A 55455-nucleotide genomic window follows, 5' to 3' on the forward strand; every position below is an offset into this window, starting at 1 on the left:
CGCTCGCTCTAACAGGCGCTGCCATACCTTGTGGCAAACACCTGTCAGCCCTAAGGCGATCCCTGTGGGAGCTGGCTCGCCTGCGATGGGCTGCGCTGTCGCGCAGAGAGCTCAATTCGTAAGCGCGACGCGGCCTGTGTGAGAGCGGGCGTGCCCGCGAAGAAGCCAACGCGGTGGCTGGCACCGGCTACGCCGGTGTTCGCGGCGGTTTGACGCCTCGACATGCCCGCTGCCCCAAGGGCCTGGCTAAATCAATGAGTTATGTATTGTTCTATGAGCGCGGGCTTACCTGCGATGGGTTGCCCAGCAGCCCCTTAACGGGTGATACAGCATTACGCACTATTAAAGCAGTTTGAATGGAGAGCAGCGGGTGGAAGCAAGAAGCGTTGTCGCCGAAATGTTCATTGGAATCCCAACGCATTTCTGGGTATTGCCGGTGGCCGGCCTGGTAGCCTATTACGGTTTGAAATGGTCGGTCAGGTTCGGCAGCCGGGCCACCCTGTTGCAAGTATCGACTTACCTGTTGTTGCTGACACTGGCAGTGCTGCCCAATGGTATTTATGCGCTGTTTCCGCCAACGCCTGATCCTGATGTGCTGCTGAACAACGCGCCGTTGCCCAATTATGCAGGCCGTTTTTATCTGGACGCATTCTACGTTTTCAGCGGCTGGGCACTCAGTAAAGTCGTGAAGCTCAAGTTTCGCTAGGCTGGCGCTGCGGCCAGCTTTCACCTGCGCCCTCGCCGCCGTCCATTCTCGCAGCAACGGCGCGCAATTGCTCCGCAACCCCATCAATAGCGCGCACGTGCGCGGTGACATCGATGTCGCCTGGCGAACTGCCGCGAGCCAGCATGAAGCGCACATGGCCACTCATGGTCTGGCTAAGCTGGTCCAGGTGATCTGCTGTTCTGACCAGATCTGACTTGATAGTGCGAAGCGTTTCCATAATGCGGGGGCCTGATTGTCGGATGCTGTTGCGCCTGGGGTCAGCAAAGGCAGGCCTAAGTGATCAGGTCTCATCCAGCAACAGTTCCGGATCGAAGAAGAACGAGGCCAGCAGCACCGCGGTGATTACGCCCGATGCGTCGGCAATGAACAATAGCAGGGCGCTGGCGTCGCCCGGGGTGAGGTGATTCCTCAAGGCGAAGTCCACGCCGTGCGGGAACGCGGCGATCATCAGCAGCATGGTGGCTAACAAGGCAGAAAGCAACTTCAGATAGGCGCGTCCGAACGCCAGCCCAAAAGCCCAGAACACCAGGATGCAGAGGACAGCCAAGCCAGTGGCGGTTGCATATTGGGTGAGTAGTTCCAGCCACCAGAGCATGGCAATCTCCTGAACGAAGCGAGCACTGAGTCAAGGTAAGTGAACAGGCCAGCCCGAATCGCGCTGCCTGTTGCTCATCAGAAGCGGAGCGGATTCAATTCGTTCCGTCGTTATAAGCAAATAGTCGCCGTGACGTGCTGCCGGTGAACAACAGGCTTCTCACGGCCAGACTTTGGTTGATTGGTCAGTCGGTATCGGTCTCGTTAGAATGCAGCATATCCATACGAGTCAATTGCAAATGCATACTTTTCGTATTTTTATCAGTTCATTGTTAATCGCCGGCCTCGCCGGTTGTGCGACGCCTGGCAAGCCGACGGCCAGCAAGCTCAGTTCGAAAACGCCCCAGGAATATGCGGCCTGCGTCTTGCCGAAATGGCAGGCTGTGGCTCCGCAAGCCACGCAGAAATCGATTGCCCATGGCTATCGACTGACGGCATCCAGTGCCGTGGCCAGTGACGATGTACTGGAGGTGATCGATTCAGGCGAAGGCAGCCGTGCTACGTTCTACAAAGGCAGTTTCTTGTCCGGGGACAAGTTGCGCCAGGCGGCCAAGGAATGCCTGGACTGAAACAGCGCCGAGCGCGGCTGGGTCCTTTCAGACCGCGCCAGGTTTCAACCGGGCTTACGACTGCTTGATCAGTTTGCGCCCGGCCCCTCGGCGTACCACACTGCATATCCAGCGCTTGCCGCAGCGATAGGGCGCACGGATGAAGGTAAGGTCCGCGATGCGCCGCGCCCCCTGAGCCTTGAGAGCCTGGGCGAGCTGGGCGAGCGTTTCTGCCACGATGGTCATGGTTCACCTCATGAATTGACTTCATTCATAATTCTCGACCCATCAAAAGAACCCGTGACTCAGTTCGATTAGGGTTAATCACAAAGTGATAGTGTGGACGCCTCAGTCCGCCCGTCCGGTGCGGATCAGTGCCTGCTGTGCAGTTACCCGAGCAAGAAAGCGGATGCGCCACAGACGGTGGATCTTTACAGTGGCGGCATCGCAATCTGCAGGAGCCCGCTGATGTCCAGCGCATTCACCATGATGCAATCGCCTGTGGGCACGCTTACCCTGGTAGCGCGCGGCGATCGCCTGGCAGCCGTGCTGTGGGAGAACGAGCGCGAAAACCGCGTGCGCCTGGGCGCACTGCACCGTGACGATCAGTGCCCGGTGCTGCTGGAAACCGCTCGCCAACTGGGTGAGTACTTCAGCGGCAAGCGCCGACAGTTCGAGCTGCCGCTGGATTTTGCCGGTACCGGGTTCCAGCGCCAGGTGTGGGCCGCGTTGCTGGCCATACCCTTCGGTGAAACCCGCAGCTACGCCGAGATTGCCCGGCAGCTCGGCAACCCCGGTGCGGTGCGTGCAGTGGGCGCGGCCAATGGCCGCAACCCCATCTCGATCATCGCGCCTTGCCACCGGGTCATCGGTGCATCGGGCAACTTGACCGGGTTTGCCGGCGGGCTGGCGGCCAAGCAATACCTGCTGGCGCTGGAAGGGCGGCAGAGCCTGGCGCTGGACCTTTAGCGGTTCAACCGAACCAGCTGGCGATCAGGCAAGCCAGCACCGCCAGTACCGAACCTGCCATCAGGGTGTAGTGCCGGTGGGCCCGCCGCGCAGCCTGTTGCACTTCACGCAGGTAGGCGCCGGGTGTTGGCGCGTCGGGCCGGTGACGCAAATGCTCGGCCACGTCGGCCATTTGCCCCCGGATGATCAGGCCGGTCAGGTAGTAGGCACAGGCATAGCTGAGCACGGCCAGTACGAAATAGGTCATACCGGATCCAGTGGCAGGGCAATGGCATTGGCCTGGCAGGTATCGACGATGAGGCCTTCGCCGATGCAGTTCGCCATCAGCGCCGGCATGGCCGCCTGGCGTGCCACACTGGGCTCATAGCCGGTCAGCGACAACTCGGGAAACACCACCAGTTCGGCGCCAAGCGCTGCAGCCTGTTCGATGCAGGCCAGATGGCGCTGCAGGTTGGCTGAGACCTCGCCTTTGAGCGATGCCAGTTGTACGGCGCACAGCTTCATGTAAACCCTTCCCTGGTAGAGGTTGAAGCCGCCAGCATACTATCGGCCACGACGCCTGTACCAGTGAAGGGGCGTTCAGCGAGCACAAGGGGCGAAAGTGGCCCGCGACCTGCGCGCTTGGAGCAGGTTGTGCCATGCTGTTCATCAAGGGTGCGATGCGTGCGGGGGGAGGCCGGGTCCGTCAGCCTTTCATCCCTGCCTGGGCAGCGCCAGCAGAGGAACAGTGAGATGGGACGGTTACGGCGCATGATCGCCAACCTGCGGGGCCGCGACCTGGCAGTGGGCGATATTCACGGCCATTTCCAGCGCCTGCAGCAATGCCTGGATGCGGTGGGTTTCGACCCCGCCGTGGACCGCCTGTTCAGCGTGGGCGACCTGGTCGACCGCGGGCCAGACAACGAGGCGGCCCTGGAGTGGCTGGCCAAGCCTTGGTTTCATGCCGTGCAAGGCAATCATGAGGCCTTGGCCATTACCCGCGTGCGGGGTGGGAAACTGGACCTGGCCATGTACCGCGAAGCTGGCGGCGGTTGGTTCATCGACCTGCCGCGGGCCGAGCAACTGCGCTTCGTCGAACGTTTCGAGCAACTGCCGATTGCGATCGAGGTTGAAAGTGCGGCAGGCCTGGTCGGCCTGCTGCATGCCGACAGCCCGACTGCCGATTGGCTGCAATTGAGAACGTGGCTGGAGCTGCTGGATGACCCCAAAGTCAGGCAAGTATGCCAGTGGTCGCGGCGGCGACTCAGGGCTGGCGATACCGAGCCGGTGCAAGGCCTGCGCGCCTTGCTGGTGGGCCACACGCCGGTGCCGCAGGCCACGCTGCTGGGCAATGTCTGGCACCTGGACACTGGCGGCTGGGCCAGCGGCCACTTCACCTTGGTGGACATGCGCAGCCTGAAGCTGGTCAGCGCCAGGCCAGGTGTAACAGTACCGCCGCGCCCAAGAGCACCAGCATGATCCCGGAGCTGCGTTCCAGCCACGGCAGCCAGCGCGCGAAGCGCCGCAGTACCCGCTGGTTGCCGATGGCCACGGCGATCAGCAGGTCCCACAGCAGCACCACACCGAACATCCACAGCGCGCAAGCGGCTTTCCAGCCGGCACTGGCGCTGCCCACCATACTGGCCAGGCTCGCGTAGAACAGTGCGTTCTTGGGGTTGAGAAGGGCAGACAGCAAACCCATGCCCAGCCCCTGCGACCACCCTGGCCCAGTGTGCTTGCCAACGGCCGCAGTCAGGCGGGTATGCCCTGCATGGCGCAGGAACAGCGTACCGATGTACACCAGGTAGAGGGCACCGACCAGTTGCAGGCTGGCAAACAATGGGCTGCCTTCCTGGAGCATCGACAAGCCGGTGAAGGCCACGGTGATGAACGCACCATTGGCCAGGGCGATACCCAGGCACACGCCGCTGGCGCTACGCCAGCCGCTGCTGACCGACGTGCGTGCGACCAGGAAGAAGTCCGGGCCTGGCGATAGCAGTGCAAGGAAATGGGCGAGGGCGACGATCAGGAATATTTGCATGGGCCGGGCTGCTCTGCGTTAAAGGCCGCAGTCTGCTGCCGGGCTGGCATGGCGTATTGAAGAATATTGCAGGGGCCCCATGGGTCAGCCTCGCGGCTGTGCACCTTCAAGCGCCGCGATACTGCCCCGGTGTCACCCCCACATGAGCCTTGAACACCCGCTGGAAATGGCTCTGGTCGGCAAACCCCAACCGGTAGGCCACCTCTGCCAGTGCCTGCCCTTTGCCCAGCAGCTGCCGCCCAAGGTTGACCCTGGCGTTGAGCAGGTAAGCATGGGGGGTGAAACCGGTGGCTGCACGAAACGCACGAATCAACTGATAGCGCCCAAGCCCGGCCTCCCGCGCCAGTACCGCAAGGCTCAACTGTGCCGGATCCTGGGCTTCGATCCTTGCGATCAAGCCGCTCAGGGCCGTAGCCGCCAATGCCGGTGCCGGTGCCAGCGGCAGCTGCGCGGCAAAGTCCAGGTCACCGAGAAAGGCAACCAGCGCCGCGTCCTTCTCTGCACTGCTGGCGGTGGAGAACAGCAGGTCGTTCAGCTCGCAGAATTGTTGATACAGCACGGCCTCCCGGCAAATACGCGCAGGGGCACCAGCCCCGCCGTCACCCAGTTCCGACTCCAGGCGCAGTTGCGACAGCCAGCGGGCATCCACATGCAGCATCTGGTAGCTCCAGGCATAGCCGGGTGCGGGGTTGCAGGCATGTACGCGCCGGGGCGGGACCAGCACCAGGGTTCCAGGTGTCAACCGCGCCTGCCCGCCGCCAGCGCCGCTGAACAGGCTGAGGCCAGCATCCACTGCGCCGATGGAGAATGTCGGGTGGCTGTGGGCTTTGTAGCAGGCGCGGCTATGGCAGGCGCGCCGGCTTTCCACATGTGGCAGGTTCGGGTCGCGCCACAGTGCGGCGTGGGTACGGGGCATTATGCGCTCCTCGGGGTTGTCGGCAGGGTAACAGCTGCAAGGCACCTGTACAGTTTTTATCGCTGGCTGTAACTTGACCGAATGGCCCCGGGCCCGCCGAAATAGGCGCCTGCTGCCAAAGGAAAACAACAATGGACTTATCGAGCCTGCTGCTCTTCATCCCCGCCTGCTTCGCCCTGAACATGGCCCCGGGGCCGAACAACCTGCTGTCGCTGCACAACGCCAGCCGCTACGGGCTGCGCACCGCCTGTGTGGCCGGTGCCGGGCGCATCCTGGCGTTCAGTGGCATGATCGCGCTGGCGGCCATGGGCCTGGCGGTGGTGCTGCATACCAGTGAATACCTGTTTCTGGCCATCAAAGTGGTGGGCGCGGGTTACCTGTTCTACATTGCCTGGCAACTGTGGCGGGCTCCGGTGGGCGTGGCTGCGAGCACCGGCGGTGAGCTGCGGGGCATGTGGCACCTGGCGCGGCAGGAATGCTTCGTAGCGGCCGGCAACCCGAAGGCGATCCTGATTTTCACTGCGTTCCTGCCGCAGTTCGTAACCGTCGACAGTCGTATGCCGGTCAGTGAGCAGTTCCTCTGGCTGGGAGCGCTGTTCCTGGTGCTGGAATGGGCCGCGATCGCCCTCTATGCAGGCCTTGGCGCCTACCTGCAGCGCTGGTTCAGCCAGCCAGGCCCGCGGCGCCTGTTCAACCGGGTCAGCGCCTCGCTGTTGGGTTGCGCTGGCCTCGGCCTACTGGTGGCGCGTCGCTAGGGTTCAACCCGGGTAGTAAGCTGTAAATGTCAGGTGGCACAGGGCCAGTGCGTTAGTCGCGGTAGAAGGTTTGCACCAGGTGGTAGCCGAACTTGCTCTTGATCGGGCCGTGTACCACGCGCAGGGGCTTCTTGAAGATGACCTGGTCGATGGCGCCGACCATTTGCCCTGGGCGGACTTCACCCAGGTCGCCGCCCCGTTTGCCGGACGGGCAAGTCGAGAACTTTTTAGCCAGCACGTCGAACGCCTCGCCATTGGCGATACGCTGCTTGAGCTTTTCGGCTTCGTCAGCGGTCTTGACCAGAATATGGCGGGCTTGAGCTTTCATGGATTACCTGTACTTCGGGGGGGGGCGAAAAGCGCGCATTATGCCTGATTGCTGCGTGTTTGTGGCGTTTCGCCCAGCCCCGTGGGCGGTGCTCTCGCACCGCTGACAGCGCATCAGCCAGCAGCCGCTTCGGCGGCAAACACCGGCAAAAACCGGTGCCAACCACCGCGGGAGCCTGCGTCACTGGGCCAACCAGCCCCCGTCAACGTTCCAGGCGGCACCACGCACCTGGCTACCCGCTTCGCTGCACAGGAAAAGCACAAGCTCGCCCAGGTGCTGCGGGGTAACGAAGGCCAGCGAAGGTTGCTTTTCCGCCAGCAGGTCATGTTGCGCCTGCAGCGCATCGCCACCGTTGGCGGCACGGTCATCGATCTGTTGCTGCACCAGCGGGGTCAGCACCCAGCCCGGGCAAATGGCGTTGCAGGTGACAGGGCTGGTGGCGGTTTCCAGGCCCACGACCTTGGTCAGGCCCACCACGCCATGCTTGGCGGCCACGTACGCCGCCTTGCCGGTCGAACCGACCAGGCCATGCACGGAGGCAATGTTGATGATGCGCCCCCAGTTGCGCGCGCGCATGCCCGGCAGCGCCAGGCGTGTGCCATGGAAGACCGCCGACAGGTTGAGCGCTATGATCTTGTCCCAGCTTTGCACCGGAAACCGTTCGACCGGGGCCACATGCTGGATACCAGCGTTGTTGACCAGGATGTCGACGCCGCCGAACTCGCGCTCGGCCGCGGCGAACAATGCCTCGATCTGGGCGACCTCGGCCAGGTCGGCCGGGTGATGGATGGCTTTTACCCCGTGCCGGGCAATTTCCGCCAGGGCGGGTGCCGGGTCGCCAAAGCCGTTGAGGACGATGTTGGCACCGGCCCGGGCCAGTACCTGGGCGATACCCAGGCCGATGCCGCTGGTCGAGCCGGTCACGAGTGCAGTCTTGCCGTTGAGGGTCATGCAGTGCTCCTTAGACAATGCCAGTGGCGTAGAACGTGGCAATTACCACGAACACTGCCAGGGTCTTGATCAGGGTAATACCGAAAATATCCTTGTAGGCTTCCCGGTGGGTCAGGCCGGTGACTGCCAGCAGGGTGATCACCGCGCCGTTGTGCGGCAGGGTGTCCATGCCGCCGCTGGCCATGGCCGCTACCCGGTGCAGCACCTCGAGCGGAATATTGGCGGCATGGGCGGCGGCGATGAAGGTGTCACCCATGGCGGCCAGCGCAATACTCATGCCGCCCGAGGCAGAGCCGGTGATCCCGGCCAACAGGGTGACGGTGATGGCTTCATTGACCAGGGGGTTGGGGATGCCGCGCAGGGCATCGGCCAGCACCAGGAAGCCAGGCAGCGAGGCGATCACTGCGCCAAAGCCATACTCCGAGGCCGTGTTCATGGCTGCCAGCAAGGCGCCGCCGACAGCACTTTTGGTGCCTTCGGCCAAACGGCTGCGGATGGCGCCGAAGGCACATGCCAGCACCATCAGGATGCCGACCAGCAATGCTGCCTGTACCGCCCAGATGGCGGTCAGCTTGGCCACGTCGCTGTTCACTGGGGCACTCATGCCGGGCAGTTGCAAGCTGTGGCTGGCGCCGTACCACTGCGGGATCCAGTGGGTGAACAGCAGGTTCATCACCCCCACCAGCATCAACGGGGATATCGCCAGCCAGGGGTTGGGCAACCTCAGGTCGGCAGCGGTTTCCGGTTCGTTGCGCAAGTCGGTGCCATACCCTTCACCGGCACGCTGGGCTTTGTTGCGCTGGCGCTGCAGGTAGGCCATGCCGGTGCAGAACACGAACAGTGTGCCGATCAGGCCCAGCCAGGGTGCGGCCCAGGCGGTGGTGTTGAAAAAGGTGCTGGGGATGATGTTCTGGATCTGCGGGGTACCGGGCAGGGCGTCCATGGTGAATGAAAACGCCCCCAAGGCAATGGTGGCCGGGATCAGCCGTTTGGGGATGTTGCTCTGGCGGAACATCTCGGCCGCAAACGGGTATACCGCAAACACCACCACGAACAGCGAGACGCCGCCGTAGGTCAGCAACGCACAGACCAGCACGATCACCAGCATGGCCTGGCGAGTGCCGAGCAGGCGGATGGCAGCGGCCACGATCGAGCGGGAAAAGCCGGACAGCTCGATCAGTTTGCCGAACACCGCACCCAGCAGGAACACCGGGAAATACAGCTTGATGAAGCCCACCATTTTTTCCATGAACACCCCGGTGAAGGCGGGGGCAACGGCGGACGGGTCAGTGAGCAGAACGGCGCCGAGGGCGGCGATCGGGGCGAAAAGTATGACGCTGTAGCCGCGGTAGGCGGCCAGCATCAGCAGGGCCAGCGCGGCAAGGGCGATGAGCACGGTCATCGGGTGTCTCCTGGATGAGTCTTGTTGTTATCGGTTTGCAGGAGAAAGCGGATATCGTGCCAATTTTTAACTTATTGATTTACATCGAGTTTTTATTTTTTGCAGTGTTTCAGTCTCTGTTTTGAGATTTTGTTGTTCAAGCGTACGCACCATCTCCTCCCAGATTTGCACGCTGCCTGCCTGCACAACCGAGCTTGTTCCGCTATCTCTAAAAAGAGACAAAAGTCTCTGCTCAGAGACCAAGCGCCACCATCTTCTTGTACAGGGTAGAGCGCCCCAGCCCCAGCGCCTTTGCCGCCTGCGGCACGTTGCCCGCATGGTCCGCCAACGCCCCGGCGATCAGTGAGCGCTCGAATGCCTCGCACGCCTCGCGGTAGGTCTGGCGCACCGGTGCCGCCGACAGCGGACTCAACGGCCCCAACGCTGCACGCAAGTCCGCCACCCCCAGGCGCGGTTGATCGGCCAGCAAGGTCGCCCGCTCCAGCACGTTGCGCAGTTCACGGATATTCCCCGGCCAGGCATGGCGTGCCAGCAGTTGCTGCGCCTCGGTTTCCAGCTCGTACTGGCTGCCCAGCTCTGCCAGCACGGCCTCGCATAACGCCGGCAGGTCCTCCAGCCGCTGCCGCAGCGGGGGTACTTCGATCGGTAACACGTTCAGCCGGTAGTACAGGTCGGCGCGGAATGCGCCGCGGGCCATGGCCGCCTGCAGGTCGATGGACGTGGCCGCAATGATGCGCACGTCGGTGCGCAGCATCTGGTTCGACCCCACCGGCTCGTATTCCTTTTCCTGCAGCACCCGCAGCAGCTTGCTTTGCAAGGCCAGTGGCATGTCGCCGATTTCATCGAGGAACAATGTGCCGCCTTCGGCCAGTTGCAGCTTGCCGCTGCGGCCTTTGCGGTCCGCCCCGGTAAAGGCACCGGGCGCGGTGCCGAAGAACTCGGCCTCCAGCAGTGTTTCCGGGATGGCGGCGCTGTTGATGCTGACGAACGCTTTGTGCGCCCGGGCCGAGGCGGCGTGGATGGCGTGCGCCAGCAACTCCTTGCCCGTGCCCGTCTCGCCCAGCAACAGCACCGGCGAGTCACTGCCTGCACCGCGCCGCGCACGGCGCTTGGCTTCCAGGCTGGCAGCGCTGCTGCCAACGAACTGCGCAAAGCTGTATTTGGCCTGGCGGGCGCGCAGTTGCGAGCGGGTCGAGGCAAGTTCCTGCTGCATGCTCGAATAACGCTTGAGCAACGGCGACAGGCTACGCAATTGATCGAACAGGGCAAAACCGATGGCGCCGATCAGCGCGCCCTGGTCGTCGTGGATAGGCAGGCGCATGACCACCAACGGCTCGTTCGGCGTGTCCAGCATGTCCAGCAGGATCGGCCGGCCATTGCTCACCACCTCGCGCATCAGGCTACCGGGGATCACTGCTTCGCAGGGCTGGCCAATCGCACTGGCCGCGTCGGCCAGGCCAAAGCGCCGGGCATAGCGTTCGTTCATCCAGGCGATACGCGCCTGGCGGTCGACGATCACCGTACCCTCGCTGGACTGTTCGATGATCTCGAACAACGAACGGATCGCCAGTTGTCGAACGTGGGGGTAGTCCTTAAGGCTGTCGCTGTCGTGCATGGAAAAAGTCCTGAATACGTTGTTTGCCCGCGCCGGCACCTTGCCTGAAACGTCAGCCCTTCGGGTCAAACGCCTGCCGCAAGGCATCGCCGATGAACACCAGCAGCGACAAGATCAGCGCCAGGGCAAAGAACGCGGTAAAGCCCAGCCACGGTGCCTCCAGGTGTTGCTTGCCCTGGGTCACCAACTCCCCCAGCGAGGCGCTGCCCGCGGGCATGCCGAAACCGAGGAAGTCCAGCGCGGTCAGCGTGGTGATGGCCCCGGTGAGCATGAACGGCACGTAGGTCAGTGTGGCATTCAAGGCATTGGGCAAGATATGCCGCAGCATGACCTGGCTGTCTGGCAAACCCAGCGCCCGGGCTGCCTTGACGTATTCCAGGTTGCGCCCCCGCAGGAACTCGGCCCGCACCACGTCGACCAGGGTCAGCCATGAAAACAGCGCCATGATCCCCAGCAGCCACCAGAAATCCGGCTCGACGAACCCGCTGAGGATGATCAGCAGGTACAACACCGGCAGCCCGGACCATACCTCCAGCAGGCGCTGGCCGAACAGGTCGACCCAGCCGCCGTGGTAGCCCTGCAGGGCGCCTGCCGTCACCCCGATGACCACGCTGATCACGGTCAGGGCAAAGGCAAACAGCAAAGACACCCGCGTGCCATACAACACCCGGGCCAGCACATCACGGCCCTGGTCATCGGTACCCAGCCAGTTGCTGCTGCTCGGTGGGCTGGGCGTTGGGACCTGCAAGTCGTAGTTCGGGGTGTCGGCGCTGAACGGGATCGGTGCGAACAGCATCCAGCCGCCCTGGTCCTCGATCAGCTTGCGCACGTAGGCGCTGCGGTAGTCGGGCTGGAACGGCAGCTGGCCGCCAAATTGCTGCTCGGTATAACGCTTGAGCGCCGGTACGTACAGTTCGCCCTGGTAGCCCAGTAGCAACGGCTTGTCGTTGGCCACCAGCTCGGCGCCCAGGCTCAGCGACAGCAGGGCGGCGAATACCCACAGCGAGACCCAGCCCAGGCGGTTGCGGCGAAAGCGTTGCAGGCGCCGGCGCGCCACAGGCGACAGCATCAGTGTGCCCTCGTGTCGAAGTCGATGCGCGGGTCCAGCAAGGTGTAGGCCAAGTCGCCGATCAGGCGGATCAGCAGCCCTGCCAAGGTGAAGATGAACAACGTACCGAAGACGATAGGGTAGTCGCGGGACACGGCGGCGTCGTAGCTCATGCGGCCCAGGCCATCCAGTGAGAAAATCACCTCGATCAGCAGCGAGCCGGCAAAGAACACGCTGATCAGTGCCTGTGGTAGCCCGGCCACCACCAGCAGCATGGCGTTGCGCAATACATGGCCGTAGAGCACCCGCCGCTCACTCAGGCCCTTGGCGCGGGCGGTGACCACGTACTGGCGCGAAATTTCGTCGAGGAAGGCATTCTTGGTCAGCAAGGTGAGGGTGGCGAACCCGCCGATCACCAGGGCGCCGACGGGCAGTACCAGGTGCCAGAAGTAGTCGGCCACCTTGCCGAGCAGGCTCAGCTCGTCGAAGTTGTCGGAAACCAGGCCACGCACCGGAAACCAGTTCAGCGAAGTGCCGCCGGCAAACACCACGATCAGCAACAGGGCGAACAGGAACGAGGGCAGGGCGTAGCCGACCACGATCAGTGCGCTGCTCCAGGCATCGAAGTGGCTGCCGTGGCGCACCGCCTTGCGAATGCCCAGGGGGATGGACACCAGGTAGGTGATCAGCGTGGCCCAGAAGCCCAGCGACAGGGTGACCGGCAGTTTGTCGAGGATCAGGTCGGTGACCTTGGCACCCCGGAAAAAACTGTTGCCGAAGTCCAGCCGGGCATACTGGCCCAGCATCAGCCAAAGGCGCTCGGGCGCTGACTTGTCGAAGCCGTACTGGCGCTTGATATCTTCGATCAGTTTGGGGTCGAGCCCGCGGGTGGCGCGTGATTCACCGTGCACAACCTCCGAGCGCGCACCGGGGGCGCCACCGCCGATGCCTTGCAGGCGCGCCACGGCTTGTTCCACCGGGCCCCCTGGCGCGGCCTGCACGATGACGAAGTTGACCAGCAGAATCGCCAGCAAGGTCGGGATGATCAGCAGCAGGCGGCGCAACAGGTAGCGGGTCATGGGGCGGCGTTCCGGCGTATGGCCATCTGTTCATTGGTCAGCGCCGTTGGGCTGATCTCCCACCAGGTGTCCAGGCCTTCATCGTAGGTGGCCGGAACCTTGGGCAAGCCGAAGCGGTTCCACCAGACGGTAGAGCTGCCTGGCGGGTAGTAGTTGGGGATCCAGTAGTAATTCCACTGAAGCACCCGGTCCAGGGCGTGAGCGTGGCGCAGCATGTCGGCCTCGCTGGCAGCGCGTACCAGGCCGTCGATCAGGTGGTCGACGGCCGGGTCCTGCAGCACCATCAGGTTGTTCGAACCGGGGTCGTGGGCAGCGGCCGAGCCGAAGTAGTTGTACAGCTCGGCACCGGGGGACAGCGTCACCGGGTAGCCGGTCACGACCATGTCGTAGTCACGGGCCATCAGCCGGTTGACGTACTGCGCCGAGTCGACGTTACGGATATTCAGGGTAACGCCGATCTGTGCCAGGTTGCGCTTCCAGGGCAACAGCAGGCGCTCCATGCCGGCCTGGCCGTTGAGGAAGGTGAACGTCAGGGGCTGACCTTCGCGGTTGACCAGGCGGTCGCCATCGGCATGCCAGCCGGCCTGCTGCAGCAGGGCCAGGGCTTGCAACTGCTGGGCGCGGATGATTCCCGAGCCGTCAGTGACCGGTGCCGTGAACACGTGGTCGAAGACTTCCTGCGGCACCTGGCCACGCAGCGGTTCGAGCAGTTTCAGCTCGCCGGTATCGGGTAGCTGGCGGGCGGCCAGCGGGGTATTGGAGAACACGCTCTGCTGACGGATGTACAGGTTGCGCATCATCTGCCGGTTGCTCCACTCGAAGTCCCAGAGCATGCCCAGTGCCTGACGCACACGGCGGTCCTTGAACTGCGGCCGGTCCAGGTTGAACACGAAGCCCTGGGCGACCTGCGGTTTGGCCGGGCCCAGGTGGGCCCGCTGCAGGCGACCGTCGTCCAGTGAGGCGCCGTTGTAACCCAGGGTGTAGGCGGTTGCGGAGAACTCGCGGTTGTAATCGTAGCCCCCGCCCTTGAGCACCTGGCGCGCCACCTCGGTGTCGCCGAAGTACTCGATGCGCAGTTTGGCGAAATTGTAGCGGCCACGGCTGGCCGGCAGGTCACGGGCCCACCAGGTAGGGTCACGCTCGAAGGTGATGCTGCGGCCATTGTCGATCTGGCCGATGCGGTAGGGCCCACTGCCGACCGGTTTGTCGAAGCCGGCCCCGTTGGCGAAATCGCGTTGCTGCCAGTCGTGCTCGGGGAGCACGGGCAAACTGGCCAGGTCCAGCGCCAGGGTACGGCCGTGTCCGGGCTTGAAGTCGAAGCGGATGCTGCGCGGGCCTTCCACGGTCACCGCGCTGACGTCGGCGAACTGGGTGCGGTAGGTCAGGCTGCCTTTGCTCATCAGCAGGTCGTAGGTGAAGCGCACGTCTTCGGCGCGCACCGGCTTGCCGTCGGCAAAGGTCGCCCGTGGGTCGATATCGAAACGCAGCCAGGCGTCATCCGGGCCACGCTCCATGCGCCGGGCGATCAGCCCATAGACGGTGTAGGGTTCGTCGAATGAGCGCACGGCCAGGGGTGCGAACAACAGGCCATCGACCTGGCTGACACCAATGCCTTTGTCGATGTACGGCAGGATATGGTCGAACTGGCCAATCTCGATGGCCGAGCGGCGCAGCATGCCGCCCTTGGGGGCGCTGGGGTTCACATAGTCGAAATGCTGGAAACTGGCGCCGTAGCGGGGGGCTTCGCCGTACACCGTGAGGGCATGGGTGGGGGCGGCCAGGGTATCGAGGGCGAAACAAAGCAGCAACAGGCACCACAACCCATGCAGAAGCGGGTTACCCCGCGAATACGCCCGAGCATGCAGCCTCGTTGCCTGAGCTGACGTATTCGCGTGTGAACCCGCGGCCACCGGGGGCATGAACAGCTGTTGGCTGCTTAGTCCTGACGGCTGGTGACTTCCAGCAGGTGGTAGCCGAACTGGGTCTTTACCGGGCCTTGCACGGTATTCACAGGTGCGCTGAACACCACGGTGTCGAATTCCTTGACCATCTGGCCTGGGCCGAACGAACCCAGGTCACCGCCCTGGCGGCTGGACGGGCAGGTGGAGTTGGCTTTGGCGATTTCAGCGAAATCGGCACCGGCTTCGATCTGGGCTTTCAGTTCGTTGCACTTGTCTTCGCTGGCAACAAGGATGTGACGGGCGGTTGCACGGGCCATGGGTACTGCTCCTTGGGGTAAAAACTGCAAGCCTAGCGCACTTGTCCGGGGTATGTCTCGCCAGGCTTGCAACCATCGGCTCACAGTTGTTGTGCGGCTTCGCGCAACAGCGTTTCGGTCGAGGCCCAACCCAGGCAGCCGTCGGTGATCGACACGCCGTATTTCAGGGCGCCCTTGCCCAGCGCCTGGCAACCGTCGAACAGGTGGCCTTCGATCATCACGCCCACCAGCGAGCGGTCGCCGCTCAGGCGTTGCGCCAGCACCTCATTGAACACCGCAGGCTGGCGCGCTGGGTCCTTGCCGCTGTTGGCATGGCTGCAATCGACCATGATCCGTGGCTGCAAGCCAGCCTTGGCCAGCGCCTGGCGGGCGAGGGCAATGCTAGGGGCATCGTAGTTGGGCCCTTTGTGGCCGCCGCGCAGTACCAGATGGGTGTCTGGGTTGCCCAGGGTTTCGATGATCGCCGGGTGGCCTTGCGCGTCCAGGCCGAAGTGGCGGTGCGGGTGTGCAGCGCTGCGCATGGCGTCGCTGGCTACGGCAATACCACCGTCGGTGCCGTTCTTGAAGCCCACTGGCAGCGCCAGGCCACTGACCATTTCGCGGTGGATCTGCGATTCGGTGGTACGCGCGCCGACCGCAGCCCAGGCCAGCAGGTCGTCGAAGTAGCCCGCTGCCAGCGGTTGCAGCAACTCGGTGGCGATGGGCAGGCCGCGCTCGATCATGCTCAGCATCAGCCCGCGAGACAGGGCAATGCCGGCATGCATGTCGTCGCTGCCATCCAGGTGCGGGTCATACGCCAGGCCTTTCCAGCCCACCGTGGTACGCGGTTTTTCGACGTAGGCGCGCATCACCAACAGCAGCTTGTCGTCGACGTCGCGGCTGAGGGCGGCCAGGCGGTCGGCGTATTCCAGCGCGGCGCGCGGGTCGTGGATCGAGCACGGGCCGACGATCACCAGCAGGCGCTGATCGTGGCCTTCGAGGATGTTGCGTATAGCCTGGCGGTGGGCATGTACTTGCTGGGCCAGGTCAGTGGCAAGCGGCATTTGCTGCTTGAGCAGGTGCGCACTGGGGAGGCGTTTGCTGACTGCGGTGTTGGCCGCTTGCGGCTGGGTCAGGGGCAGGGCGAGGCTGGAGGCGTGCATGGCATTTTTCCCTGGGCGGACGGCGGGGGCTGGCCCGCGCGGTCGGCCCTATCGAGGTGTTCGACAGATCGTTGAATTACTGTTGGCTGCTGCATTGCCACCTGTGCAAGACCGATCGGAGGCGGCTGGCTGGCCCGAGCGGGATTGGCTAAATCGCCAGGTGTAGGTGTCGGCGTAGTAATAGGTGGCGTAGTTCATGAAGCGGTCCTCAATGTGAATCAATGGTTTTTTCAAAGGCCTGGAACGCAAAACCCCCGGTCGGGGAGCCGACCGGGGGTTTGAGTATTCTCATGTTCGGCGGCCCCTCGAAGGTGGGCGCCGTGCAGGTATCGGCGCCTAGTGGCTAAACCAATACCCGAAGTAATAGCTTGCTGGAGCTACGCAGCCGGCAACGGCCAGCACAGGGCGCGGTTGGCGACCGGTGTGGTTGGCGAGGTGGCGGATGTGTGTTGGCATGTTGCGCTCCAGTGAATGAGCCCGAGCTTACTGCAGTTCGGCTGGGCCATTCAATGGATAAATACTATGTGTTCAATCATTTATTTGTGTACTGAATGGTTAAACGGCCCTGTCAACGGCTGTCCTGATCTTCAGCGGTACCACCGCTGGCGCCGGCACCCGAGCCCGTAGCCTCGCCGGTGCTGTTGGAGCCGCCCGTGGCGCCATCGGCGGCATCGGTGCTGCTGCCGGTGTCGCTGCTGTCATTGCTTTTGCCGCTGCCAGGGGTGTTGACGCTGCTGCCCTCACCGGCAGTCTTGCCGCCAGATTGGTCGGTTTGTGGGTGGCTGTCGGTGTTGGTGGCCGTGGCGGCGAAGCTGGTGCCAGCGAGTGGGGTCAGCGCCAGTGCCAGGCACAGGGAGAGCGGGCGAATGCGGATCATGGGATATCTCCATCGTGCGGATGATCTGTCATTCGTTTGGCCTGGTGAGCCGGGCTGGGTGCCGTTCGGGCGACGAGCGGTAAGCGCAATAAGCGATGGGGCCGCTGCGCCGGGCCGGCGATCAGCGAGATTGCGCGTATTCTTGCAGAAGCTCGGGGCTGTTGAAGTTGCTCAAGCGGCGATCGTCTGCGCTGCACTCAAGCGCTTGCACCTTGGCGCGCAACAGGGCCTTCTGCAAGCTCCGCTCACCCTCGGCCCAGGCTTGCTCCAGCACCGGCAGCAACCGTCGCGGCAGTACGCTGAACATCGGCTGCCAGTAGCCGCCCTGGTGCGCCATCGCGGCACTGTCATTGGCCGCAGCAACCCGCAGCAGGTCTTCGATCAGTGCGCGGTCGACCAGCGGCGCATCGCAGGCCAGCACCACCACCCATGCATGCCGCGCCACCTTGAGCCCGGCAATCACCCCCGCCAGCGGCCCGGGGAAGTCGTTGTCGGCATCGCCCACCAACTGGTCGGCATACATCCGGTAGGCCTGCTGGTTGCGGTTGCAGGAAATCACCAGGTCGTCAGTCAGGGGCCGCAGCACGCGATGGATTGCGGCCACCAGTGGCTCGCCCTGCCAGCTGATCAAGCCCTTGTCCCGGCCGCCCATACGTTGCCCGCGGCCCCCCGCGAGGATCAGGGCAGAGCAGGTGAGCAATTGTTCAGTCATTGGCTAAAGTCCGAGGCAGGCACGAAGGCAACCCTCACACGCACGACAGCGGTTGTCCAGCGGACGTGAACGCGGGACCAGGGCACTGACATTTTTGCCAGTTGTGCCCGCCGCTGCTTCTCCCTTGAATAGGGCTGCAGCCTTGCCCTCGCAATGAGGGCAAGCCAGATTCCCAGGAGAAGGCAATTGAACAAAGCGCAACTTATTGAACAGGTAGCAGCGCGCGCCGAACTCAGCCAGGCGATGGCCAAAAAGGCAGTCGATGCCTTCATCGACGGGATCAAGGCGTCGCTGAGCACACACACGCCTGTCGCTTTGGTGGGTTTCGGCAGGTTCGAGACTGCCCGAAGGCCAGCGCGGGTCGGCAGGGACCCGCGGTCTGGCGAACCGTTGAAGATTCCGGCGGCGATGACGGTCAAGTTTCGAGCTGGCAAGGCCCCCAAGGACGCCGTCAGATTCAACGGGGAGGCCGACGCCAAGACCAAACCCCGCAAGTGAACGCAGAAGGTCACTGGGGACCCTCATTCAGGGGCTGTCGTGCAGCGCCTCGCCGGCCGTTACGGTTTTGCGCGTGCCAGCCAGCCGCATCACGCTGACGAAGAACACCGGCACGAATACCACCGCCAACGTTGCGCTCAGCATGCCGCCGATAACCCCGGTGCCGATCGCCTGTTGGCTGGCCGAGCTGGCACCGCTGGCGATCGCCAAGGGCACCACGCCGAGGATGAACGCCAGCGATGTCATCACGATCGGCCGCAGGCGCAGGCGGGCGGCCTGTACGGCGGCATCGGCGGCGTCCACGCCTTGGTCGACCAGGTGCTTGGCGAACTCAATGATCAGAATGGCGTTCTTCGCCGACAGGCCAATCAAGGTGATCAGGCCGACCTTGAAGAACACGTCGTTGGGCATGCCCCGCAGGGTTACCGCCAGGACCGCACCCAGCACGCCGAGCGGCACTACCAGCAGCACTGCGGTGGGTATCGACCAGCTCTCGTACAGCGCAGCCAGGCACAGGAACACCACCAGCAGCGACAGCGCCATCAACATCGGCGCCTGGCTGCCGGACAGGCGTTCTTGCAGTGACAGGCCGGTCCATTCCAGGCCGGCACCGGCGGGCAGTTGCGCCACCAGGCGCTCGATTTCGGCCATGGCTTCGCCCGAGCTGTAGCCGGCGGCCGGTTCGCCGGAAATCGACACCGCCGGGTAGCCGTTATAACGCGTCAGTTGCACCGGGCCGCTGACCCATTTGGCCTGGACGAACGCGGCCAACGGCACCATCTTGCCGCTGCTGTTGCGCACATGCATGTTCAGCAGGTCTTGCACCTGGCTGCGCTGGTCGCCTTCGGCCTGCACCACCACGCGCTGCATGCGGCCCTGGTTCGGGAAGTCGTTGACGTAGCTGGAGCCCACTGCCACGTCGAGTACCGAGCCGATATCGGCAAACGTCACGCCCAGGGCATTGGCCTGGCGGCGGTCGATCTCCAGCTGCACCTGCGGGCTTTCCGCCAGCGAGGCTTCGCGCACGTTGATCAGTACCTTGCTCTTGCCGGCCTGCTCGAGCAGCTGGTCACGCGCCGTCATCAGCGCGCGGTGGCCCATGCCACCCCGGTCCTGCAGGCGGAACTCGAAGCCGGTCGACTCGCCAAGCCCGTCGATGGGCGGCGGCAGCACGGCGTAGGCCACCGCATCCTTGAGTTGCGTGAAGGCCTGGTTGGCGCGCTCGGCAATCGACTGGGCAGTGTGTTCGGCACTTCGCTCGGACCAGTCCTTGAGGGTGGTGAAGGCCAGCGCAGCGTTCTGCCCGCTGCCCGAGAAGCTGAAACCCAGGATCAGTGTGGTGTTGCCGACCCCCGGTTCTTCACTGTTGTGCGCCTCGATCTGGGCGGCCACCTGTTCGGTGCGCATACGGCTGGCGCCCGGCGGCAGCTGGATGTCCGTAATGGTGTAGCCCTGGTCTTCGGTGGGCAGGAACGCCGTGGGCAGCTGGCTCAAGCCATAGCCCAATACCCCCAGCAGCAGCGCATACAGCAACAGGTAGCGCCCGCTGCGTTGCAGCGCTTGCATGACCCAGCGCTGGTAGCCATCGCTCATGCCCTCGAAACGGCGGTTGAACCAGCCGAAGAAACCCTTGCGTGCATGCTGTTCGCCCTTGGCCACAGGCTTGAGCAGCGTGGCGCACAGTGCCGGGGTCAGGCTGAGGGCGAGGAATGCCGAGAACAGGATCGATACCGCCATGGCGACCGAAAACTGTTGGTAGATCACACCCACCGACCCTTGCATGAAGGCCATGGGCAGGAACACCGCCACCAGTACCAGGGTGATGCCGATGATCGCGCCGCTGATCTGGCTCATGGCCTTGCGCGTGGCTTGCCGGGGCGGCAAGCCTTCTTCGGCCATGATGCGTTCGACGTTCTCCACCACCACGATGGCGTCATCGACCAGGATGCCGATGGCCAGCACCATGCCGAACAGGGTCAGCACGTTGATCGAGAAGCCTAGCACCAGCATCACGGCGAAGGTGCCCATCAGTGCCACCGGTACCACCAGGGTCGGGATCAGCGTGTAGCGCAAGTTCTGCAGGAACAGGAACATCACCGCGAACACCAGCAGCATGGCTTCGAACAGGGTACTGATGACCTGCTCGATCGACACCTTGACGAACGGCGAGGTGTCGTAGGGGATGTCGTACCTGACCCCCTCGGGGAAGTAGCGCGCCAGGTCCTGCAGTTTCGCCCGTACCAGGGTGGCGGTTTGCATGGCATTGGCGCCCGGTGCCAGCTGCACGCTGAAGGCCGTTGCCGGCTTGCCGTTCAAGCGGGTGCCGTACTGGTATTCCTGTGCGCCGACTTCCACCCTGGCGACATCGCCAAGGGTGACCACGGAGCCGTCGGGGTTGGCGCGCAGCACAATGGCGGCGAACGCATCCGGCGTGCTCAGCTGGCCTTTGACCACCACGTTGGCAGTGATTTCCTGAGTGCTGCGGCTGGGCAGGTCGCCAATGCTGCCAGGGGCTACCTGGGCGTTCTGGCCGGCGATGGCGTCGGCCACGTCGTTGGGCGTGAGGTTGAAACCGACCAGTTTGCGCGGGTCGATCCAGATGCGCATGGCCCGTTCCGAGCCATACAGCTGGGCCTTGCCGACGCCTTTGAGGCGGCGTATTTCATCCATCACGTTACGCGCCAGAATGTCCGACAGGGCGGTTTCGTCGAGTTTGCCGTCTGTGGAGGTGAGGGTGGCCAGCAGCAGAAAGCCGGTGGACACCTTCTCGACCTGCAGGCCCTGTTGGGTGACCGGCCGCGGCAGGCGAGACTCGACCACCTTCAGGCGGTTCTGCACGTCGACCTGGGCCAGGTCCGGGTGGGTGCCCGGGGCGAAGGTGGCGGTAATGGTGGCGCTGCCCAGGCTGCTCTGGGATTCGAAGTACAGCAGGTTGTCGGCGCCGTTGAGCTCCTGTTCGATCAGGCTGACCACGCTTTCGTCCATGGTGGCTGCCGAGGCGCCGGGGTATACGGCGTAGATCTCGACCTGCGGCGGTGCCACGTTGGGGTATTGGGCCACCGGCAATTGCGGGATGGCCAGCGCGCCGGCCAGCAGGATGAACAGCGCGACCACCCAGGCGAATACCGGGCGGTCGATGAAGAATTGCGGCATGGGTCAGGCCCTCACTGGCCGTTGTGCTGTGCGATGGGCGGCGTTTGTGGGCTGGGGTCGACCTGCACCTGGTCGCCGGCCTTGACGTGCTGCAGGCCCTCGATGACCACGCGCTCACCAGCGGCCAGGCCGGCGCTGACGATCCAGCGGTCGCCCTGGGTATTGCCCAGCACCACCTCGCGCTCGCTCACCCGCGCCTGCGGGTCGACCACCAGTACCTTGGGCACCCCGGCGCTGTCACGCAGGATGGCGCGCTGCGGCACACTCAGGCCATGGGGTTGCACGGCCTGCTCGAGGCGCACGCGCACGTAGCTGCCGGGCAACAGGTCCAGGTCCGGGTTGGGGAACTCGCTGCGCAGGGTGATCTGGTTGGTGCTGGGGTCGACGCTGATGTCGGAGAACAGCAATTTGCCCGGCAGTGGGTAGGCGCTGCCGTCGTCCTGGATCAGCGTCGCCCGGGCCTGACCGTCGCCCACCTGCTGCAGCTCGCCCGCGCGCAAGGCGCGGCGCAGGGCATTGAGCTCGCGGGTGGATTGGGTGACATCGGCGTGGATCGGGTCCAGTTGCTGAATGGTCGCCAGCGGGGTGCTCTCGTTTTGCCCGACCAGCGCGCCTTCTGTGACCTGGGCACGGCCAATGCGCCCGGAGATGGGCGCGGTGACCGTGGCATAGCCGAGGTTGAGGCGGGCGCGCGCCAGTGCCGCCTTGGCTTCGGCTACGGCGGCATCGGCCTGCAGCAGGCTGGCCTTGGCATTGTCGTATTCCTGGCGGCTGACCGCCTTGTCGTCAACCAGCTGGCGGTAGCGCTGCTCTTGCAGGCGGGCCTGGTAGCGAGTGGCTTCGGCCTTGGCCAAGGTTGCGCGGGCACTGTCGTGGTCGGCTTTGAACGGCGCCGGGTCGATCAGGAACAGCACATCGCCTTGCTTGACGTCACTGCCTTCGCGGTACACCCGCTTGAGCACAACGCCGGCGACCCGCGCGCGCACTTCTGCGGTACGCGGGGCCAGGATGCGGCCACTGAGTTCGCTGCTGATGGCCAAGGGCTGCAGTTGCAGGGTTTCCACCCGTACTTGCGGGGTGGGCGCCTGTTCGTCTTGCTCGGGGCTGTTGCCGCAGCCGGCCAGGGACAGGCTCAGAAACGCCAGAAGCGCCACTGGGCGCAGGCGAAGGGAGAGGGTAGTAGGCATACGGATCTTCCGATGATGACCGGGTATATGCTACGGCAGGCATTGCTGGGCGGCTGTTAATACCTGTAGGGCGAGTGTGAAAAAATGTAAAGAACAAGCCTGTGGTGTTGCAGTGTTCTATATCCTGAGTATTCCTGTGCCGGCCTCTTCGCGGGCTTGCCCGCTCCCACAAGGACCGCACAGTATTTGAAATCTGTGCTGTACCTGTGGGAGCGGGCAAGCCCGCGAAGAGGCCGGCAAGGTCCAACACAACCTAGATTCCCAAGCACCTATGCCGAATATTCTCCTGGTCGAAGACGACAGTGCCCTGTCCGAGCTGATTGCCAGCTACCTGCAACGCAACGACTTTCATGTGCAGGTGATCGCCCGCGGCGATCATGTGCTGGACGAGTACCGCCGGCAAAAGCCCGATCTGGTCATTCTCGACCTGATGCTGCCGGGCCTCGATGGCCTGCATGTCTGCCGCCTGTTGCGCCAGGAATCGCAAGGCTTGCCGATCCTGATGCTGACCGCCCGTGACGACAGCCACGACCAGGTACTGGGCCTGGAAATGGGTGCCGACGACTATGTGAGCAAACCCTGCGAGCCCCGTGTGCTGCTGGCGCGGGTGCGTACCTTGCTGCGCCGCAGCAGTGTCAACGAGCCACGGCTGGACCACGACCTGATCGTGATCGGCGGCCTGCGCATCGACCTGGCCGAACGCACGGTCAGCTGGCGCGGCGACGAAGTGGAGTTGTCCAGCGGCGAGTACAACCTGTTGGTGGTGCTGGCGCGCAACGCCGGCGAAGTGCTGAACCGCGACCGCATCCTGCAGCAACTGCGGGGCATCGAATTCAATGGCACCGACCGCTCGGTGGACGTGGCCATTTCCAAGCTGCGGCGCAAGTTCGACGACAACGCCGGTGAAGCGCGCAAGATCAAGACCGTATGGGGCAAGGGCTATCTGTTCAGCCGCGTCGAGTGGGAGTGCTGACCGGCCATGCTCAAGATCCTGGTGCGGCTGTACCTGGTGATCATCATTGCCTATGCCGGTGCGCTGCTGCTTATCCCCGACAGTATCGTCGGCCTGTTCCATGACCGGTTCATGGCCTACAACCTGGACCAGGCCAAGGGTGTGCAGTCGATGGTCGTGCGCCAGTTCCGCCAGGCGCCGCGCGAGCAGTGGCCAGCGGTAGCGCAGGAGCTGGCCGGTGATTTCGCACCGCTGCAACTGCGGCTGTTGCCCATGGACCAGGCGGGCCTGAGCGACCAGGAGCAGGCGCGCCTGGCGCAGGGGCTGCACGCGGTACGCATTGGCGAGTGGGGCTATTACGAAACCGTGCTGGCCCCCTTGGACAAACAGTGGCTGGTAGAGCTGCATTCGCCGCCCGACCCGTTCGACATCAATGTATTGTCCTGGGGGGTGACCGTCTTGATCGGTGCCGCCATGCTCGGCTGCCTGCTGCTGTGGGTGTGGCCGCACTGGCGGGACCTGGAGCGCCTGAAGGAAACCGCACGGCGCCTGGGCCAGGGGCACATGGCCGAGCGTACGCACATCTCGCCGCACTCCAACATCGGTGAGCTGGCCGGGGTGTTCGATACCATGGCCAGCGACCTTGAGCGGCACGTCAACCAGCAGCGCGAGCTGCTCAATGCGGTGTCGCACGAGCTGCGTACGCCGTTGACCCGGCTCGACTTCGGCCTGGTGCTGCTGTTCGACGAAGTGCCGCCAGCCAGCCGCAAGCGCTTGCTGGAACTGGTTGGCCATGTGCGCGAGCTGGATGAGCTGGTGCTGGAATTGTTGTCGTACAGCCGGCTGTACAACGCCGACCAGGCCCGCGAGCGGGTCGAGGTGTCGTTGCTGGAACTGGTCGACAGCGTGCTGGGCGGCTTCGCCGAGGAGCTCGATGGCCGCGGCATCCAGTGGGAGGTTCGCGCCGAAGGCGAGCTACCCCGCTTTGTGCTGGACCCGCGGCTCACCGCCCGGGCCGTGCAGAACCTGGTACGCAATGCCATGCGTTACTGTGACCAGAGCCTGTTGCTGCGCTTGTGCCTGGACCAGGACGGCGCGTGCCTGCTGACGGTGGAAGACGACGGTATCGGCATTCCGGTAGCGGAGCGGGAGCGGATCTTCCAGCCGTTCTACCGGCTGGACCGCAGCCGTGACCGGAACACCGGTGGTTTTGGCCTGGGCTTGGCGATCAGCCGGCGTGCGATCGAAGGCCAGGGCGGTACGTTGACTGTCGCACAGTCGGCGCTGGGCGGGGCGCAGTTCCGTATCCGCTTGCCTGCCCGTTAGCAGGCGGCAGGGGCGTACAGGCTTTTTCTTCTCGGCCAGTTCTTGTAGGTTTACAGCTCTTCAAACCAGGGAGCTGAACATGCAAGGCAAGGCACGAAAGATCGTTCAGGCCATTCTTTACGAGGCCATCGCCGTCGCCTGCGTGGCCCCGGCACTGGCGTTGGCGTTCGGCGCCGGCATGGCGCAATCCACAATGCTGTCGGTGCTGATGTCAGGCATCGCCATGAGCTGGAACATGGGTTACAACTGGGTGTTCGAGCGCTGGGAGGCGCGCCAGCAGCGGCGTGAACGTACGTTCACCCGGCGCCTGCTGCACGCCCTGGGCTTCGAGGGTGGGTTGGTGCTGATCCTGCTGCCGCTGGTGGCCTACTGGCTGAACGTCAGTCTGTGGGCGGCGCTGCTCACCAACCTGGCATTGTTCGTGTTCTTCTTCGTCTACGCCTTCGTGTTCCAGTGGGGCTTCGACAAAGTGTTCGATGTACCGCTGTCGGCGCAGCAAGCCAAGTGTTGACGTGGGCCTGCGCGGCAGGCTAAGTTCCTGGCCTATGAACACCTACCTGCACGTGAACGCCATTATTATTACCGCCATTATCAGCTTGGCGGGCTAGCGCGTACGTGCACCGAACCCGCCCTGGAGGCGGGTTTTTTCTCTCTGACTCCTGGGCAACGTAAAAACGCCAAGGAGTCATCGATGACCAGCTTCAGCACCCCCCGTACCCCAGCAACCCCCCAGCAACTGCTGTCGGAGCATGTGCGGCGCATTGTTGCCGCGCCGGTGTACGACCTGGCTATCGAAACGCCGCTGCAAGCTGCCCCGGCCTTGTCTGCCCGCCTGGGTAACCAGGTGTTGCTCAAGCGTGAAGACCTGCAGCCGACTTTCTCGTTCAAGATCCGCGGTGCCTACACCCGCCTGTCGCGGCTTGGCACCGCGCAACGCGAGCGCGGGGTCATCACGGCTTCGGCCGGCAACCATGCCCAGGGCGTGGCCCTGGCAGCTGCGCACCTGGGCATGCAGGCCACCATCGTCATGCCCACCACCACACCGTCGTTGAAGGTGGAGGGGGTGCGCTCACGCGGTGGCCATGTGGTGCTGCACGGCGAGAGCTTCCCGCATGCCCTGGCCCATGCCTTGAAACTGGCCGACCAGGCCGGCGCCACCTTCGTGCCGCCGTTCGATGACCCCGATGTCATCGCTGGCCAGGGTACGGTGGCCATGGAAATACTGCGCCAGCACCCGGGTGCGCTGGACGCCATCTTCGTGCCGGTGGGCGGCGGTGGCCTGATCGCCGGTATCGCCGCCTACGTGAAGTACCTGCGCCCCGAAGTGAAGGTGATTGGCGTCGAGCCGGACGACTCCAATTGCCTGCAAGCGGCCATGGCTGCGGGCGAGCGGGTGGTCCTGCCGCAGGTGGGCAGCTTTGCCGATGGGGTGGCGGTGGCGCAGGTCGGCGCGCATTGTTTCGAGCTGTGCCGGCATTTCGTCGATGAGGTGCTGACGGTGAACAGTGACGAGCTGTGCGCAGCGATCAAGGATATCTACGATGACACCCGTTCCATCACCGAGCCTTCCGGCGCATTGGCGGTGGCCGGGATCAAGCAGTATGTGGCGCAGCACGGTGCACAAGGGCAGACCCTGGTGGCGATCGATTCTGGCGCCAACGTCAACTTCGACCGTTTGCGCCATGTGGCCGAGCGCGCCGAACTGGGCGAGCAGCGCGAGGCAATCATTGCAGTGACCATCCCAGAGCAACCCGGCAGCTTCCGGGCGTTCTGCCAGGCACTGGGCAAACGCCAGATCACCGAGTTCAACTACCGCTACTACCCCGGCCAGCAGGCGCGCCTGTTCGTCGGGGTGCAGACCCACCCGGTGCATGACCCGCGCAAGCAACTGCTGGCCAGCCTGGCTGGGCAGGGTTACGCGGTACAGGACTTGACCGACAACGAGTTGGCCAAGTTGCATGTGCGCCATACCGTGGGCGGTCATGCCGCCCCGGGGGCTACTGAGCGGGTGCTGCGCTTCGAGTTCCCGGAACGGCCAGGCGCGTTGCTGGGTTTTCTGGAGCGCTTGGGCAAGCACTGGAACATCAGCCTGTTCCATTACCGCAACCATGGCGCGGCCCAGGCCCGGGTGCTCGCCGCCCTGGAAGTGCCGGCGCAAGAGCTGGCGGGCTTGCCGACGGCCCTGGATGCCATGGGCTACCAGTACTGGGATGAGACCGACAACCCGGCCTATACACTGTTCCTGGGCTGAGCCGGGTCGGCGGGTACGCGGTCAAGCGGACCCGCCGCGCCGTTCAGCGTGCACCGCGCCCGTAGGCCTGGCTGATGCGGTCGATGACCATGGCCAGGGCAACGATCGCCAGCCCGGCTTCCACACCCTGGCCCACGTTCAAGGTCTGGATACCCGCCAGCACATCCTCACCCAAGCCGCGCGCGCCGATCATCGACGCCACCACCACCATCGACAAGGCCATCATCACCGACTGGTTCAGCCCGGCCATGATGCTGGGCAGCGCCAGCGGCAGGGCTATACGCCGCAACCGCTGCCAGCGGCTGGCGCCCAGCCCATGGGCGGCCTTCAGCAACGACGGGTCGATCTGGCTCAGGCCCAGCTGGGTCAGGCGCACCAAGGGTGGCAGGGCGTAGATCAGGGTGGCGAATACTGCCGGCACCTTGCCCAGCCCAAACAGCATCAGCACCGGGATCAGGTACACGAACGCCGGCAGTGTCTGCATCACATCGAGAACTGGCAGCAACAACCGCCTGGCCAGTGGCCGGGCGGCCAGCAGGATGCCCAGCGGTACGCCAACCAGTACGCACAAACCCGTACTCACCAGCACCAAGGCCAGGGTCTGCAGCAGTTTGTCCCACAGCCCGAGCATACCGATCAGTGCCAGCAGGGCCACCAGCACCGCGCTGCGCAGCAGGCTGCGGCTGGCGTGCCAGGCCAGCAGGCCGACCATCGCCAGCAGCAGCCACCAAGGCACAAGGCGCAGCAGGTTCTCCAGCCCGACCAGCACCTGCAGCAACTGGTCGGACACGTTGCGCAAGTGGTCGCCGTAGTGCAACACCAGCCAGTCGACCACGCGGTTGACGCTGTCAGCGATGGAAAACTGCAAGGCTTGAGGGAAACCGCCGCTCACAGGCTGGCCTCGACCTTGGCCGCGATATCGGCGGGCAGCCAGGCCTTCCATACCTCGCGGTTATCGCGCAGGAAGGCCAGCGCGGCTTCGCGCGGTGGCGTGCGCTTTTCACTCATGTTCGCCAGCGCCTGGTTCAGGCGCTGGATTGGCAAGTCGACCTGCTCGAAGACACGCACTAGGTCTGGGTAGCCATCGCGAAACGCCTTGGACACCCCGATCGACAATTTCGCCGGCAGCGACTGGCTGCCTTGGGGGTTGGGGTTGCTTGCATCGGTGAGGGTGGCCCAGGCGTTGGCATCGAACGGGGGTTCTTGCAGGCGTACGAGCTTGTAACGGCCCATGAGTGGGGTAGGGTTCCAGTAGTAGAACAGCACGGGCTGGCCACGGCGGATGGCCGAGGTGATTTCGGCATCCATGGCGGCACCGGAGCCACTGCGGAAGTTGGTGTACAGCTCATTCAAACCGTAGGCCTTGAGCTTCTGGCTGTTCACGGTTTCGGAGGTCCAGCCGCTGGGGCTGTTGAGGAAGCGGCCTTTGTCGGGCGACTCGGGGTCGCGAAACACCTGCGGGTAGCGCTTGAGGTCCTGGACTTGGCGCAGGTCGGGGGCACTGGGCTTGATGCCACGGGCAGGATCGCCCTCTATCACATAGGCCGGCACCCACCAGCCTTCTTCGGCATTTTTTACCGTGTCGCCCAAGGCGAATACCTGGCTGGCCTGCTCGGCCTTGACCCAGGCGGGGCTGCGCCCGGCCCACTCCTCGGCGATGACCTGAAGGTCGTTACGTGCCAGCGCCACCTCCATGCTGACCGTGCTGCCGGGCAGGGTGTCGGTGGGGTAGCCGTAGCCGCGCTCGACAATCAGCCGCAATATCTCGGTGGTGAGTGCGCCGCTTTCCCAGCCGATGGCGCCGAAATGAATGGGGGCGGGCTGGTCGGCCGCTGCTGCGCTATCGGTGCTGGCCAGGCCAACCGTCAGCAGCAGCCCGGCCAGGAGCGCGGGGATTGTTTTCATGTGCACCTCGTCGTCGACAGTGCGGCAAGTGTAGACGACGAGGTTGGGCTGCCCTGGGGGCCACTGGCGCCCCCAATGCTTCAGACGCGGAACTGGTCCATCAGCGCCTGCTGCTGGTTGGCCAGGCTGTTCAGCGACTGGCTGACCCGGGCTGACTCATTGGCCTGGCCGGACAGCGATTCCGTCACGTCACGAATGGTGGCCACGTTGCTGTTGATTTCCTCGGCCACCGCGCTTTGTTCCTCGGCGGCCGAGGCAATCTGCAGGTTCATGTCGGTAATCACCGTTACCGCCTGGCCAATGCGCTGCAGCGCGGTCACCGCCTGGCCTACCTGTTCGACACCGCCCTGCGCCTGGCGGTGGCTCTGGTCCATGGCGCCGACCACTTCGCGGGTGCCGTTCTGCAGCGCCTCGATCACCTGGCGGGTTTCCTCCACCGACTCCTGGGTGCGTTGGGCGAGGTTGCGCACCTCGTCCGCAACCACCGCAAAGCCCCGGCCGGCCTCGCCGGCGCGCGCTGCCTCGATGGCGGCGTTGAGCGCCAGCAGGTTGGTCTGTTCGGCAATCGAGCGGATCACTTCCAGCACCGAACCGATCTTCTCGCTGTTCTGTGCCAGGCCCTCGACCTCGGCCATGGCATCGCTCATGTTGGCGGCCAGGGCGTCGATGCTGCTGGTGGTCCGATCGATCACCGCCAGGCCTTCCCGGGTGGCCTGGTCGGCATCGCGTGCCGCCTGGGCGGCCTGGGCGGCGCTGCGTGCCACATCCTGGGCGGTGGCGCTCATTTCATGCGAAGCGGTGGCTACCTGGTCGACCTGGCGGTACTGCTGTTCCATGCCGGCGCTGGTTTCAGTCGCGATCGCCGAAGACTGGTCGGCGGTACCCCGGGCGGCCTGCACCGAGCGTTTCACCTCGGCGATGGTCGGTTGCAGCTTGTCGAGAAAACGGTTGAACCAGCCGGCCAGTTCACCGAGTTCGTCCTGCTTCTGGTAAGCCAGGCGCCGGGTGAGGTCACCTTCGCCGCTGGCGATATCCTTGAGCATGGCGGCCACGCCAAGAATCGGCCGGGTGACCCCGCGCGCCATCAGCCATACCAGCAGCAGGCCGGCGATCGCGGCAGCCAGGCCCAGGCCGAGTTCCAGCAAGGTTCCGCTGGTGTTCAGTGTGTCCAGTTCCTGCTTCAGTGCTTCAGCGGGGCCGGTCAGGGCATTTTCCGGCACATCCAGCAACACGCCCCAAGGCTGGGCATCAGGGATTGGCCGGAACGCGGCCAGCACTTTCAGGCGCTGCTGGTCATGCAGGATGCTCAGCTTGCCAGCGGCCAGCCTGCGCACCAGTTCGGCGCCATGGGCCGGGTCGACCTGGTCGACGCGCTGGGCCAGCTTGCTGGCGTCGGCGCTGTAGCCGGCCAGCAGGCCGACCGGGCTGAGAATGCCGACCCGGGTGCGGCCCTCGTACAGGTTGCGGCTGGCCTCTTCGCTGAGTGCCTGCAGGCTGTTGAGGTTGATGTCGATGGACAGCGTGGCGATGATCTTGCCATTGACCGTCAGCGGGAAAACGATACTGGTCATCAGCACTTGCTGGCCGTCGATGGCATAGAAGTACGGCTCCACCACGCACACCTTGCCGGTAGTGCGCGGGCATACCCACCAGGTGTTAGCCGGCTGGCCACTGGGGCCGATCTCGGTGTTGGCCATGTCATGTTCAGGCAGTGCCATGGCCGTCAGCTGGCCGGCACGCGGCTGCGACCAGTACAGGGCGAAGCGCCCGGTCTCGTTGCTGCCCAGTTCCGGTTTGTCGGCGAACAGGTTGTCCTTGTTGTCCAGTGCATTGGGCTCGAACACCAGCGACAGGCCAAGCAGGTCGGGGTTGGCCTGCAAGGCGGCGCGTACCTGGCGCGTCATGTCCTCGCGCAGGTCGAAGGCATCGAGAAAGCGCTTTTCGGCCTGTTCGCGCAGGAACAGCACCTGGCGGGCGAAACCGGCACCGTACTGGTAGGCGTCCATGAACTGGCGGCGAATGTTCAACGCCTGTACTTCACCTTGCGACTCGATGCGCGACTGCGCCGCCTCGGTCAACATCTGCATGCTGCTGGCCTTGACCAGGTCCGAGCTGTGGTCCATGCGGTACAGCGACAGGCCGACGAGCAGGGTGACGATGCTGGCCAGGCAAAGGCCGGCGAGCAGAGTGATCTTCCACTGGATGGAGAGTTGTCGCAAAGGCATGGGGCGGTTCCCTTTTTCAATGCAGTAAGGGTTATGGCTTTGGGCAGGGTGCGCAGGTCGTGGGGGCAGGCAAGTGGCCCCAACATTACCGTATCGGCGCTGTAGGATTTTTCTTTATTCAAACATTCAATTCAAATTTGTCGCCGGTGAAATACGCCGCAACCTGGCAATTTTGACATCTGCCGCCCACTGCTTCAGAGTTCGCGCTTTTTTCTGTCGTAAAGAGGTAAGCCCACCATGAATGCAGTGATCGCCGCGGTCGGCATCATGCTGATACTCAGCCTGTCCCGCGTGCACGTGGTCATCGCCCTGATCATTGGCGCCCTCGTCGGCGGCCTGACCGGTGGCCTGGGAATGGAAGGCACACTCAAGGCCTTCAACGGCGGCCTCGGTGGTGGGGCCACGGTGGCCTTGTCCTATGCATTGCTCGGCGCCTTTGCCGTGGCGATCGCCAAGTCCGGCCTGGCCCATGCCCTGGCCGACCGCGCCCTGGCCATGATCGACCGCCAGGGCCATGCCAATGCTGGCAAGCTCAAGTGGCTGATGATCGGCCTGATGCTGGCGGTGGCGGTGTCGTCGCAGAACATCCTGCCCATTCACATCGCCTTCATCCCGCTGCTGGTGCCGCCGCTGCTGTATGTGCTGACCCGCCTGCGCATCGACCGGCGGCTCATCGCCTGCGTGATCACCTTCGGCCTGATTACCCCCTACATGTTCCTGCCGGTGGGCTTTGGCAACATTTTCCTCAATGAAATCCTGTTGGCCAACGTGGCCCGCGCCGGTGTCGACGTGAGCGGCGTCAACGTCACCCACGCCATGGCGATCCCGGCTGCCGGCATGCTTGTCGGCCTGTTGCTGGCCGTGTTCATCAGCTACCGCAAGAAACGCGACTACGACCTGGCACGCATTGCCCAGGTGGAGCAGGTGAGCGTGCGGTACAACCCGGTGACGCTGCTGGTGGCCGGGCTGGCGATTGCGGCGGCGTTCATCGTGCAACTGCTGCTCGATTCGATGATCATTGGCGCCATGGTCGGCTTTCTGATCTTCTCGTTGTCGGGCATCGTCAAGTGGCGCGATACCGACGACCTGTTCACCGAGGGCATGAAGATGATGGCCATGATCGGCTTCATCATGATCGCCGCCTCGGGCTTTGCCGAGGTGATGAAGGCCACGGGCGAGGTGAACAGCCTGGTGCAGGCTTCGGCACAATGGATCGACCACAGCAAGGGCGTGGGTGCCTTGCTGATGCTGCTGGTGGGGCTGCTGGTGACCATGGGCATCGGTTCGTCGTTTTCCACCGTGCCGATCCTGGCTGCGATCTTCGTACCACTGTGCGTCCAACTGGGCTTCGACCCGCTGGCCACGGTATGCATCGTCGGCACTGCCGGTGCCCTGGGTGACGCCGGCTCGCCGGCGTCGGACTCCACCCTGGGCCCGACCTCCGGGCTTAACGTGGATGGCCAGCACCACCACATCTGGGACACCGTGATCCCCACCTTCATCCATTACAACCTGCCGTTGCTGGCGTTCGGCTGGCTGGCGGCCATGACCTTGTAAGGCGGGGCGGGCGTCAGCCTTTGCCAGGCGGCGGCGAAATGCGGTTGAGCACGGTGCTGCCGTCCTTGCTGCGGGTCAGGTACACCGGCAGGACCTTGGGCAGGTTGTTGACCAGGCCTTCCACCTCGCGGGTGTTGTAGACACCGCTGATGCGGATGCGCCCGGTGCTGGCATCGGCCAGCCGCAACGGCGCGTCGAGGTAGCGGTTGATCACCGGTAGTGCCTGTTCCAGGCTGAGGTTGTCGAGCACCAGTTTGCCGCTGCGCCAGGCCAGGCTATTGCCAACGTCGCCGCTCTGTTCCAGTTGCGGTTCGAAGTCGCCCTTGTGGTAGCTGGCCTGCATGCCAGGGCCAAGGCGATAGCCGCCAGCGCTGCCGTCGCTGGAGACCAGCACCGAACCTTCCAGCAACGTGACCTTGACCTGATCACGATACTTCCACACGTTGAACTGGGTGCCGGTCACGCGCGTCTGCCCGCGGCCGGCGCGCACGATGAACGGGTGGCTGCTGTCGTGCCAGACCTTGAAGAACGCTTCGCCACGCTTGAGTGTGACCTGGCGCTGGTCCTTGTAATTGAGGAAGGTCAGCTCGCTATGCAGGTTGAGTTGCACCTGGCTGCCGTCGCTCAGGACCACGCTCTGCATGTGGTCAGTCGCTTCGAAGTGCTGGTAGCGATTGGGCAACCAACCCTGTTCCCAGCCGAGCCAGCCTGCCAATGGCAGCACGGCCAGGGCGATGGCGGCGGCAGAAGCCAGCGGCCGCCAGTTACGCCGGCGCCTGACGGCGATGGCCGCTGGGTTGACGTCCATGATCGTGGCGGTGCGCGGCAGCAGGTCGGCGGTTTGCCAGATTTCCAGCATGGCCTGGTATTCATCGGCATGCCTGGGGTCGGCCGCCTGCCAACGCAGGAATGCCTCGCGCTCGGCCGCCGTGCAATCGTCTGCATGCAAGCGCATGCACCAATGCGCGGCGGCGTCGGTGATCGCATCGTCAGGGGTGGGCTTGAGGCGGTCTTGGTTCATTGCGGCTCCGGGTTTTGCGCATTCTACCCTTGCGCATGGGCCCGGAGCACCTGGGTAATGGCGAATGACTATCAGTTGTGCCGGTTTTTCGCTGCAATTGCAACGGTTTTGAGCGTTTGAGAACCTCTCGCGCCCGCGCCGTCAGAACTGCGCTGCTGCCAGCCCGTACAGGCTCGCACTGCCTGCGCGAATGCTTGCTTCCAGTGCCAACTCGCGTGGCAACACGCGCTCGAAGAAAAAGTCCGAACAGGCCAGCTTGGCGCCGTAAAACCCGCTGTCTTCAGGCTGCTTGGCCAACGCCACCGCCGCCATGCGTGCCCACATATAGGCATACGCGGTAAGCCCGAACAGCTGCAGGTACTCCACCGCCACCGCACTGACCAGGTTCGCGTCTTCAGCGGCGCGTGCCTGCAGCCACGCGCTGGTGGCCTCCAGCCGTGTCAGGCTTGCCTGCAAGGCTGCCCGGTGCAGCGGTGCGTCCAGGCTGAACGCCCGTACCTCGGCGGCGAAGCTGGCCAGTGCCTGGCCGCCGTCCGCCAGCACCTTGCGCCCCAGCAAGTCGAGGGCCTGGATGCCATTGGTGCCTTCATAGATCTGCGCGATGCGCACATCACGTACTCGTTGCTCCTGGCCCCATTCGCGAATGTAGCCGTGGCCACCGTACACCTGCTGGCCGAGCACGCAGCTTTCCAGGCCGTTGTCGGTGAAGAACGCCTTGGCCACCGGGGTCAACAGCGCCACCATGCGCTGGGCCTGCTCGCGTTCACTGCCAGCTTCGGCATAGCGCGCCAGGTCGAGCTGCTGGCCCACATAGGCGGCAAACGCCCGGCCCCCTTCGGTGAGGGTGCGCATGGTCAGCAACATGCGCCGCACATCGCCGTGGTGGATGATCGGGTCGGCGGCTTTGTCCCGCAGCTGCGGGCCCACGGCGGCGCGGCTCTGCAGGCGCTCATTGGCGTAGCGGGCAGCCGCCTGGTACGACGCCTCGGCACAGCCGATGCCCTGGATGCCGATCGACAGGCGTTCATAGTTCATCATGGTGAACATGGCCGCCAGGCCCTTGTTCGGGGCGCCCACCAGATAACCCGTGGCTGCGTCGAAATTCATCACGCAGGTGGCCGACGCCTTGATACCCATCTTGTGTTCGATCGAGCCGCAGTGGGCAGCATTGCGCTCGCCCAGCCGGCCATCGGCGTCAACCAGGAACTTGGGCACCAGGAACAACGAGATGCCCTTGGCACCGGCGGGCGCATCGGGCAGCTTGGCCAGCACCAGGTGGATGATGTTCTCGGTCAGGTCCTGCTCGCCGCCGGTGATGAAGATCTTGCTGCCGGTGATGCGGTAGCTGCCGTCGGCTTGGGCTTCGGCGCGGCTGCGGATCAACCCCAGGTCGGTGCCGGCATGCGGCTCGGTCAGGCACATGGTGCCGGCCCAGCGGCCCTGGTACAGGGGCGGCAGGTAAGTGGCCTTGAGCGCCTCGCTGGCGTGCGCATCGATCGCCAGGCAACTGCCAGCGCTCAGCGCCGAATACAAGCTGAAGCTGCAGTCGGCCGCGTAGAGCATCTCTTCGAACAGCACCCCCAGCATCTTCGGCATGCCCATGCCGCCATAGGCCGGGTTGCCGCCCAGGCCGACCCAGCCGCCCTCGCGGTAGATGTTCCACGCCTCGCGGAAGCCATCGGGCGTCGTGACGCTGCCGGCGTCAAAGCGCACGCCTTGCTCGTCACCCTGGCGGCTGAGCGGGGCGATCAGCTGGCTGCTGACCTTGGCCGCTTCTTCCAGAATGGCGTCGGCGGTGTCGGCGTCTATGTACTCGGCCAGGGCCGGCAGGCGCGCCCACAGGGCCGGGGCGTTGAATACATCGTGCAGAACGAAGCGCATGTCGCGCAGGGGGGCAGAGTAGGTGGTCATCGGCGGCTCTTGAAAAATGGCACATCAGGGTTGGCCCTTCGCGGCTGCTCCCGCTTCCACAACAACGTGTGCAGGTGGGTCAAGCCGCGAACAGGCCCCATGGGGTCAGAGGGTTCTGGCGCGGTCGCGCAGCAAGTACTTCTGGATCTTGCCGGTGGAGGTCTTGGGCAGCTCACCGAACACCACCGTCTTCGGCACCTTGAACCCGGCCAGGTGCTCGCGGCACCAGCTGCTGATGTCGGCTTCGCGCGTGTCTTCGCGGCCGGGCTTGAGGGCGACGAAGGCGCACGGGGTTTCGCCCCATTTTTCGTCCGGGCGGGCCACCACGGCGGCCTCCAGCACTGCCGGGTGTTTGTACAGTGCGTCCTCGACTTCGATGGTGGAGATGTTCTCGCCGCCGGAAATGATGATGTCCTTGAGCCGGTCCTTGATCTCCACATAGCCATCGGCGTGCCACACGGCCAGGTCGCCGGTATGGAACCAGCCCCCACGGAAGGCTTCAGCGGTAGCTTCCGGGTTTTTCAGGTAGCCCTTCATCACGGTATTGCCGCGCATGAAGATCTCGCCCAGGGTGTTGCCATCGCGCGGCACAGGTTCGAGGCTTTGCGGGTCCGCGACCATCAGCCCGTCGAGGGTGGGGTAGCGTACCCCCTGGCGGGCCTTGATTTGCGCACGCTCTTCCAGCGTCAGCGCATCCCATTCCTCGTGCCAGGCGCACACGGTCACCGGGCCGTAGACCTCGGTCAGGCCATAGGTGTGGGTCACCTTGATGCCCATTTGCTCGACGGCGCCAATGACCTTGGCCGGGGGCGCTGCGCCGGCCACCATCGCCTGCACCGGGTGCTCGATGGCAGCCTTGGCTGCCTCGGGCATGTTGACCAGGGCGTTGAGTACGATCGGCGCACCGCACAGGTGGCTGACCCGGTGTTCGCGGATCAGGTTCAGGACCTTTTGCGGGTCGACCCGGCGCAGGAACACGTGGGTGCCGGCCAGGGCGGTGATGGTCCAGGGGTAGCACCAGCCGTTGCAGTGGAACATCGGCAAGGTCCACAGGTACACCGGGCGATGGCCCATGGCCCAGGTCATCTGGTTGCCAATGGCGTTCAGGTACGCGCCACGGTGGTGATAGACCACGCCCTTGGGGTTGCCGGTAGTGCCGGAGGTGTAGTTGAGCGAAATGGCCTGCCACTCGTCATCCGGCCAGTCCCAGGCAAACGCCGGGTCGCCCTCGGCAAGCAGGGCTTCATAGTCCAACGTGCTGACTGCGCGGCCCTCACCGTATTCCGGGTCATCCACATCCACCACCAGTGGCGGGTGCTCGAGCAGGGCCAGGGCGGCTGCGATGACCGTGTGGAATTCGCGGTCGGTGATCAGCACCTTGGCTTCGCCATGCTGCAGCATGAAGGCAATGGCCTCGGCGTCCAGGCGCACATTCAGGGTATTGAGTACGGCACCGGTCATCGGCACGCCGAAATGCGCTTCGAGCATGGCCGGGATATTCGGCAGCATGACCGCTACCGTGTCGCCACGGCCAATGCCGCGGCCGACCAGGGCGCTGGCCAGGCGTCGGCAGCGTTGGTAGGTTTCCTGCCAGTTACGGCGGATGGCACCGTGAATGACCGCGGGGTAGTCGCCGTACACGGCGGCGGTGCGCTCGATGAAACTCAGCGGGGTGAGGGCGACATGGTTGACGGCAGCGGGCTGCAGGCCCTGGGCATAGATCGACATGCGGTAGTCCTGTAAGGGAGGCAGGCGCAGCGGCTGCTGCCTGGCCCCCGGTGGCTGATTGTTAGCTCTGTTCAGGGTGCACAGGGAGGCGCACGGTGGGGCGCTCCCTCTGTCGCATTTTTACGCGAATGGCTATGGTAATAGGAATATCGACTATAGCAATATAGTAGAAATACTAGATAGGAGCCCTTCAACGTGGATCAACCTGCCGCCTGCCTGCTGGCCATGGACCCACAACCGAGCCTGCTGCTGGCCGCCGATGCCAGCGTGGTGGCGCTGAACCCGGCCTTGCAGGCCTGGGTTGCCGAGGGGCCTACGTTGCATGCTTGGCTACCGGCCAACTGTGCGGCGCTGGTCCGCGCCTGCCTGCGCCAGCACCGCGCAATCAGCGACGTGGAGGTACAGGTCGGTGCGCGCACCGTGCTCTGGACCTTCATGCCGGACGACCAGGGCCAGCAGGTGCTTGGCCGCTGCCGTGACGCCAGCGAGGAGCGGCAGGGGGCACGCGAAGCCAGCCGTGCCAGGCGCCTGTACCGGTTGATCATCGAGAACACCACCGACCTGATTTCGCGGCACAGCCCCGATGGCCGTTTTCTCGATGCCTCACCGGCCGCCCACCGTCTGTTGGGCCTTTGGCCTGAGCAACTGCGTGGCAGGCTGGTGCATGGCCTGCTGCACCCGCGGGAGCGCCGCCAGGTGCTGCGCCAGGCCGCCGCTGCACTCGACCAGGACGGCTACCACACCATGACTTGCCGGGTGCGCCAGGCCAGCGGGGGCTACCGTTGGTTCGAGATCGCCAGCCGGGCGATCCGCGAAACCTACACGGGTGCGGTGGTGGAGGTGGTCAGCGTGTCTCGCGACATCACCTTGCGAATCGAAGCCCAGGAGAGCCTGGCGCACAGCGCGCGGCTGGCCACCCTGGGTGAGCTGGCTTCAGGCATTGCCCATGAGCTCAACCAGCCGCTGGCTGCCGTGGTCAACTATGCCAACGCCAGTCAGCGCTACCTGCATAGCCTGGGGCGTGACCCGCAAGCCCTGGAGCGGGTGGGGCAGGGCCTGCAGCGTATCAGCGAGCAGGCTACCCATGCCGCCGAAGTGATCCGCCGCCTGCGCGCGTTCCTGCGCAAGGGGCCGCGGCGCCTGCAGGCGCTGGACGTGGCTGAAGTGGCTGGCGAAGCCATGCGCCTGTGCGCTTGGGAGGCCGCCCGTGACCAGGTGCAGATCGAGCTACGCGTCAGCGCGCAACTGCCTTCGGTGTACGCCGACCGGGTGCTGTTGGAGCAGGTGCTGCTCAACTTGCTGCGCAATGCCATAGAGGCCAACCGTGAACACCACGGCGAGCGGCCATCGCATATCCTGCTTGGCGCAACGCGGGATGGCGACGGCGTGCTGGTCGAAGTCGCCGACCAGGGCACAGGGGTCGCGCCTGAACGCCTGGACGCGATTTTTACGCCGTTCACCACCAGCAAGGCGGATGGCCTGGGCCTGGGGTTGAGCATGAGCCGCAGCCTGATCGAAGGCTTCGGCGGCAGCCTGTGGGCGCGGGTGGGAGACAACGGTGGTCTGGTATTGTGCTGCCGGCTGGTGGTCAGCAGGCGCTAAGGGGAGCTGCGGTGCAAGCAAAAGTCTATGTGGTCGATGACGACCAGGGGATGCGCGATTCGACTGTCTGGTTGCTGCAGTCGGTAGGCCTGCAGGCGTTGCCATTTGCCACCGGGCAGGCGTTTCTGGAGGCGTGCGTCGACGACGGGCCTGCCTGCGTGCTCCTGGATGTGCGCATGCCGGGGCTCGGTGGCCTTGCCGTGCAGCAGGCCATGCACGCGCGTGGGCTGGCCCTGCCGGTGGTGTTCGTCAGCGGGCATGCCGATGTGCCCATCGTGGTACGGGCGTTCAAGGCGGGCGCCTGTGACTTCATCGAAAAGCCCTACAACGATCAGTTGCTGCTCGACAGTGTGCAGGCCGCACTGGAGCGCGCGGGGCGGGTACGCCAGGGCGATCAGGCGTTGGCGCAGGTGCAGGTGCGTATCGACAGCCTCACACCGCGAGAGCGTGACGTGTTCGTGCCGTTGGCCCAAGGGCTGAGCAACCGTGAAATCGCCGGACGCCTGGGCATCAGTGTGAAAACCGTCGACCTTTACCGCGGCCGGGTAATGAAGCGGCTCCAGGCGACCAGCCTGGCAGAGCTGGTGGGCATGGCCATAGCCTGCGGGGCGGTCGAAGCGTTGGGGCTGCGGGCTCGGCAGTAGCAACGCGGGTGGCGCCCTGGCCAAGGGCGGGGCTTGCGCAGGCCATGACCGTGGGTACCGAACGGGCTGAATGATGAAATTTTGCATAGCAAGCTAATCAAAGCTTTGACATTCACTGCCTAGGCAGTAATATTTTCACACAACTCCCCGAGCGGTTATCGATGGCCCATTTTTCCCCCGAAAACTTCCAGAGCTGCGCCATTGGCATGCTGCTGGGGCGCGCGGCGATCCTCAAGGACCGCATCCTCGACTGGCACCTGGAGTCGGAGGGCGTGACCGCCGCCCAGTTCAAGGTGTTGATCATCGTCACCCAGTACCAGGTGGATACGCCGGCCGAACTGTGTCGCTACCTCGGGCTGGACAGCGGTTCGATGACCCGCATGCTCGACCGCCTCGAGCAGAAGGAGCTGATCGTGCGTAACCGCTGCGCCGACGACCGGCGCCAGGTGCGCCTGGCGCTGACGGCCGATGGCCAGCGCCTGGCCGACCGCCTGCCGGAAATCGGCGCTGCCGCCATGAACGAACTGTGCGGCGTGCTGGCCCCAGAAGAGTTGCAGACCCTGGAAGGCCTGTTGGCCAAGGTCCTGCTCAATGCCGGCGACCCCTTGACGGTGCGCCGCTTCGGCGACCGTTGAACCCTGTCACGAATTTTCAAGGTATTGTCATGGCCACTTCCACAGACACCCCGACACCCTCCGCAGCGCCCGAGCCGTCGCGCAAGCGCAAGGCCTGGCTGCTTGGCCTGCTGTTGCTGCTGGTGCTTGCCGGCATCGGCACCTGGGCCTGGTACAGCCTGGTCGGCCGCTGGTATGAAAGCACCGACGACGCCTACGTCAACGGCAACGTGGTGGAAATCACCCCCTTGATCACTGGCACTGTGACCAGCATTGGCGCCGATGACGGCGACCTGGTGCATGCCGGCCAGGTGCTGCTGCAGTTCGACCCGGCCGACAGCCAGGTGGCCCTGCAGTCGGCCGAAGCCAACCTGGCGCGCACCGTGCGCCAGGTGCGCGGGCTGTACAGCAATGTCGACTCGCTCAAGGCCCAGCTGGCGACCCGCCAGGCCGAACTGCGCAAGGCGCAGCAGGACTTCAACCGGCGCAAGGTGCTGGCCGACAGCGGTGCCATCGCTGCCGAGGAGCTGTCCCACGCCCGCGATGACCTGAGCGTGGCCCAAGCCGCGGTCAACAGCGCCCGCCAGCAACTGAGCACCAGCAGTGCCCTGGTCGACGACACCGTGGTGTCGTCGCACCCCGAGGTCATGGCGGCTGCGGCCGACCTGCGCCAGGCTTACCTCGACCACGCGCGCACTACCTTGGTGGCGCCGGTCACCGGGTATGTTGCCAAGCGGACCGTGCAGCTGGGCCAGCGCCTGCAGCCGGGCACCGCGACCATGGCGGTGATCCCGCTGGACCAGGTATGGATCGACGCCAACTTCAAGGAAACCCAGTTGCGCGACATGCGGATTGGCCAGCCGGTAGAGATCAGTGCTGACCTTTACGGCAGCGCAGTGACGTACAGCGGTACCGTCGACAGCCTCGGCGCAGGCACCGGCAGCGCCTTCGCCCTGCTACCGGCGCAGAACGCCACGGGCAACTGGATCAAGATCGTGCAGCGGGTGCCCGTGCGTATTCACCTGAACCCCGAGCAACTCAAGGACCACCCGCTGCGTATCGGCCTGTCCACCGTGGTCGAGGTCAACCTGCACGACCAGAGCGGCCCGACCCTTGCCCAGCAACCGCCGCAGAAGGCCAGCTATACCACTGAGGTTTATGACCGCCAGCTGGGCGAAGCCGATACCCTGATTGCCAAGCTGATCCACGAAAACAGCGCCCCTGGCAAGACGGCGCAGCGATGAGCGATAACGCCGCAGCGCAGTTCACCCCGCCGAGCCTGCTGCTGACCACCATCGGCCTGTCGCTGGCCACGTTCATGCAGGTGCTCGACACCACCATTGCCAACGTGGCCTTGCCGACCATTTCCGGCAACCTGGGCGTCAGCTACGAGCAGGGCACCTGGGTCATCACGTCGTTCGCGGTGAGCAATGCCATTGCCTTGCCGCTCACCGGCTGGCTGAGCCGGCGTTTTGGTGAGGTGAAGCTGTTCATCTGGGCCACGTTGCTGTTCGTGCTGGCCTCGTTCCTGTGTGGTATCGCCCAGTCCATGCCGGAGCTGGTCGGCTTCCGCGTGCTGCAGGGCGTGGTGGCCGGGCCGCTGTACCCGATGACCCAGACCCTGCTGATTGCCGTCTACCCGCCGGCGAAACGGGGGATGGCCCTGGCGCTGCTGGCGATGGTCACGGTGGTGGCGCCGATCGCCGGGCCGATTTTGGGTGGCTGGATCACCGACAGCTACAGCTGGCCATGGATCTTCTTCATCAACGTGCCGATCGGCCTGTTCGCTGCTGCAGTGGTGCGCCAGCAAATGCGCACCCGGCCGGTGGTGACCAGCCGCCAGCCGATGGACTACATCGGCCTGCTGACACTGATCATTGGCGTGGGTGCGTTGCAGGTGGTGCTGGACAAGGGTAACGACCTGGACTGGTTCGAGTCGTCGTTCATCATCGCCGGTAGCCTGATATCGGTGGTGTTCCTGGCGGTGTTCGTGATCTGGGAGCTGACCGACCGCCACCCGGTGGTGAACCTGCGGCTGTTCGTGCATCGCAATTTTCGCGTAGGCACGCTGGTGCTGGTCGGGGGGTATGCCGGGTTCTTCGGTATCAACCTGATCCTGCCGCAGTGGTTGCAGACGCAAATGGGCTACACCGCCACCTGGGCGGGCCTTGCGGTGGCGCCGATCGGCTTGCTGCCGGTGATCATGTCACCGTTCGTGGGCAAGTACGCGCACCGCTTCGACCTGCGCGTGCTGGCGGGGCTGGCGTTCCTGGCAATCGGGGGCAGCTGCTACATGCGCGCCGGGTTCACCAGCGAGGTGGATTTCCAGCATGTGGCACTGGTGCAGTTGTTCATGGGGATCGGGGTCGCGTTGTTCTTCATGCCGACCTTGAGCATCCTGCTGTCCGACCTGCCGCCGCAGCAGATCGCCGACGGCTCGGGGCTGGCCACCTTCCTGCGGACCTTGGGCGGCAGCTTTGCGGCGTCGTTGACCACCTGGATCTGGATTCGCCGGGCGGACCAGCATCATGCTTACCTGAGCGAGAACATCAGCCAGTTCGACCCGACCACGCGGCATACCCTCGAACAGCTGGGCGGGGCCAACCCGCAGAGTTATGCGCAGCTTGAGCAGATACTCAACGGGCAGGCCTACATGATGTCCACGGTGGACTACTTCACCCTGATGACCTGGGTGTTCGCCGGGTTGATCCTGTTGGTGTGGTTTGCCAAGCCACCGTTCACCGCCAAGGCGGGGCCGGCGTCGGCGGGGCATTGACGCCGTTGTGCAGGTTGGCACGCGGTGGCGGCTGCCACTTGCGCCTCCCTCGTATGCCACCGGCAGGTTCATCGACCTGGGCGGCGGGCGCTAAGCCGTGCCGCTCAGCGTGACAACGGCGTGCCGGCCAGCATCCGCGCCACCAGGTCGCTGAGCTGTGCCAGCTCGAAGGGCTTGTGCAGGACCGCGAAACGACGTGCTGTGGGCAGCTCCGGTTGCTCGCTGGTATAGCCGGTGATGAACACCACCGGCGTGGTTTCCGGCAGACTGTTGCCCAGTGGCTGACCAACCAGCCCTCCAGGCAGGCCGGAATCGGTGATCAACAAGTCCGGCTGCAGGCCGCCCTGCAGTGCGGCCACGGCGTGTTGACCATCGCCGAATGCATGCACGTCGTGGCCTTGCTCCTGCAGAATTTCGCTGATGACCAGGCGCATGGTTTCCTGGTTCTCCACCAGCATGATCAGGTTGGCCGTTCTGGCAGGCATGGGCGGTGGGGGTTGGGGCAACGCCGGTGGGGCCGCCACCTGGGTGTCGTCCCTGGGCAGGTAGATATCGATGCAGGTTCCTTTACCCGGCACACTGTCGATTTGCAGCTGGCCCCTGGATTGCCGGATGAAGCCGTAGACAATTGACAGCCCCAGCCCAGAACCCTGGCCAAGCGGCTTGGTGGTGAAAAACGGTTCCGATGCTCGCTGCATCACGTTGGCTGGCATGCCGATGCCCGAGTCGCTGACGCTGATCCGTACATAGTCGCCACACGGCAGGTCCAGGCTGAGGGCCTGCTCGTGGGTCAGTGTCTGGTTGGCACTGCCAATGCACAGCGTGCCGCCGGAGGGCATGGCATCGCGGGCATTGATGCACAGGTTGAGCAAGGAGCTCTCCAGCTGCGAGAGGTCGACGCGAACCGGCCACGCACCCGGCTGGGTCTGGTCGTTGAAATGAATGCCCGCATGCAGCGAGTTGACGATCAGTTCGCGCATGCCAGCCAGCAACTGATGCACATCCACCGCCTGGGGCGTCAGCACCTGTTGGCGGGCAAATGCCAATAGCCGCTGTACCACCGCCGCGGCCCGTTGGGCGTCCTGGCGGGCCGCGCCAAGCAACCGCGCAGCTTCGGGGTAACGCTGTTCATCCTGGCGTTGAATGGCGCTTTCCAGGGCAGCCAGGATGCTGCCCAGGAAATTGTTGAAGTCGTGGGCAATACCCCCGGTCAACTGACCGACCGCTTCCATCTTCTGCGACTGGACCAGGGCAGTTTCAATCTTGCGCAGGCGCTGCTGTTCGTTGATGCGCTCGGTGATGTCGTAGGCGAACAAGTAGCCACCCTGAATCATCAAGCGGTTATCACGCAACGGGTTGTAGCGGATTTCGTAGTGCCGCAGTGCTTCAGGCGGCCCCACGGCAATATTGTCGACGAAGGCCTCGCCCGCCAGAATGCGCGGCCAGACCGGTGCCAGCTGGCTCATGATATCGGGCTGGCGCGCCAGCAACTGCGCAATGTGGTCGCCAACCTGGGGGACGAACCCCCGCAGGCGCAGGAACGTTTCCTGTGCTGTGCGATTGATGGCCAGCAGCCTGAGGTTGCAGTCGGCAGCAAAGACATTGGCCAGGCTGTGGTCGACCAATTCCCCCAGCAGCTTGTTGTTTGCGTCTGCCTGGTCGACACGCTCGGACAGTTGCTGATTGATTGCCTGCAGCCGGTGTACGCTGACTTGCGCGGTTGGCATACCGGTAAAGATCACGGCTACGCGTTTATCGCTGGCAGGCTCCAGCCGGTGCACCGACAGGCTCAACCAGCGATCGGTCGCGGCCAGCCGTTCTTCGAACTGCAACGCACGGCCGCTGCGCGCCACTTCGGCGAAGCGGGGTAGCCAGGTATCGACTTCGTTCGGGATCAGTTCACGGGCCGTCTGACCCATCTGCTTGGCATGGGCAGTGTGACGAAGGCAGGCCTCATTGCTGAGGATGTAGCGGTAGTCATGGACCTGCCCGTTATCGTCCTCCAGCAGCTCCAGTACACAAAACCCCTCTTCCATGTGCTGGAGCAAAACATCCTGGCAGGCCGCTTTCAGCTGCAGCTCAGCAACCTGGGCCTCCAGTTCGAGCACCTTGTCGTGAAGTGCCTGTGTGCGAGAAGCGGCATCGTCCTGAACCATGCTGAGCTCCCTCGGTAATGGATCGCACTACTATAGTTAGCATGATTGCCATTTGCCTTCAAAATGACCGAATGATCCGCCCCAGGGTTTCCATGGCTTGTTCGGCGGCGGCGTTCCAGGGGCTGCCGTAGTTCAGGCGAATGCAGTTGCCGAAACGTCGGGTGGGCGAAAAGATCGGGCCGGGGGCGATGCTGATGCCTTGAGCCAGGGCCATGTGGAACAGTTTGAGGGCGTCCATTTGCTCGGGCAGCTCCAGCCACAGAAAGTAACCCCCGGAGGGCTGGCTGACCCGCGTCTGGGCCGGGAAGTACCGGGCGATAGCGGCGAGCATGTTGGCCTGTTGGCCTTCCAGTGCGTAGCGCAGTTTGCGCAGGTGGCGGTCGTAGCCGCCGTGCTGCAGGTAGTCGGCGATGGCGGCCTGGGCAGGCATCGAGGCACACAGGGACGTCATCAACTTCAGCCGCTCGATTTTCTGCGCGTAACGCCCGGCCGCGACCCAGCCAATGCGGTAGCCAGGGGCCAGGCTCTTGGCGAACGAACCGCAGTGCATCACCAGCCCCTGGGTGTCGAACGCCTTGGCCGGCTTGGGTGCCTGCTGCGCGTAGTACAGCTCGGCGTAAACGTCGTCCTCGATCAGGGGCACCTGGTGCCGTGCCAGCAGTTGTACCAGCGCCTGCTTGTTCGCCTCTGGCATGCTGGCGCCGACCGGGTTCTGGAAGTTGGTCATGCACCACACGGCTTTGACCGGGTGCTTGTCCAGGGTGTGCGCAAGCACCTCCAGGTCCATGCCCTGGCGCGGGTGCACCGGGATTTCCACTGCCTTGAGCTTGAGCCGCTCCAGCACCTGCAGGCAGGCATAGAACGCGGGCGCTTCGATGGCGACCAGGTCGCCCGGCTGGGTGACCGCCTGCAGGCACAGGTTCAACGCCTCCAGGGCGCCGTTGGTGATCAGCAGTTCCTCCATGGGCAGCATCAGCCCGCCAACCATGTAGCGCAGCGCGATCTGGCGGCGCAGCTGCGGGTTACCGGGTGACAGGTCGGTCACCACCATGCGCGGGTCCATGCTGCGGCTGGCGCTGGCCAGCGAGCGTGACAGGCGTTGCAGCGGGAACAGCTCGGGGCTGGGGAAGGCGGAGCCGAACGCCACGGTGTTGGGGTCCTTGATCGAGTCGAGGATGGAGAACACCAGGGCACTGACGTCGACATCGGTGGACTCGCTGGCCGGCTGTAGCGGCTGCGGCTCGCTGAACTGGCGCGGCGCGTGGGCGTTCACGAAGTACCCCGAGCGTGGCCTGGCGCGGATCAGCCCGCGCCGTTCCAGCAGGTAATAGGCCTGGAACACCGTGGACGGGCTGACCCCGTGCGTCTGGCTGGCGTAGCGCACCGAGGGCACCCGCTGGCCGGGGCCGAGCACCCCGGAGCGGATCAGTTCGGCAATATCGTCGGCGAAGCGTTCGTAGCGTTTCATTCTGGCCTTCTGTCGAAGCCTGGCAGGCAAGGTGGTTGCAGTGTAAGGGATCAGCGGTTCATGGGTGCGACGAAGCGGCTGTGGGCCACGCTGCGTATGGCGGGGTCGTCACGTTCGCTGATGACAAAACTGAGTGTCTGCGAACTGCTGGTCGGCCGCTCGGCGAGCATTGCCACCGACACCGGCAGTTCGCTCATTTCGCCTGCGGGGATGACCAGTGCCGTGTCGCCCTGCAAGGTGAAGCCGTCGGCATCCTGCAGGCGCAGCACGTAGTGTTGGGTGCGCTCGGTCTTGTTGATGACCTTGAGCAGGTAGATGTTCTCGATCTGGCCCTGGGCGTTTTCGCGGAACAGGCCGCGGTCCTTGATCACATCCAGCGACACCATCGGGCGCAGCTGCAAGGCCAGCACCAACGCTGCCAGCATGACCACCAGCGCAGTGGCATAGCCCAGCAGGCGTGGCCGCAGCCAGTGGGTGGAGCCGCCTTGCAGGCTGTGTTCGGACTTGTAGCCAATCAGCCCGCGGGCATAACCCATTTTGTCCATGACCCCGTCGCAGGCATCGATGCACGCCGCGCAACCGATGCAGGCCATCTGCAAACCGTCGCGGATATCGATACCGGTGGGGCAGACCTGCACACACAGGGTACAGTCGATGCAGTCGCCCAAACCTTGGGCGCGAGCATCGCTGCCTTTTCTGCGCGGGCCACGGGCCTCGCCACGGCGTGGGTCATAGGCAACTGTCAGGGTGTCCTTGTCGAACATCACGCTCTGGAACCGCGCATACGGGCACATGTGCAGGCACACTGCCTCGCGCAGCAGGCCGGCATTGATGTAGGTGGCCGCGGTGAAGAACAGTACCCAGAACAACGCTACGCCGCCCAATTGCAAGGTCAGCAGTTCTGCAGCCAGCGGGCGGATCGGGGTGAAATAGCCGACGAAGGTCAGCCCTGTGGCCACACCAATGGCCAGCCACAGGCAGTGCTTGGCCGTGCGCCGGGCCAGTTTGTTCAGGCCCCAGGGGGCGGCGGCCAGCCTGATGCGCTTATTGCGGTCGCCCTCGGTGACTTTCTCGCACCACATGAACAGCCACGTCCAGGTACTTTGTGGGCAGCTGTAGCCGCACCACACTCGGCCGGCGTACACGGTCACGGCGAACAGGCCGAAGGCACAGATGATCAGCAACGCCGATAGCAGGATGAAATCCTGGGGCCAGAAGGTCGCGCCGAAGATGTGGAACTTGCTGTTGGCCAGGTCCCACAGCACGGCCTGGCGGCCGTTCCAGTCGAGCCAGGCGGTGCCGAAGAACAGCAAGAAAAGCGCGCCAGCGAAACCCATGCGCAGGTTGCGGTACAGCCCGGTGAAGCTGCGGGTGTGAATGCCGCTGTCCGTGCGGCGCGGTTTGACGCTGGCCGGGGCGGTGTCGATCTCTGTGCAAAGGATTCTGTCATTCATGGGTGGGTGCTCATCAGGCCTCGATCAGGCTTGAGCACTATGGCGCCGAAACTGTTAGCAGCACAGGTTCAGATTTAGCGCCAAAAACCATAGCAGATACCGCGCAGGCGTCGCCGGCCCCTAGATTACCGAGCCTGGAGTGCTGGCCTTCAGGTGCCTGCGGCTATCCACCGCACCTGCTACGGTCAAGGCGTCGGCCTCGGCTTCGGTGATGGGCACGCGTTGACCGCCGTGCAGCGCCACCGACATGCGCAACTGTTCGTCGGTAATGATTTCGATATCCGGGCCAGCACACTCGATACGCAGGTTTTCACCAGTCAAGGTGCAACGGCGGGTGGCTTCATCGATTTCAACGGGCATGGTCAGGCCTCCTGGGTGGGTTACAGGGTGGACCGCGAGGGGGGCGGGGTCGTTGCATCGGCGGGCTGAGTGGCACTTTGCACGGCGGCTGGCGGTCAGTGTCTATACACAGCAGGCCCGGCTGCTTGCAGGCACACCCTGCGCACTGCCGGGCAGGTAGCACAATGCTCAGCATGGGAACCAGGCAATGGAGCTGATCTGGCAGGTAATACAGGCAGAGTTCGCCGATGTGACCGATGCGAGTGAGGTCACGCGCATTCTTTTACGGCTGTTGATGGCAGCGGTGCTCGGTGCAGTACTGGGGTTCGAGCGCGAACACAGGGGCAAGTCGGCGGGCGTACGCACGCACATGCTGGTATCGCTGGGGGCCGCGCTGTTCGTGCTGGCACCGAGCATGGCCGGGGCCGATGCACAAGCCCTGAGCCGGGTGATACAGGGTATCGTCGCCGGTATCGGCTTTCTGGGTGCGGGCACCATCCTCAAAGGCAACGGCAAGGACACCAGCCATGTGAAGGGGCTGACCACGGCCGCAGGTCTGTGGATGACCGCTGCCATTGGTACGGCCGCTGGCATGGGCCGCGAAGCCACAGCGCTGATCAGCACGGTGCTGGCCCTGCTGGTGCTGGCCACGATGCCGGTGCTGGTGGACAAGTTCGAGGGGGAAAACGAGGATAAACAGAAGGAGGAAGAGGGCAGGAAGCACTGAGGGGAGCCGAAGCTCCCCTCAAAGCGTTGTTGCCTGCTCTTTTTTTATTATTGGGACTGGCCTGTTGTTGTTTTTGTCGGCGTGTCCGGGTGTTGCGGGCGACCCCCATGCGGGGTCAAGAGCAAACGTATTTTTTTGAGCGCTGACCTGCTTTCATCATTGCTGATCCGAACCTGGCTGCTGCTACCTCGAGGTAGTTTTGTTGTTCTGTGCCAGACCGCGGGGCGGGCCCCTGAAAAGACTGCCTACTCCAAAAAAATCTGCTTGCTGCGCCTCTGCCGTGTTGTTCTTGTTATGTCAGAGCCGTTATCTGTTGTTTTTATTGGGTGTCGCATTTTTTTTGTTGTTGTACGAAAGATATAGCAGGCAGCGTGCCAACTTTTGAATATCCTCTAGAATCAAGCAGTTAGCAGATTTTGAAAAAATGTAGGCCCCGAATTTTTGTCGATTTGTTTCCCTGTTACCCGATTTTTCGCTGTGGAATGGGGGGCGGTAACACTCACCCACACCTCTGTGACACCTTCATGACCTACTGCGCCATGCGCGCCCGCGCCACCCGTGAACCGTTGCTGCGGCCCAGTACCTGGCTGATGCGCTGCCCAGCGGCAATCAGCCTGTCCAGGTCGATGCCGGTTTCGATGCCCAGCCCCTGCAACAGGTAAAGCACATCCTCGCTGGCGATATTGCCGGTGGCGCCTTTGGCATACGGGCAACCGCCCAGGCCGGCGACCGAGCTGTCGAACACATTGATGCCTTCGAGCAGGCTGGCGTAGACATTGGCCAGGGCCTGGCCATACGTGTCATGGAAGTGCCCGGCCAGTTGCTCGCGTGGCACCTGCGCCGACACCACCTCGAACAGGCGCCGGGTGTCGCCGGCGGTGCCAGTGCCGATGGTGTCGCCCAGCGATACCTCGTAGCAGCCCATGTCGCGCAGCTCGCGGGCAATCGGTGCCACCTGCTCGGCGCTGACCTTGCCCTCGTAGGGGCAGCCCAGCACGCACGACACATAGCCACGCACCCGCACACCGTGGCTGCGGGCAGCTGCCATGATCGGTTCGAAGCGCTTGAGGCTGTCGCTGACCGAGCAGTTGATGTTGCGCTGCGAGAACGCTTCGGTGGCCGCGGCGAACACCGCCACTTCCTTTACCCCCGCGGCCAATGCGTCTTCAAAACCGCGCAGGTTCGGTGCCAGCGCTGCATAGGTAACGCCTGGGCGCTGCTGGATACCGGCAAACACTTCGGCCGAGCCGGCCATTTGCGGGACCCACTTGGGCGACACGAAGCTGCCCACTTCAATGTAGGCCAGGCCCGCTTCGGTGAGGTCGTCTACCAGGCGCACCTTGGCGCTGACGCTGATGGGTTGGGCTTCGTTCTGCAGGCCGTCGCGGGGGCCGACTTCGACCAGGCGCACGTGGTTGGGCAGGGACATGGTGGTTTTCCTGTGGCGTTCAGCGGTTGTCTGTGTTGTTGAGGGTGGCGGCCAGTGCTTGCTCGCAGCGTTCCTGGGCCGTGTCCAGCTCCAGTTGCATCTGGTGAATGTCGAGCAGTTGCTGCTCCAGCTGGGCGCGGCGTTCGGCGATTTTCGCCAGCATGCTGTTGAGCTGTTTGAGGTTGCCGCTGGTGGGGTCGTACAGCTCGATCAGCTCGCGGCACTCGGCCAGGGAAAAGCCGATGCGCTTGCCACGCAATATGAGCTTCAGGCTGACCTTGTCGCGCGCCGAATAGATACGTTCCAGGCCCCGGCGCTCCGGGCTCAACAGGCCCTGTTCCTCGTAGAAGCGGATGGCGCGGGTGGTGATGTCCAGTTCGCGGGACAGGTCGGAGATGCTGTAGGTCTGCGTGCTCATGCTGGGGCTCGGGCGGAAGTATCCGGGTATCCTGAGGCCAGCTTGACGTAAACGTCAAGCAAGCGCGAGCGTGGGCATGGCCTGCGGACCTGGGGCCAGGCAGGCCGGTCATTCAGGCTGCACTGCCCGCCGATACGCATTGGGCGTTTGCCCACTCAGGCGCTTGAACCAGCGGGCAAAGTAGGTGGGGTCGCTGAACCCCAGGCTATCGGACAACTGGCCGATGCTCATGCGTGTGTAAACCAGGCTGCGCCGCGCCTCGAGCAACAGGCGCTGGTGCACCACTTGCAACGCCGTCTGCCCGCTCAGCGCCCGGCACAGCTGGTTCAACTGCAGGCTCTGCACATTCAGCCGTGCGGCGAATGCCTCTATCGACAAGTGCTCGCGGTAGTGCGCTTCGACCAGGCGCAAATACTGCCCCAGCAACTGGCGGTCGCGTTCATCACGCGTGCGCGGGGCCTGCCCAAGCTGCTGACGGCGGCTGATCCACACCATCAGGGCGGTCACCAACGCCTCCAGCATGGCGGCCCGCGATGGGGCGTTGCCCTGGTATTCCTGCTGCAAGGTCTCGATCAGACTGCGCAGGTGCGCGCGATCCCGGCCCAGCGGGTAGCTTACCGGCTTGGACAACACCGCCAGCGGTGCGCCCAGGCGCTGCTCAAGGTTGGCCACCAGCGCGGCGCCAAAAGTGAGCACGTGGCCCTGGATGTCGGCACTGAAGCGAAAGCCATGCACGGTCAGGGGTGGCACCACCTGGATCGCGGCTTCGCTTAGGGCAGTGCGGGTGCCCTCGATTTCCACCTGGGCCTGCCCGCGTTGCACGTACAGCAATTGAAACAGCTCGGCATGTTGGTGGGGCTTGATCTCCCAGTGGTGCAGGCGGCTGCGTGCCGGGATCGGCTCACAGTGCAGCAGGTCGGTACCAGGCCAGGCCTGGTTTTCCCCATACAACTTGAACAGCGGAACGCCGGGGAGGGTGGATTTCATCAGCTTTGGCCTGTCCGTTAATCGAACGTTTTTTGTAAAAGTGCAGGTTTTGCATGGAATAGCACAGCTCAGTTGGGGTTTTTGCCCGTAAAAATGCAAAGGCAAACCCTAACAGCAGATGCCGCGCCACCGCCAGTGCAGGGCCGGTATCGTTCCAACAGAGACAACAACAATGAAAACTCAGGTTGCAATCATTGGCGCGGGCCCGTCGGGCCTGCTGCTGGGTCAACTGCTGCATAACGCCGGTATCGACACGGTGATCGTCGAGCGCCAGACCGCCGAGTACGTGCTGGGCCGCATCCGCGCCGGGGTGCTGGAGCAGGGCACGGTCGACCTGCTGCGCGAGGCCGGTGTGGCCGAACGTATGGACCGCGAAGGCCTGGTGCACGAAGGTGTCGAGCTGCTGGTTGGCGGGCGCCGCCAGCGCCTGGATCTCAAGGCCCTGACCGGCGGCAAGACGGTGATGGTCTATGGCCAGACCGAAGTTACCCGTGACCTGATGCAGGCCCGTGAAGCCAGCGGGGCCCCCATCTTCTATTCGGCCAGCAATGTTCAGCCGCATGAGCTCAAGGGCGAGAAGCCCTACCTGACCTTTGAAAAAGACGGTCAGGTCCAGCGCCTGGATTGCGATTACATTGCTGGGTGTGACGGCTTCCATGGGGTTTCCCGGCAGAGCATTCCCGAGGGTGTGCTCAAACAATACGAACGGGTATACCCCTTCGGCTGGCTGGGCCTGCTGGCGGATACACCGCCGGTCAACCATGAACTGATCTATGCCCACCACGCCCGCGGTTTCGCGCTGTGCAGCCAACGTTCGCAAACCCGCAGCCGCTACTACCTGCAAGTGCCGCTGCAAGACCGTGTCGAGGAGTGGCCCGACGAGCGCTTCTGGGGCGAACTGAAAGCGCGTTTGCCTGCCGAGGTGGCAGCGGACCTGGTCACAGGCCCGGCCCTGGAGAAGAGCATCGCGCCGCTGCGCAGCCTGGTGGTGGAACCGATGCAGTATGGCCACCTGTTCCTGGTCGGCGATGCCGCGCATATCGTGCCGCCAACCGGGGCCAAGGGGTTGAACCTGGCAGCCTCGGACGTCAACTACCTGTACCGGATTCTGCTCAAGGTGTATCGCGAGGGGCGTACCGAGCTGTTGCAGCAGTATTCGCCCCTGGCCCTGCGCCGGGTATGGAAGGGCGAGCGTTTCAGCTGGTTCATGACCCAACTGCTGCACGACTTCGGCAGCCACAAGGACGCCTGGGACCAGAAGATGCAAGAGGCTGATCGCGAGTACTTCCTGACCTCGCCGGCAGGTTTGTTGAACATTGCCGAAAACTATGTGGGCCTGCCGTTCGAAGAGGTGGTTTGAGGCTGCCGCTTCCCGCTGACGAGGCCGGGAGCCAGGAAAATCGCGCAAAAGCTTGAACTCGGGTTTGGCCATGACCCACAGTGGCGGGCTGAATGGGTGAAGCAGGAAGCACGCGATGACATTTTCCAAGCCACTGCTTGTGGCCCTGTGGCTGCTGGCTGCCAGCGGGGCGGCGAAGGCCGAGCAGGCGCTGCCAGTTGCACCGGAACTGGCTTCCGGGTACCGCACCGGCCTGCAGCCGGTGCACGCCAGCCGGCACATGGTGGCCGCTGCCAACCCGCTGGCCAGCGAAGCGGGGCGGGCGATACTGCGGGCCGGTGGCAGCGCCATCGACGCTGCCATCGCCATGCAAATGGTGCTGACCCTGGTCGAGCCGCAGTCCAGTGGCATTGGCGGTGGGGCTTTCATCCTGTATTGGGATGGCGAGCGCGTGCAGGCATTCGACGGCCGCGAGGCAGCCCCGGCGGGGGTCACGGAACAACTGTTTCTGCAGGCCGATGGTGAGCCGATGCCGTTCCGCCAGGCGCAGATCGGTGGCCGCTCGGTGGGGGTGCCGGGTGTGCTGCGGGCGTTGCAGATGGCCCACCAGCGCTATGGCAAGCTGCCCTGGCGCGACCTGTTTGCACCGGCCATCGCGTTGGCCCGCAGCGGCTTTGCGGTTTCCCCGCGCTTGCACACGTTGATAGCGGGTGACCCGTTCATTGCCCAGTCACCGGCCATGGCGCGTTACTTTCTGGATGAACAGGGCAGGCCCTTGCCAGTGGGGGCTACCCTGCGCAACCCGGCGCTTGCCCAAACCCTGGAGCTGATCGCTGCGCACGGCGCCGATGTGTTCTATAGCGGTGAGATTGCCCAGGCCATGGTGGCCCAGGTGCGCAGCCATGCCAATCCCGGTTACCTGTCGCTGCAGGACTTGCAGCAGTACCAGGCCAGGCAGCGCGAGCCGGTATGCGGCCCCTACAAGGCCTGGCAAATTTGCGGCGTGCCGCCGCCGTCTTCCGGCGGGGTAACGGTGTTGCAGACCCTGGGCATCCTTGAAGCCGCTCAACGGGCCGTGCCTGCGCATGACCTGGCTGGGTTGCGGCCGCAGCCCACTTCATCCCCGGCGGGCATTGAAGCAGCGCCAATGGCCGTGCACCTGGTCGCCGAGGCCGAGCGCCTGGCCTATGCCGACCGCGCCCAGTACCTGGCAGACAGCGATTATGTGCCCGTGCCGGTCAAGGCCCTCACCCACCCGGCCTACGTGGCCAGCCGCGCCGCCTTGATCGGGGCACACAGCATGAAACGTGCGCGCCCAGGCCAGCCGCCTGGTGTCGACCTGGCCCTGGCGCCGGACCGCTCGCCCCTGCGCATTTCTACCTCGCACCTGAGCGCAGTGGATGACAGCGGTCATGCCCTGGCCATGACCACCTCGGTCGAGGCCGCGTTCGGCGCGCACGTGATGGTCAGGGGCTTCCTGCTCAACAACACCCTGACCGACTTTTCGTTCATCCCGCAGGAGCGCGGCCGGCCTGTGGCCAACCGGGTACAACCTGGCAAGCGGCCGCTGTCGGCCATGGCGCCGACCCTGGTATTTTCCCGCGCTAGCGGGGAGCTGGTGGCCAGCCTGGGTTCGCCGGGGGGCTCACAGATCATCGGTTACGTGAACAAGGCACTGCTCGGCCTGCTGGATTGGCAACTGGACCCGCAGCAGGCTGCCGGCCTGCCCAATTTCGGCAGCCGCAATGCCGGCACGGAAGTGGAAGCAGGGTTGGCCAGCCCGGCACTGGTCCGCCAGTTGGCGGCCTGGGGCCACAAGGTCACGCCAATGACCATGACCAGCGGCATGCAGATCATCCAGCGCACCGCTGACGGTTGGGCCGGAGG

51 protein-coding genes and 1 pseudogene (1 of these 52 only partly in view) are annotated in these 55455 nt (G+C 64.3%); 19 read left to right on the forward strand and 33 right to left on the reverse strand.

Annotation, left to right across the window (positions count from 1 at the left end):
* Nucleotides 1–397: 397 nt before the first annotated feature.
* Nucleotides 398–706: a hypothetical protein gene (locus EGJ22_RS13230; protein WP_029885223.1), complete on the forward strand. Its 309-nt coding sequence runs from the start codon at nt 398–400 to the stop codon at nt 704–706.
* Here EGJ22_RS13230 and EGJ22_RS13235 read toward each other — a convergent pair.
* Nucleotides 693–944, reverse strand: coding sequence for a hypothetical protein (locus EGJ22_RS13235; RefSeq protein WP_029885222.1), 252 nt, complete (start codon nt 942–944; stop codon nt 693–695). The genes EGJ22_RS13230 and EGJ22_RS13235 overlap by 14 nt on opposite strands.
* Nucleotides 945–1007: 63 nt before the next feature.
* Nucleotides 1008–1322 (reverse strand): hypothetical protein, encoded by a 315-nt coding sequence (locus EGJ22_RS13240; RefSeq protein ID WP_029885221.1) that lies wholly within the window; start codon nt 1320–1322, stop codon nt 1008–1010.
* Between the two features lie 208 nt (nt 1323–1530).
* Between EGJ22_RS13240 and EGJ22_RS13245 the strand changes: the two genes are divergently transcribed.
* Nucleotides 1531–1890 carry a hypothetical protein gene (locus EGJ22_RS13245; protein ID WP_029885220.1) on the forward strand — a complete coding sequence of 120 codons (360 nt, stop codon included), beginning with the start codon at nt 1531–1533 and terminating at the stop codon, nt 1888–1890.
* A 54-nt stretch (nt 1891–1944) separates the two neighbouring features.
* Here EGJ22_RS13245 and EGJ22_RS26150 read toward each other — a convergent pair whose 3' ends face one another.
* On the reverse strand, nt 1945–2115 hold the full coding sequence (locus EGJ22_RS26150) for a hypothetical protein (RefSeq protein ID WP_009686627.1): 171 nt from the start codon (nt 2113–2115) through the stop codon (nt 1945–1947).
* A 222-nt stretch (nt 2116–2337) separates the two neighbouring features.
* On the opposite strand from EGJ22_RS26150, the gene EGJ22_RS13250 reads away from it, so the two are divergent.
* A complete protein-coding gene (locus EGJ22_RS13250) occupies nt 2338–2838 on the forward strand; it encodes a methylated-DNA--[protein]-cysteine S-methyltransferase (RefSeq protein WP_029885219.1) in 501 nt (166 codons plus the stop codon).
* Nucleotides 2839–2842: 4 nt separating this feature from the next.
* Here EGJ22_RS13250 and EGJ22_RS13255 read toward each other — a convergent pair whose 3' ends face one another.
* Together EGJ22_RS13255 and EGJ22_RS13260 are read right to left on the reverse strand one after the other, a co-directional pair.
* Nucleotides 2843–3085, reverse strand: coding sequence for a hypothetical protein (locus EGJ22_RS13255; protein ID WP_029885218.1), 243 nt, complete (start codon nt 3083–3085; stop codon nt 2843–2845).
* An 8-nt stretch (nt 3086–3093) separates the two neighbouring features.
* Nucleotides 3094–3342: pseudogene (locus EGJ22_RS13260) on the reverse strand (nitrilase-related carbon-nitrogen hydrolase); the annotation flags it as partial.
* A 228-nt stretch (nt 3343–3570) separates the two neighbouring features.
* On the opposite strand from EGJ22_RS13260, the gene EGJ22_RS13265 reads away from it, so the two are divergent.
* Nucleotides 3571–4296, forward strand: coding sequence for a metallophosphoesterase (locus tag EGJ22_RS13265; RefSeq protein ID WP_029885216.1), 726 nt, complete (start codon nt 3571–3573; stop codon nt 4294–4296).
* Here the strand turns inward: EGJ22_RS13265 and EGJ22_RS13270 are convergent.
* Together EGJ22_RS13270 and EGJ22_RS13275 are read right to left on the reverse strand one after the other, a co-directional pair.
* The gene (locus EGJ22_RS13270; protein ID WP_029885215.1) at nt 4244–4858 is read right to left on the reverse strand and encodes a LysE family translocator; all 615 of its coding nucleotides are present in this window, start codon (nt 4856–4858) and stop codon (nt 4244–4246) included. The two genes, EGJ22_RS13265 and EGJ22_RS13270, sit on opposite strands and share 53 nt — an antisense overlap.
* 106 nt (nt 4859–4964) lie before the next feature.
* On the reverse strand, nt 4965–5774 hold the full coding sequence (locus EGJ22_RS13275) for an AraC family transcriptional regulator (protein WP_029885214.1): 810 nt from the start codon (nt 5772–5774) through the stop codon (nt 4965–4967).
* 131 nt (nt 5775–5905) lie between these two features.
* On the opposite strand from EGJ22_RS13275, the gene EGJ22_RS13280 reads away from it, so the two are divergent.
* On the forward strand, nt 5906–6529 hold the full coding sequence (locus tag EGJ22_RS13280; RefSeq protein WP_009686636.1) for a LysE family translocator: 624 nt from the start codon (nt 5906–5908) through the stop codon (nt 6527–6529).
* Between the two features lie 52 nt (nt 6530–6581).
* Here the strand turns inward: EGJ22_RS13280 and EGJ22_RS13285 are convergent, their stop codons facing one another.
* The 11 genes from EGJ22_RS13285 to mobA all read right to left on the reverse strand — a co-directional run bounded on the left by EGJ22_RS13285 (nt 6582) and on the right by mobA (nt 17901).
* A complete protein-coding gene (locus EGJ22_RS13285; protein ID WP_009686637.1) occupies nt 6582–6857 on the reverse strand; it encodes a peptidylprolyl isomerase in 276 nt (91 codons plus the stop codon).
* A 180-nt stretch (nt 6858–7037) separates the two neighbouring features.
* Nucleotides 7038–7808 carry a 3-hydroxybutyrate dehydrogenase gene (gene hbdH / locus EGJ22_RS13290; protein ID WP_009686638.1) on the reverse strand — a complete coding sequence of 257 codons (771 nt, stop codon included), beginning with the start codon at nt 7806–7808 and terminating at the stop codon, nt 7038–7040.
* 10 nt (nt 7809–7818) lie between these two features.
* Entirely contained in the window at nt 7819–9210 is a 1392-nt protein-coding gene (locus EGJ22_RS13295) for a GntP family permease (RefSeq protein ID WP_009686639.1), read from the reverse strand.
* Between the two features lie 232 nt (nt 9211–9442).
* Nucleotides 9443–10825: a sigma-54-dependent Fis family transcriptional regulator gene (locus EGJ22_RS13300; protein ID WP_029884862.1), complete on the reverse strand. Its 1383-nt coding sequence runs from the start codon at nt 10823–10825 to the stop codon at nt 9443–9445.
* Between the two features lie 52 nt (nt 10826–10877).
* On the reverse strand, nt 10878–11894 hold the full coding sequence (locus EGJ22_RS13305) for an ABC transporter permease (RefSeq protein ID WP_009686642.1): 1017 nt from the start codon (nt 11892–11894) through the stop codon (nt 10878–10880).
* The gene (locus EGJ22_RS13310; protein ID WP_029884861.1) at nt 11894–12952 is read right to left on the reverse strand and encodes a microcin C ABC transporter permease YejB; all 1059 of its coding nucleotides are present in this window, start codon (nt 12950–12952) and stop codon (nt 11894–11896) included. Before EGJ22_RS13310 ends, EGJ22_RS13305 begins: the two co-directional genes overlap by 1 nt.
* The gene (locus tag EGJ22_RS13315; protein ID WP_371921049.1) at nt 12949–14877 is read right to left on the reverse strand and encodes an extracellular solute-binding protein; all 1929 of its coding nucleotides are present in this window, start codon (nt 14875–14877) and stop codon (nt 12949–12951) included. Before EGJ22_RS13315 ends, EGJ22_RS13310 begins: the two co-directional genes overlap by 4 nt.
* A gap of 11 nt (nt 14878–14888) precedes the next feature.
* Complete coding sequence (locus EGJ22_RS13320) at nt 14889–15170, reverse strand: peptidylprolyl isomerase (RefSeq protein ID WP_009686645.1); 282 nt, start codon at nt 15168–15170, stop codon at nt 14889–14891.
* 80 nt (nt 15171–15250) lie between these two features.
* The gene (locus EGJ22_RS13325; protein WP_009686646.1) at nt 15251–16312 is read right to left on the reverse strand and encodes a 3-deoxy-7-phosphoheptulonate synthase; all 1062 of its coding nucleotides are present in this window, start codon (nt 16310–16312) and stop codon (nt 15251–15253) included.
* 568 nt (nt 16313–16880) lie between these two features.
* Nucleotides 16881–17189 (reverse strand): hypothetical protein, encoded by a 309-nt coding sequence (locus EGJ22_RS13330; RefSeq protein ID WP_029884859.1) that lies wholly within the window; start codon nt 17187–17189, stop codon nt 16881–16883.
* Between the two features lie 121 nt (nt 17190–17310).
* Entirely contained in the window at nt 17311–17901 is a 591-nt protein-coding gene (gene mobA, locus EGJ22_RS13335) for a molybdenum cofactor guanylyltransferase MobA (RefSeq protein ID WP_029884858.1), read from the reverse strand.
* 186 nt (nt 17902–18087) lie between these two features.
* Here mobA and EGJ22_RS13340 point away from each other — a divergent pair, with 186 nt between their 5' ends.
* Entirely contained in the window at nt 18088–18399 is a 312-nt protein-coding gene (locus tag EGJ22_RS13340; protein WP_029884857.1) for an HU family DNA-binding protein, read from the forward strand.
* Between the two features lie 27 nt (nt 18400–18426).
* Here the strand turns inward: EGJ22_RS13340 and EGJ22_RS13345 are convergent, their stop codons facing one another.
* Nucleotides 18427–21552: an efflux RND transporter permease subunit gene (locus tag EGJ22_RS13345; RefSeq protein ID WP_029884856.1), complete on the reverse strand. Its 3126-nt coding sequence runs from the start codon at nt 21550–21552 to the stop codon at nt 18427–18429.
* Nucleotides 21553–21563: 11 nt separating this feature from the next.
* Entirely contained in the window at nt 21564–22739 is a 1176-nt protein-coding gene (locus tag EGJ22_RS13350) for an efflux RND transporter periplasmic adaptor subunit (RefSeq protein WP_029884855.1), read from the reverse strand.
* 271 nt (nt 22740–23010) lie between these two features.
* Between EGJ22_RS13350 and EGJ22_RS13360 the strand changes: the two genes are divergently transcribed.
* The 4 genes from EGJ22_RS13360 to ilvA all read left to right on the forward strand — a co-directional run bounded on the left by EGJ22_RS13360 (nt 23011) and on the right by ilvA (nt 27268).
* The gene (locus EGJ22_RS13360; RefSeq protein WP_029884854.1) at nt 23011–23712 is read left to right on the forward strand and encodes a response regulator transcription factor; all 702 of its coding nucleotides are present in this window, start codon (nt 23011–23013) and stop codon (nt 23710–23712) included.
* Nucleotides 23713–23718: 6 nt separating this feature from the next.
* Nucleotides 23719–25017: an ATP-binding protein gene (locus EGJ22_RS13365; protein WP_029884853.1), complete on the forward strand. Its 1299-nt coding sequence runs from the start codon at nt 23719–23721 to the stop codon at nt 25015–25017.
* Between the two features lie 79 nt (nt 25018–25096).
* Complete coding sequence (locus tag EGJ22_RS13370; RefSeq protein ID WP_029884852.1) at nt 25097–25528, forward strand: PACE efflux transporter; 432 nt, start codon at nt 25097–25099, stop codon at nt 25526–25528.
* Between the two features lie 180 nt (nt 25529–25708).
* A complete protein-coding gene (gene ilvA, locus EGJ22_RS13375) occupies nt 25709–27268 on the forward strand; it encodes a threonine ammonia-lyase, biosynthetic (protein ID WP_125920282.1) in 1560 nt (519 codons plus the stop codon).
* Nucleotides 27269–27311: 43 nt separating this feature from the next.
* Here ilvA and EGJ22_RS13380 read toward each other — a convergent pair whose 3' ends face one another.
* The 3 genes from EGJ22_RS13380 to EGJ22_RS13390 all read right to left on the reverse strand — a co-directional run bounded on the left by EGJ22_RS13380 (nt 27312) and on the right by EGJ22_RS13390 (nt 31398).
* Nucleotides 27312–28160, reverse strand: a complete 849-nt coding sequence (locus EGJ22_RS13380; RefSeq protein WP_029884850.1) for a proline/glycine betaine ABC transporter permease — start codon at nt 28158–28160, stop codon at nt 27312–27314.
* Nucleotides 28157–29173 (reverse strand): ABC transporter substrate-binding protein, encoded by a 1017-nt coding sequence (locus EGJ22_RS13385; RefSeq protein WP_029884849.1) that lies wholly within the window; start codon nt 29171–29173, stop codon nt 28157–28159. Before EGJ22_RS13385 ends, EGJ22_RS13380 begins: the two co-directional genes overlap by 4 nt.
* Before the next feature lie 80 nt (nt 29174–29253).
* On the reverse strand, nt 29254–31398 hold the full coding sequence (locus EGJ22_RS13390; RefSeq protein ID WP_054904447.1) for a methyl-accepting chemotaxis protein: 2145 nt from the start codon (nt 31396–31398) through the stop codon (nt 29254–29256).
* Nucleotides 31399–31635: 237 nt separating this feature from the next.
* On the opposite strand from EGJ22_RS13390, the gene EGJ22_RS13395 reads away from it, so the two are divergent.
* Entirely contained in the window at nt 31636–32955 is a 1320-nt protein-coding gene (locus EGJ22_RS13395; RefSeq protein ID WP_029886501.1) for a Na+/H+ antiporter family protein, read from the forward strand.
* Nucleotides 32956–32968: 13 nt separating this feature from the next.
* Here EGJ22_RS13395 and EGJ22_RS13400 read toward each other — a convergent pair whose 3' ends face one another.
* The 3 genes from EGJ22_RS13400 to EGJ22_RS13410 form a co-directional block, all read right to left on the reverse strand.
* Complete coding sequence (locus tag EGJ22_RS13400; RefSeq protein ID WP_029886500.1) at nt 32969–33976, reverse strand: FecR family protein; 1008 nt, start codon at nt 33974–33976, stop codon at nt 32969–32971.
* Between the two features lie 141 nt (nt 33977–34117).
* A complete protein-coding gene (locus tag EGJ22_RS13405; protein WP_029886499.1) occupies nt 34118–35887 on the reverse strand; it encodes an acyl-CoA dehydrogenase C-terminal domain-containing protein in 1770 nt (589 codons plus the stop codon).
* Nucleotides 35888–35992: 105 nt separating this feature from the next.
* Nucleotides 35993–37615, reverse strand: coding sequence for an acyl-CoA synthetase (locus tag EGJ22_RS13410; RefSeq protein WP_009686666.1), 1623 nt, complete (start codon nt 37613–37615; stop codon nt 35993–35995).
* Nucleotides 37616–37840: 225 nt separating this feature from the next.
* Between EGJ22_RS13410 and EGJ22_RS13415 the strand changes: the two genes are divergently transcribed.
* The 5 genes from EGJ22_RS13415 (at nt 37841) to EGJ22_RS13435 (ending at nt 43251) form a co-directional block, all read left to right on the forward strand.
* Complete coding sequence (locus tag EGJ22_RS13415) at nt 37841–39217, forward strand: sensor histidine kinase (protein ID WP_104148477.1); 1377 nt, start codon at nt 37841–37843, stop codon at nt 39215–39217.
* A gap of 11 nt (nt 39218–39228) precedes the next feature.
* A complete protein-coding gene (locus tag EGJ22_RS13420) occupies nt 39229–39861 on the forward strand; it encodes a response regulator transcription factor (protein ID WP_029886497.1) in 633 nt (210 codons plus the stop codon).
* A 161-nt stretch (nt 39862–40022) separates the two neighbouring features.
* Nucleotides 40023–40496: a MarR family winged helix-turn-helix transcriptional regulator gene (locus EGJ22_RS13425; RefSeq protein ID WP_009686669.1), complete on the forward strand. Its 474-nt coding sequence runs from the start codon at nt 40023–40025 to the stop codon at nt 40494–40496.
* Nucleotides 40497–40525: 29 nt separating this feature from the next.
* On the forward strand, nt 40526–41719 hold the full coding sequence (locus tag EGJ22_RS13430; RefSeq protein ID WP_009686670.1) for an HlyD family efflux transporter periplasmic adaptor subunit: 1194 nt from the start codon (nt 40526–40528) through the stop codon (nt 41717–41719).
* Nucleotides 41716–43251, forward strand: a complete 1536-nt coding sequence (locus EGJ22_RS13435; RefSeq protein WP_009686671.1) for a DHA2 family efflux MFS transporter permease subunit — start codon at nt 41716–41718, stop codon at nt 43249–43251. The genes EGJ22_RS13430 and EGJ22_RS13435 overlap by 4 nt, the downstream gene beginning before the upstream one ends.
* Before the next feature lie 104 nt (nt 43252–43355).
* Here the strand turns inward: EGJ22_RS13435 and EGJ22_RS13440 are convergent, their stop codons facing one another.
* The 4 genes from EGJ22_RS13440 to EGJ22_RS13455 all read right to left on the reverse strand — a co-directional run bounded on the left by EGJ22_RS13440 (nt 43356) and on the right by EGJ22_RS13455 (nt 48689).
* On the reverse strand, nt 43356–44978 hold the full coding sequence (locus EGJ22_RS13440; RefSeq protein ID WP_033744673.1) for a PAS domain-containing sensor histidine kinase: 1623 nt from the start codon (nt 44976–44978) through the stop codon (nt 43356–43358).
* A gap of 487 nt (nt 44979–45465) precedes the next feature.
* Nucleotides 45466–46875, reverse strand: coding sequence for a GntR family transcriptional regulator MpaR (gene mapR / locus EGJ22_RS13445; protein WP_029886495.1), 1410 nt, complete (start codon nt 46873–46875; stop codon nt 45466–45468).
* 50 nt (nt 46876–46925) lie between these two features.
* Nucleotides 46926–48329: a cytochrome c oxidase accessory protein CcoG gene (gene ccoG / locus EGJ22_RS13450; RefSeq protein WP_029886494.1), complete on the reverse strand. Its 1404-nt coding sequence runs from the start codon at nt 48327–48329 to the stop codon at nt 46926–46928.
* 120 nt (nt 48330–48449) lie between these two features.
* Nucleotides 48450–48689 (reverse strand): DUF3203 family protein, encoded by a 240-nt coding sequence (locus EGJ22_RS13455; protein ID WP_029886493.1) that lies wholly within the window; start codon nt 48687–48689, stop codon nt 48450–48452.
* Nucleotides 48690–48876: 187 nt separating this feature from the next.
* On the opposite strand from EGJ22_RS13455, the gene EGJ22_RS13460 reads away from it, so the two are divergent.
* The gene (locus EGJ22_RS13460; RefSeq protein WP_009686678.1) at nt 48877–49395 is read left to right on the forward strand and encodes an MgtC/SapB family protein; all 519 of its coding nucleotides are present in this window, start codon (nt 48877–48879) and stop codon (nt 49393–49395) included.
* Between the two features lie 529 nt (nt 49396–49924).
* Here EGJ22_RS13460 and EGJ22_RS13465 read toward each other — a convergent pair.
* From EGJ22_RS13465 to EGJ22_RS13475, 3 genes are all read right to left on the reverse strand, one after another.
* Nucleotides 49925–50824, reverse strand: coding sequence for a hydroxymethylglutaryl-CoA lyase (locus EGJ22_RS13465; RefSeq protein ID WP_029886492.1), 900 nt, complete (start codon nt 50822–50824; stop codon nt 49925–49927).
* A gap of 19 nt (nt 50825–50843) precedes the next feature.
* Nucleotides 50844–51242: a MerR family DNA-binding transcriptional regulator gene (locus tag EGJ22_RS13470; protein ID WP_009686680.1), complete on the reverse strand. Its 399-nt coding sequence runs from the start codon at nt 51240–51242 to the stop codon at nt 50844–50846.
* 108 nt (nt 51243–51350) lie between these two features.
* Nucleotides 51351–52229 (reverse strand): helix-turn-helix domain-containing protein, encoded by an 879-nt coding sequence (locus EGJ22_RS13475; protein WP_029886491.1) that lies wholly within the window; start codon nt 52227–52229, stop codon nt 51351–51353.
* Nucleotides 52230–52401: 172 nt separating this feature from the next.
* On the opposite strand from EGJ22_RS13475, the gene pobA reads away from it, so the two are divergent.
* Both pobA and ggt read left to right on the forward strand, forming a co-directional pair.
* The gene (pobA, locus tag EGJ22_RS13480; RefSeq protein ID WP_029886490.1) at nt 52402–53589 is read left to right on the forward strand and encodes a 4-hydroxybenzoate 3-monooxygenase; all 1188 of its coding nucleotides are present in this window, start codon (nt 52402–52404) and stop codon (nt 53587–53589) included.
* Nucleotides 53590–53704: 115 nt separating this feature from the next.
* A protein-coding gene (gene ggt / locus EGJ22_RS13485) for a gamma-glutamyltransferase (RefSeq protein WP_029886489.1) crosses the window boundary here: on the forward strand, nt 53705–55455 show its 5' portion. Its footprint extends 40 nt past the window's final position; only the first 1751 of its 1791 coding nucleotides appear in the window; its start codon is at nt 53705–53707; its stop codon lies off the right edge, out of view.

This window comes from Pseudomonas sp. p99-361 (genome assembly GCF_003935475.1).
Lineage (GTDB): Bacteria > Pseudomonadota > Gammaproteobacteria > Pseudomonadales > Pseudomonadaceae > Aquipseudomonas > Aquipseudomonas juntendi.

What these genes read in the sequence shown, in the direction of transcription:
- EGJ22_RS13230 (WP_029885223.1), top strand. Translation starts at nt 398, where the DNA reads ATGTTCATTGGAATCCCAACGCATTTCTGGGTATTGCCGGTGGCCGGC.
- EGJ22_RS13235 (WP_029885222.1), bottom strand. Translation starts at nt 944, where the DNA reads ATGGAAACGCTTCGCACTATCAAGTCAGATCTGGTCAGAACAGCAGAT.
- EGJ22_RS13240 (WP_029885221.1), bottom strand. Translation starts at nt 1,322, where the DNA reads ATGCTCTGGTGGCTGGAACTACTCACCCAATATGCAACCGCCACTGGC.
- EGJ22_RS13245 (WP_029885220.1), top strand. Translation starts at nt 1,531, where the DNA reads ATGCAGCATATCCATACGAGTCAATTGCAAATGCATACTTTTCGTATT.
- EGJ22_RS26150 (WP_009686627.1), bottom strand. Translation starts at nt 2,115, where the DNA reads ATGACCATCGTGGCAGAAACGCTCGCCCAGCTCGCCCAGGCTCTCAAG.
- EGJ22_RS13250 (WP_029885219.1), top strand. Translation starts at nt 2,338, where the DNA reads ATGTCCAGCGCATTCACCATGATGCAATCGCCTGTGGGCACGCTTACC.
- EGJ22_RS13255 (WP_029885218.1), bottom strand. Translation starts at nt 3,085, where the DNA reads ATGACCTATTTCGTACTGGCCGTGCTCAGCTATGCCTGTGCCTACTAC.
- EGJ22_RS13265 (WP_029885216.1), top strand. Translation starts at nt 3,571, where the DNA reads ATGGGACGGTTACGGCGCATGATCGCCAACCTGCGGGGCCGCGACCTG.
- EGJ22_RS13270 (WP_029885215.1), bottom strand. Translation starts at nt 4,858, where the DNA reads ATGCAAATATTCCTGATCGTCGCCCTCGCCCATTTCCTTGCACTGCTA.
- EGJ22_RS13275 (WP_029885214.1), bottom strand. Translation starts at nt 5,774, where the DNA reads ATGCCCCGTACCCACGCCGCACTGTGGCGCGACCCGAACCTGCCACAT.
- EGJ22_RS13280 (WP_009686636.1), top strand. Translation starts at nt 5,906, where the DNA reads ATGGACTTATCGAGCCTGCTGCTCTTCATCCCCGCCTGCTTCGCCCTG.
- EGJ22_RS13285 (WP_009686637.1), bottom strand. Translation starts at nt 6,857, where the DNA reads ATGAAAGCTCAAGCCCGCCATATTCTGGTCAAGACCGCTGACGAAGCC.
- hbdH (WP_009686638.1), bottom strand. Translation starts at nt 7,808, where the DNA reads ATGACCCTCAACGGCAAGACTGCACTCGTGACCGGCTCGACCAGCGGC.
- EGJ22_RS13295 (WP_009686639.1), bottom strand. Translation starts at nt 9,210, where the DNA reads ATGACCGTGCTCATCGCCCTTGCCGCGCTGGCCCTGCTGATGCTGGCC.
- EGJ22_RS13300 (WP_029884862.1), bottom strand. Translation starts at nt 10,825, where the DNA reads ATGCACGACAGCGACAGCCTTAAGGACTACCCCCACGTTCGACAACTG.
- EGJ22_RS13305 (WP_009686642.1), bottom strand. Translation starts at nt 11,894, where the DNA reads ATGCTGTCGCCTGTGGCGCGCCGGCGCCTGCAACGCTTTCGCCGCAAC.
- EGJ22_RS13310 (WP_029884861.1), bottom strand. Translation starts at nt 12,952, where the DNA reads ATGACCCGCTACCTGTTGCGCCGCCTGCTGCTGATCATCCCGACCTTG.
- EGJ22_RS13320 (WP_009686645.1), bottom strand. Translation starts at nt 15,170, where the DNA reads ATGGCCCGTGCAACCGCCCGTCACATCCTTGTTGCCAGCGAAGACAAG.
- EGJ22_RS13325 (WP_009686646.1), bottom strand. Translation starts at nt 16,312, where the DNA reads ATGCACGCCTCCAGCCTCGCCCTGCCCCTGACCCAGCCGCAAGCGGCC.
- EGJ22_RS13330 (WP_029884859.1), bottom strand. Translation starts at nt 17,189, where the DNA reads ATGATCCGCATTCGCCCGCTCTCCCTGTGCCTGGCACTGGCGCTGACC.
- mobA (WP_029884858.1), bottom strand. Translation starts at nt 17,901, where the DNA reads ATGACTGAACAATTGCTCACCTGCTCTGCCCTGATCCTCGCGGGGGGC.
- EGJ22_RS13345 (WP_029884856.1), bottom strand. Translation starts at nt 21,552, where the DNA reads ATGCCGCAATTCTTCATCGACCGCCCGGTATTCGCCTGGGTGGTCGCG.
- EGJ22_RS13350 (WP_029884855.1), bottom strand. Translation starts at nt 22,739, where the DNA reads ATGCCTACTACCCTCTCCCTTCGCCTGCGCCCAGTGGCGCTTCTGGCG.
- EGJ22_RS13360 (WP_029884854.1), top strand. Translation starts at nt 23,011, where the DNA reads ATGCCGAATATTCTCCTGGTCGAAGACGACAGTGCCCTGTCCGAGCTG.
- EGJ22_RS13365 (WP_029884853.1), top strand. Translation starts at nt 23,719, where the DNA reads ATGCTCAAGATCCTGGTGCGGCTGTACCTGGTGATCATCATTGCCTAT.
- EGJ22_RS13370 (WP_029884852.1), top strand. Translation starts at nt 25,097, where the DNA reads ATGCAAGGCAAGGCACGAAAGATCGTTCAGGCCATTCTTTACGAGGCC.
- ilvA (WP_125920282.1), top strand. Translation starts at nt 25,709, where the DNA reads ATGACCAGCTTCAGCACCCCCCGTACCCCAGCAACCCCCCAGCAACTG.
- EGJ22_RS13385 (WP_029884849.1), bottom strand. Translation starts at nt 29,173, where the DNA reads ATGAAAACAATCCCCGCGCTCCTGGCCGGGCTGCTGCTGACGGTTGGC.
- EGJ22_RS13390 (WP_054904447.1), bottom strand. Translation starts at nt 31,398, where the DNA reads ATGCCTTTGCGACAACTCTCCATCCAGTGGAAGATCACTCTGCTCGCC.
- EGJ22_RS13395 (WP_029886501.1), top strand. Translation starts at nt 31,636, where the DNA reads ATGAATGCAGTGATCGCCGCGGTCGGCATCATGCTGATACTCAGCCTG.
- EGJ22_RS13400 (WP_029886500.1), bottom strand. Translation starts at nt 33,976, where the DNA reads ATGAACCAAGACCGCCTCAAGCCCACCCCTGACGATGCGATCACCGAC.
- EGJ22_RS13405 (WP_029886499.1), bottom strand. Translation starts at nt 35,887, where the DNA reads ATGACCACCTACTCTGCCCCCCTGCGCGACATGCGCTTCGTTCTGCAC.
- EGJ22_RS13410 (WP_009686666.1), bottom strand. Translation starts at nt 37,615, where the DNA reads ATGTCGATCTATGCCCAGGGCCTGCAGCCCGCTGCCGTCAACCATGTC.
- EGJ22_RS13415 (WP_104148477.1), top strand. Translation starts at nt 37,841, where the DNA reads ATGGACCCACAACCGAGCCTGCTGCTGGCCGCCGATGCCAGCGTGGTG.
- EGJ22_RS13425 (WP_009686669.1), top strand. Translation starts at nt 40,023, where the DNA reads ATGGCCCATTTTTCCCCCGAAAACTTCCAGAGCTGCGCCATTGGCATG.
- EGJ22_RS13430 (WP_009686670.1), top strand. Translation starts at nt 40,526, where the DNA reads ATGGCCACTTCCACAGACACCCCGACACCCTCCGCAGCGCCCGAGCCG.
- EGJ22_RS13435 (WP_009686671.1), top strand. Translation starts at nt 41,716, where the DNA reads ATGAGCGATAACGCCGCAGCGCAGTTCACCCCGCCGAGCCTGCTGCTG.
- EGJ22_RS13440 (WP_033744673.1), bottom strand. Translation starts at nt 44,978, where the DNA reads ATGCCAACCGCGCAAGTCAGCGTACACCGGCTGCAGGCAATCAATCAG.
- mapR (WP_029886495.1), bottom strand. Translation starts at nt 46,875, where the DNA reads ATGAAACGCTACGAACGCTTCGCCGACGATATTGCCGAACTGATCCGC.
- ccoG (WP_029886494.1), bottom strand. Translation starts at nt 48,329, where the DNA reads ATGAATGACAGAATCCTTTGCACAGAGATCGACACCGCCCCGGCCAGC.
- EGJ22_RS13455 (WP_029886493.1), bottom strand. Translation starts at nt 48,689, where the DNA reads ATGCCCGTTGAAATCGATGAAGCCACCCGCCGTTGCACCTTGACTGGT.
- EGJ22_RS13460 (WP_009686678.1), top strand. Translation starts at nt 48,877, where the DNA reads ATGGAGCTGATCTGGCAGGTAATACAGGCAGAGTTCGCCGATGTGACC.
- EGJ22_RS13465 (WP_029886492.1), bottom strand. Translation starts at nt 50,824, where the DNA reads ATGTCCCTGCCCAACCACGTGCGCCTGGTCGAAGTCGGCCCCCGCGAC.
- EGJ22_RS13470 (WP_009686680.1), bottom strand. Translation starts at nt 51,242, where the DNA reads ATGAGCACGCAGACCTACAGCATCTCCGACCTGTCCCGCGAACTGGAC.
- EGJ22_RS13475 (WP_029886491.1), bottom strand. Translation starts at nt 52,229, where the DNA reads ATGAAATCCACCCTCCCCGGCGTTCCGCTGTTCAAGTTGTATGGGGAA.
- pobA (WP_029886490.1), top strand. Translation starts at nt 52,402, where the DNA reads ATGAAAACTCAGGTTGCAATCATTGGCGCGGGCCCGTCGGGCCTGCTG.